49 protein-coding genes and 1 pseudogene (2 of these 50 running past the window's edge) are annotated in these 57,671 nt (G+C 69.2%); 27 read left to right on the top strand and 23 right to left on the bottom strand.

Going from position 1 to position 57,671, the window contains the following annotated elements:
- A protein-coding gene (locus LEL84_RS15425) for a phytoene desaturase family protein (RefSeq protein WP_226514327.1) crosses the window boundary here: on the bottom strand, positions 1-358 show its 5' end (the start). 1,058 nt of this gene lie to the left of the window's left edge; the window shows 358 of its 1,416 coding nt (coding positions 1-358); its start codon is at positions 356-358; the stop codon falls past the left edge of the window.
- A gap of 1,243 nt (positions 359-1,601) precedes the next feature.
- On the opposite strand from LEL84_RS15425, the gene LEL84_RS15420 reads away from it, so the two are divergent.
- From LEL84_RS15420 to arr, 4 genes and pseudogenes are all read left to right on the top strand, one after another.
- Positions 1,602-2,240: a response regulator gene (locus LEL84_RS15420; RefSeq protein WP_065631308.1), complete on the top strand. Its 639-nt coding sequence runs from the start codon at positions 1,602-1,604 to the stop codon at positions 2,238-2,240.
- On the top strand, positions 2,224-3,555 hold the full coding sequence (locus LEL84_RS15415; protein ID WP_226512057.1) for a sensor histidine kinase: 1,332 nt from the start codon (positions 2,224-2,226) through the stop codon (positions 3,553-3,555). The genes LEL84_RS15420 and LEL84_RS15415 overlap by 17 nt, the downstream gene beginning before the upstream one ends.
- Before the next feature lie 152 nt (positions 3,556-3,707).
- Positions 3,708-4,172 (top strand): hypothetical protein, encoded by a 465-nt coding sequence (locus LEL84_RS15410; RefSeq protein ID WP_226512056.1) that lies wholly within the window; start codon positions 3,708-3,710, stop codon positions 4,170-4,172.
- 189 nt (positions 4,173-4,361) lie between these two features.
- Positions 4,362-4,789, top strand: a pseudogene (gene arr, locus LEL84_RS15405) (NAD(+)--rifampin ADP-ribosyltransferase).
- Between the two features lie 89 nt (positions 4,790-4,878).
- Here arr and LEL84_RS15400 read toward each other — a convergent pair.
- The 4 genes from LEL84_RS15400 to LEL84_RS15385 all read right to left on the bottom strand — a co-directional run bounded on the left by LEL84_RS15400 (position 4,879) and on the right by LEL84_RS15385 (position 11,128).
- Positions 4,879-5,577, bottom strand: coding sequence for a hypothetical protein (locus LEL84_RS15400; protein ID WP_413466984.1), 699 nt, complete (start codon positions 5,575-5,577; stop codon positions 4,879-4,881).
- A gap of 291 nt (positions 5,578-5,868) precedes the next feature.
- Positions 5,869-6,627, bottom strand: coding sequence for an SDR family oxidoreductase (locus LEL84_RS15395; protein ID WP_065631311.1), 759 nt, complete (start codon positions 6,625-6,627; stop codon positions 5,869-5,871).
- A gap of 218 nt (positions 6,628-6,845) precedes the next feature.
- A complete protein-coding gene (locus LEL84_RS15390; RefSeq protein WP_226512055.1) occupies positions 6,846-9,338 on the bottom strand; it encodes a helix-turn-helix domain-containing protein in 2,493 nt (830 codons plus the stop codon).
- Positions 9,339-9,373: 35 nt separating this feature from the next.
- The gene (locus LEL84_RS15385; protein WP_226512054.1) at positions 9,374-11,128 is read right to left on the bottom strand and encodes an Hsp70 family protein; all 1,755 of its coding nucleotides are present in this window, start codon (positions 11,126-11,128) and stop codon (positions 9,374-9,376) included.
- Between the two features lie 350 nt (positions 11,129-11,478).
- On the opposite strand from LEL84_RS15385, the gene LEL84_RS15380 reads away from it, so the two are divergent.
- The 3 genes from LEL84_RS15380 (at position 11,479) to LEL84_RS15370 (ending at position 18,532) form a co-directional block, all read left to right on the top strand.
- Complete coding sequence (locus LEL84_RS15380) at positions 11,479-14,829, top strand: IniB N-terminal domain-containing protein (RefSeq protein WP_226512053.1); 3,351 nt, start codon at positions 11,479-11,481, stop codon at positions 14,827-14,829.
- A 188-nt stretch (positions 14,830-15,017) separates the two neighbouring features.
- On the top strand, positions 15,018-17,030 hold the full coding sequence (locus LEL84_RS15375; protein ID WP_226512052.1) for a dynamin family protein: 2,013 nt from the start codon (positions 15,018-15,020) through the stop codon (positions 17,028-17,030).
- Positions 17,027-18,532 carry a dynamin family protein gene (locus tag LEL84_RS15370; RefSeq protein WP_226512051.1) on the top strand — a complete coding sequence of 502 codons (1,506 nt, stop codon included), beginning with the start codon at positions 17,027-17,029 and terminating at the stop codon, positions 18,530-18,532. Before LEL84_RS15375 ends, LEL84_RS15370 begins: the two co-directional genes overlap by 4 nt.
- Here LEL84_RS15370 and LEL84_RS15365 read toward each other — a convergent pair.
- The gene (locus LEL84_RS15365; RefSeq protein ID WP_226512050.1) at positions 18,513-19,055 is read right to left on the bottom strand and encodes a hypothetical protein; all 543 of its coding nucleotides are present in this window, start codon (positions 19,053-19,055) and stop codon (positions 18,513-18,515) included. The genes LEL84_RS15370 and LEL84_RS15365 overlap by 20 nt on opposite strands.
- A gap of 220 nt (positions 19,056-19,275) precedes the next feature.
- On the opposite strand from LEL84_RS15365, the gene LEL84_RS15360 reads away from it, so the two are divergent.
- The gene (locus tag LEL84_RS15360) at positions 19,276-19,740 is read left to right on the top strand and encodes a hypothetical protein (RefSeq protein ID WP_211539205.1); all 465 of its coding nucleotides are present in this window, start codon (positions 19,276-19,278) and stop codon (positions 19,738-19,740) included.
- A 77-nt stretch (positions 19,741-19,817) separates the two neighbouring features.
- Here the strand turns inward: LEL84_RS15360 and LEL84_RS15355 are convergent, their stop codons facing one another.
- The 4 genes from LEL84_RS15355 to LEL84_RS15340 all read right to left on the bottom strand — a co-directional run bounded on the left by LEL84_RS15355 (position 19,818) and on the right by LEL84_RS15340 (position 24,187).
- Positions 19,818-20,243, bottom strand: a complete 426-nt coding sequence (locus LEL84_RS15355; RefSeq protein ID WP_226512049.1) for a DUF779 domain-containing protein — start codon at positions 20,241-20,243, stop codon at positions 19,818-19,820.
- 19 nt (positions 20,244-20,262) lie between these two features.
- Positions 20,263-21,786: an aldehyde dehydrogenase family protein gene (locus LEL84_RS15350; protein ID WP_004021499.1), complete on the bottom strand. Its 1,524-nt coding sequence runs from the start codon at positions 21,784-21,786 to the stop codon at positions 20,263-20,265.
- Between the two features lie 157 nt (positions 21,787-21,943).
- Positions 21,944-23,236 carry a GAF domain-containing protein gene (locus LEL84_RS15345; RefSeq protein ID WP_065631318.1) on the bottom strand — a complete coding sequence of 431 codons (1,293 nt, stop codon included), beginning with the start codon at positions 23,234-23,236 and terminating at the stop codon, positions 21,944-21,946.
- Positions 23,237-23,359: 123 nt separating this feature from the next.
- On the bottom strand, positions 23,360-24,187 hold the full coding sequence (locus LEL84_RS15340; protein WP_211539203.1) for a helix-turn-helix domain-containing protein: 828 nt from the start codon (positions 24,185-24,187) through the stop codon (positions 23,360-23,362).
- Positions 24,188-24,224: 37 nt separating this feature from the next.
- Between LEL84_RS15340 and LEL84_RS15335 the strand changes: the two genes are divergently transcribed.
- Positions 24,225-24,788 (top strand): maleylpyruvate isomerase family mycothiol-dependent enzyme, encoded by a 564-nt coding sequence (locus LEL84_RS15335; protein ID WP_211539201.1) that lies wholly within the window; start codon positions 24,225-24,227, stop codon positions 24,786-24,788.
- A 289-nt stretch (positions 24,789-25,077) separates the two neighbouring features.
- Here LEL84_RS15335 and LEL84_RS15330 read toward each other — a convergent pair whose 3' ends face one another.
- Positions 25,078-25,341, bottom strand: coding sequence for a hypothetical protein (locus tag LEL84_RS15330; RefSeq protein WP_211539193.1), 264 nt, complete (start codon positions 25,339-25,341; stop codon positions 25,078-25,080).
- A gap of 83 nt (positions 25,342-25,424) precedes the next feature.
- Here LEL84_RS15330 and LEL84_RS15325 point away from each other — a divergent pair, with 83 nt between their 5' ends.
- The gene (locus tag LEL84_RS15325; protein WP_058253395.1) at positions 25,425-25,832 is read left to right on the top strand and encodes a YccF domain-containing protein; all 408 of its coding nucleotides are present in this window, start codon (positions 25,425-25,427) and stop codon (positions 25,830-25,832) included.
- A 366-nt stretch (positions 25,833-26,198) separates the two neighbouring features.
- Positions 26,199-27,065, top strand: a complete 867-nt coding sequence (locus LEL84_RS15320; protein ID WP_211539188.1) for an anti-sigma factor — start codon at positions 26,199-26,201, stop codon at positions 27,063-27,065.
- 81 nt (positions 27,066-27,146) lie between these two features.
- Here the strand turns inward: LEL84_RS15320 and LEL84_RS15315 are convergent, their stop codons facing one another.
- The 3 genes from LEL84_RS15315 to LEL84_RS15305 all read right to left on the bottom strand — a co-directional run bounded on the left by LEL84_RS15315 (position 27,147) and on the right by LEL84_RS15305 (position 30,767).
- The gene (locus LEL84_RS15315; protein ID WP_226512048.1) at positions 27,147-28,664 is read right to left on the bottom strand and encodes an ATP-dependent DNA ligase; all 1,518 of its coding nucleotides are present in this window, start codon (positions 28,662-28,664) and stop codon (positions 27,147-27,149) included.
- Positions 28,665-28,736: 72 nt separating this feature from the next.
- Positions 28,737-30,104, bottom strand: a complete 1,368-nt coding sequence (locus LEL84_RS15310; protein ID WP_065631324.1) for an MFS transporter — start codon at positions 30,102-30,104, stop codon at positions 28,737-28,739.
- A 111-nt stretch (positions 30,105-30,215) separates the two neighbouring features.
- A complete protein-coding gene (locus LEL84_RS15305; RefSeq protein ID WP_226512047.1) occupies positions 30,216-30,767 on the bottom strand; it encodes a hypothetical protein in 552 nt (183 codons plus the stop codon).
- Between the two features lie 147 nt (positions 30,768-30,914).
- On the opposite strand from LEL84_RS15305, the gene LEL84_RS15300 reads away from it, so the two are divergent.
- Complete coding sequence (locus LEL84_RS15300) at positions 30,915-31,355, top strand: MarR family winged helix-turn-helix transcriptional regulator (protein WP_226512046.1); 441 nt, start codon at positions 30,915-30,917, stop codon at positions 31,353-31,355.
- A gap of 61 nt (positions 31,356-31,416) precedes the next feature.
- Here the strand turns inward: LEL84_RS15300 and LEL84_RS15295 are convergent, their stop codons facing one another.
- Positions 31,417-32,049: an MBL fold metallo-hydrolase gene (locus tag LEL84_RS15295; RefSeq protein WP_137810970.1), complete on the bottom strand. Its 633-nt coding sequence runs from the start codon at positions 32,047-32,049 to the stop codon at positions 31,417-31,419.
- On the bottom strand, positions 32,046-33,134 hold the full coding sequence (locus LEL84_RS15290) for an S-(hydroxymethyl)mycothiol dehydrogenase (RefSeq protein ID WP_064570922.1): 1,089 nt from the start codon (positions 33,132-33,134) through the stop codon (positions 32,046-32,048). Before LEL84_RS15290 ends, LEL84_RS15295 begins: the two co-directional genes overlap by 4 nt.
- A 328-nt stretch (positions 33,135-33,462) precedes the next feature.
- On the opposite strand from LEL84_RS15290, the gene LEL84_RS15285 reads away from it, so the two are divergent.
- A complete protein-coding gene (locus LEL84_RS15285; protein WP_226512045.1) occupies positions 33,463-33,738 on the top strand; it encodes a Rho termination factor N-terminal domain-containing protein in 276 nt (91 codons plus the stop codon).
- 240 nt (positions 33,739-33,978) lie between these two features.
- On the opposite strand, the gene LEL84_RS15280 is transcribed toward LEL84_RS15285, so the two are convergent.
- Positions 33,979-34,860, bottom strand: coding sequence for a DUF5995 family protein (locus tag LEL84_RS15280; protein WP_226512044.1), 882 nt, complete (start codon positions 34,858-34,860; stop codon positions 33,979-33,981).
- Between the two features lie 115 nt (positions 34,861-34,975).
- A complete protein-coding gene (locus tag LEL84_RS15275; protein ID WP_226512043.1) occupies positions 34,976-35,779 on the bottom strand; it encodes a LuxR C-terminal-related transcriptional regulator in 804 nt (267 codons plus the stop codon).
- Positions 35,780-35,874: 95 nt separating this feature from the next.
- On the opposite strand from LEL84_RS15275, the gene LEL84_RS15270 reads away from it, so the two are divergent.
- Positions 35,875-37,452 carry an AMP-binding protein gene (locus LEL84_RS15270; protein ID WP_226512042.1) on the top strand — a complete coding sequence of 526 codons (1,578 nt, stop codon included), beginning with the start codon at positions 35,875-35,877 and terminating at the stop codon, positions 37,450-37,452.
- A 210-nt stretch (positions 37,453-37,662) separates the two neighbouring features.
- Here LEL84_RS15270 and LEL84_RS15265 read toward each other — a convergent pair whose 3' ends face one another.
- Positions 37,663-38,298, bottom strand: a complete 636-nt coding sequence (locus LEL84_RS15265) for a pyridoxamine 5'-phosphate oxidase family protein (protein ID WP_165629273.1) — start codon at positions 38,296-38,298, stop codon at positions 37,663-37,665.
- A gap of 248 nt (positions 38,299-38,546) precedes the next feature.
- Between LEL84_RS15265 and LEL84_RS15260 the strand changes: the two genes are divergently transcribed.
- Both LEL84_RS15260 and LEL84_RS15255 read left to right on the top strand, forming a co-directional pair.
- Positions 38,547-39,128 (top strand): DinB family protein, encoded by a 582-nt coding sequence (locus LEL84_RS15260; protein WP_226512041.1) that lies wholly within the window; start codon positions 38,547-38,549, stop codon positions 39,126-39,128.
- 135 nt (positions 39,129-39,263) lie between these two features.
- Positions 39,264-39,929 carry a fasciclin domain-containing protein gene (locus LEL84_RS15255; protein WP_171011559.1) on the top strand — a complete coding sequence of 222 codons (666 nt, stop codon included), beginning with the start codon at positions 39,264-39,266 and terminating at the stop codon, positions 39,927-39,929.
- A 231-nt stretch (positions 39,930-40,160) separates the two neighbouring features.
- Here the strand turns inward: LEL84_RS15255 and LEL84_RS15250 are convergent, their stop codons facing one another.
- Positions 40,161-42,401 (bottom strand): molybdopterin-dependent oxidoreductase, encoded by a 2,241-nt coding sequence (locus LEL84_RS15250; RefSeq protein WP_226512040.1) that lies wholly within the window; start codon positions 42,399-42,401, stop codon positions 40,161-40,163.
- A gap of 132 nt (positions 42,402-42,533) precedes the next feature.
- Here LEL84_RS15250 and LEL84_RS15245 point away from each other — a divergent pair, with 132 nt between their 5' ends.
- The 4 genes from LEL84_RS15245 (at position 42,534) to LEL84_RS15230 (ending at position 48,285) form a co-directional block, all read left to right on the top strand.
- On the top strand, positions 42,534-44,012 hold the full coding sequence (locus LEL84_RS15245) for a flavin-containing monooxygenase (protein WP_226512039.1): 1,479 nt from the start codon (positions 42,534-42,536) through the stop codon (positions 44,010-44,012).
- A 203-nt stretch (positions 44,013-44,215) separates the two neighbouring features.
- On the top strand, positions 44,216-45,991 hold the full coding sequence (locus LEL84_RS15240) for a DUF6777 domain-containing protein (RefSeq protein WP_226512038.1): 1,776 nt from the start codon (positions 44,216-44,218) through the stop codon (positions 45,989-45,991).
- 71 nt (positions 45,992-46,062) lie between these two features.
- Positions 46,063-46,695 (top strand): LGFP repeat-containing protein, encoded by a 633-nt coding sequence (locus LEL84_RS15235; RefSeq protein WP_226512037.1) that lies wholly within the window; start codon positions 46,063-46,065, stop codon positions 46,693-46,695.
- A 69-nt stretch (positions 46,696-46,764) separates the two neighbouring features.
- On the top strand, positions 46,765-48,285 hold the full coding sequence (locus LEL84_RS15230; protein ID WP_226512036.1) for an acyl-CoA synthetase: 1,521 nt from the start codon (positions 46,765-46,767) through the stop codon (positions 48,283-48,285).
- A 30-nt stretch (positions 48,286-48,315) separates the two neighbouring features.
- Here the strand turns inward: LEL84_RS15230 and LEL84_RS15225 are convergent, their stop codons facing one another.
- Entirely contained in the window at positions 48,316-48,966 is a 651-nt protein-coding gene (locus tag LEL84_RS15225; protein WP_226512035.1) for a hypothetical protein, read from the bottom strand.
- Positions 48,967-49,112: 146 nt separating this feature from the next.
- Between LEL84_RS15225 and LEL84_RS15220 the strand changes: the two genes are divergently transcribed.
- The 6 genes from LEL84_RS15220 to LEL84_RS15195 all read left to right on the top strand — a co-directional run bounded on the left by LEL84_RS15220 (position 49,113) and on the right by LEL84_RS15195 (position 55,138).
- Complete coding sequence (locus LEL84_RS15220) at positions 49,113-50,303, top strand: lipase family protein (protein WP_413466866.1); 1,191 nt, start codon at positions 49,113-49,115, stop codon at positions 50,301-50,303.
- A 147-nt stretch (positions 50,304-50,450) separates the two neighbouring features.
- The gene (locus tag LEL84_RS15215) at positions 50,451-50,882 is read left to right on the top strand and encodes an STAS domain-containing protein (protein WP_065631340.1); all 432 of its coding nucleotides are present in this window, start codon (positions 50,451-50,453) and stop codon (positions 50,880-50,882) included.
- A 6-nt stretch (positions 50,883-50,888) separates the two neighbouring features.
- Positions 50,889-51,350, top strand: coding sequence for an ATP-binding protein (locus LEL84_RS15210; protein ID WP_226512034.1), 462 nt, complete (start codon positions 50,889-50,891; stop codon positions 51,348-51,350).
- A gap of 285 nt (positions 51,351-51,635) precedes the next feature.
- Positions 51,636-52,805: a TY-Chap domain-containing protein gene (locus LEL84_RS15205; RefSeq protein ID WP_137809082.1), complete on the top strand. Its 1,170-nt coding sequence runs from the start codon at positions 51,636-51,638 to the stop codon at positions 52,803-52,805.
- Between the two features lie 143 nt (positions 52,806-52,948).
- Positions 52,949-53,746, top strand: a complete 798-nt coding sequence (locus tag LEL84_RS15200; protein ID WP_226512033.1) for a hypothetical protein — start codon at positions 52,949-52,951, stop codon at positions 53,744-53,746.
- An 87-nt stretch (positions 53,747-53,833) separates the two neighbouring features.
- Positions 53,834-55,138, top strand: coding sequence for a TY-Chap domain-containing protein (locus LEL84_RS15195; RefSeq protein ID WP_226512032.1), 1,305 nt, complete (start codon positions 53,834-53,836; stop codon positions 55,136-55,138).
- Between the two features lie 166 nt (positions 55,139-55,304).
- Here LEL84_RS15195 and LEL84_RS15190 read toward each other — a convergent pair whose 3' ends face one another.
- Positions 55,305-55,847: a dihydrofolate reductase family protein gene (locus LEL84_RS15190; RefSeq protein WP_226512031.1), complete on the bottom strand. Its 543-nt coding sequence runs from the start codon at positions 55,845-55,847 to the stop codon at positions 55,305-55,307.
- 240 nt (positions 55,848-56,087) lie between these two features.
- Here LEL84_RS15190 and LEL84_RS15185 point away from each other — a divergent pair, with 240 nt between their 5' ends.
- Positions 56,088-56,885 (top strand): SDR family oxidoreductase, encoded by a 798-nt coding sequence (locus tag LEL84_RS15185; RefSeq protein WP_226512030.1) that lies wholly within the window; start codon positions 56,088-56,090, stop codon positions 56,883-56,885.
- On the opposite strand, the gene LEL84_RS15180 is transcribed toward LEL84_RS15185, so the two are convergent.
- A protein-coding gene (locus LEL84_RS15180) for a lipopolysaccharide biosynthesis protein (protein WP_226512029.1) crosses the window boundary here: on the bottom strand, positions 56,864-57,671 show its 3' portion. Its footprint extends 476 nt past the window's final position; only the last 808 of its 1,284 coding nucleotides appear in the window; the start codon falls outside the window, past its right edge; its stop codon occupies positions 56,864-56,866. The genes LEL84_RS15185 and LEL84_RS15180 overlap by 22 nt on opposite strands.

Raw genomic sequence — 57,671 nt, 5'->3', positions numbered from 1 at the left:
GGCTCCGCCATCGTGGGCCGTCGACCCCGAGAAGCCGACTGGTCTCGTCCAGCGAGTTCATCATGGCGCCGGCCCGGCCGTCGGGCAACGGATGTGCGAGGTCGATCTCCGGCCAACCCCATTCCAGGCCGTGGTCGGCGAGTCCGAGACTCTGGAAGAACGGCGACGCCAGCCCGATCGGATGCACGGCAGCACCGTCGTCGTGCAGCAGACCGGGCAGGATTCGCTCGGACGAGCGGGCACCACCACCGATCGTCTCGGCCGCCTCCAGCACGGTCACCTCGATGCCCCGCTGCGCGAGGGTGATGGCGGCGGCGAGCCCGTTGGGCCCCGCCCCCACCACGATGGCCGAGGTCATGAGCGGCATCGTATTCGATGTGCACCGGCACAACCGCGATCGCAGAACTCGATGCCGGGCTCGACATGGTGGTTGCCCGGATGAGCCGCCCGCCTCACTGCATGTCGGGGTGATCGGAACGTCGGGCCGGCCCGGGCTCGCTGCGTCTGACGGACGCCAGGCGGGACGACGCCTGCGCGCGTAGGGCGGCGACGTCCGCTGCCGCGCGGGCGCGGTGGACGCCGCGAGTGAGGCATCGGGCAGGTGTCGACGCAGCTCCTCGATCAACGCCGCCGCCTGCCCGGGTGGACCATCGTCGTCGTGCACCACGCAGATCGCGAACTCCGAATCGGCCAGGCGTGCCAGGGCGGAATCGGCGGGAAGCAATTCGACGCAGGTCCGGGCCCGGCGAACCAGTCGCTGCTCCCGCTCGCGCGGGTCGTCGGTCGTCCCGGAGTCGTCGACTGACCACGAGATCACCGTGACCGCCGCGGCCGACCGCCGTCCGTCGAGGAGCCCCGCGGTCGCGAGTTCCCAGCCCGCGCGGTTGAACACGCCGGTCAGCGGGTCAGCACAGACCGCGGTGAGCAGCGTCCGCGTCAGCAACCCGAACGACTCGGCCGCCGCCGGGATGGCGACGGCGACGACGATGTAGGTGCTGAGGTACTTCGGTGCGGGCGCCACGGCAAGCGCGACGACGCACCCGGCCGTCAGCACACCGATGAACGCCCACGCCTGCCGACGCGGAAGAGTGGCACGGACGTACATCGCCAGGAACATCGCCGCGATCATGCAGAGGAACTCGGCACTGATCAGCTCGTGGAACGCCATCACCGCGGGGGTGGCCACACCGGCCGCGATCATGGCCGGTAGCGGGCGCTGCGGCCGCACCGACAGCCACCCCAGCGCCGCGAGGCCCAGCACGACGGCGACCAGTCCCCCGGTCGGGTCGGACAGGGTCGCCGAGTCGTCGGTCGGGAACAGCGTGAGAGCCACGCCCACCGCGTACAGCAGCGTCGTCACCGCCAGATAGGTCCGCAGCACATGCAGCGGCGATCGCGGGAGCGGGCCCCCTCAGCGCTCCCAGGTGCAGGTCCGGTCGATACATCCCCCACTCCGATCCTCGGTATCGGTCCCCGATCCGAGGTTGCCAAATCGCGTCGAGTTGCGCGACCGGCGGTGGCTGGTCTCTCGGTATGACCCATTCGGGGACGGGAGCACTGTTCGGCTCGGTTCAGGTCCTCACCCCGCCTATCCTGATCCGATGAACACCCTCGTCACCGTGGTCGTCGTCGACGATCACCCGTTCTTCCGCGACGGTGTATCCCGTGGCCTGGCGGCCAGTGGACGGGTACGGGTCGTCGGCGAGGCCGCCGACGGTCTGGCCGGGCTCGAGCTGATCCGTCGGGAGAAACCCGACGTCGCGGTGGTCGACCACCAGATGCCGCACATGACCGGCGTCGAGGTCGCCCATGCGGTGTCGCGCGACGGGTTGCCGACCCGAGTGCTGCTGCTGTCCGCGGTCACCGACGGCCCGATCGTCTTCCGGGCGCTGCAGGAAGGTGCGGCCGGTTACCTGTCGAAGGACGCCGATCGCGACGACATCGTCGGCGCGGTGACCCGGGTGGCCAAGGGAGAGACGGTGGTACCGCCGGAGCTCGCCGCGGGACTGGCAGGCGAGATCCGTGCGCAGACCCAGCGTGACGCGCCGGCCCTGAGCGAGCGAGAGCGCCAGGTTCTCACGGGATTCGCACGCGGACAGTCGATTCCACAGGTCGCCGCCGAACTCTACATCGGCGCGTCGACGGTCAAGACGCACACCCAGCGCCTCTACGAGAAGCTCGGCGTGTCCGACCGTGCGGCCGCGGTCGCCGAGGCGATGCGTCGTGGGCTCCTCGAATAGCGTCGACCCCTCGAGGCCAGGGGACGACGACGCTGGCAGCGTCGAGATCGCGGGGGCGACACGCTATCTGGGTCTCGACGAGTTCGCCGACGAACCGCGAATCCACGACATCCTGATCGACCATGCGATCCGTGGCATCCGGATTCAGGTGGTCCTCCGACTGTTCCTGTCGCTGTTCGTGCTACTGACCGTCAGCCTCGACCCACCCGCGCACGCGGAGACGTTCAGCCTCGTGACGGCGATCCTGTACGCGGCCTGGTGCATCGGCGGAGCCGTCGTGGTCGTCCGCCACGAATCGTCGATGATCCGGTACTCGTGGATCGCGCTGCCGATCGACCTCCTCCTGCTCACCGCGCTCGCGGTCGCCGCCAGCCGGTCCAACGAATTGAGTTGGACCACCGACGTTCTCCTCAGCGGGTTCGTCCTGGTGCCGATGATCGCGGCGATCGCGTTGCAGCCCAGGACCTGTGCGGTGGTAGTGATCGTCACGACCGCGGTGTACGCCGTCTCTTCCATGCTGGCCCGCACGTCGAACGGCGAGCCGTGGTCGGTGATCATCCTGCGCATCCTCGTCGTCGCAGCGTTGGCCGTCGGCGCGATCCTGCTGTCTCGCCTACAGCGATCCCGGGTGAGAACGATCGGGGCGCTCGCCGCCGAACGCGCCCGATTGCTGGACGCGACGATGGAGATCGAGGAACGCGAACGCCGGGATCTCGCCGACAACCTCCACGACGGGGCCCTGCAGTATGTGCTGGCGGCGCGTCAGGAACTCGCCACGCTCCGTGACTCCGCCGATCCGGTGACCCTCGACCGCGTGGACGGTGCGCTGCGCGACGCGGCGCAGTTGCTGCGGTCGACGCTGAGTGAGCTGCACCCGGCGGTTCTGGAACAGGCCGGTCTGTCGGTGGCCCTCACCGACCTCGCCGCCTCGTTCGGCAGCCGCGCCGGTGCCCCGACGATCTCCGTCGACACCGCGGGCTGGCCGCCCGACCTACGCACGTCCGCCGACTCGCTGCTGTTCGCCTCCGCCCGCGAACTCCTGACGAACGTGATCAAGCACGCGTCCGCGACGACGGTCGACGTCACCGCCGAGTTCGATGACGGGCGAGCGCGCCTCGTCGTCGTGGACGACGGCATCGGGTTACCTGCCGGCATCGACGTCGAGGAGTTGATGCGTCGACGACAAGCCAAGGGCCACATCGGACTTGCCTCGCGACGCGTGCGCGTCGAAGGCACCGGCGGCACGTTGTCGCTGTCGAACCATCCGGGCGGCGGAACCGTCGCGATCGTCGAGGTTCCCGCCCGCGAGGTGTGAGGCGCGCAGCGCCCGTGGCCACCGCGTCCCCCAATCGGTGGACGCGCCATTCACCCGCTCGATCACCCGGTCAGCGGAATCCCCCGACCACCCATCCCCGGCAGAGTCAGTGGTGTCACCAACACAACCCCCACACCACACCGGAGCCCACCATGAAAACCACCACCCGCATCGCCACCGCCACCCTCGGACTCGCCGCCGCCACCAGCATCGCCCTCGGCGCCGCCGGAGCCGCCCACGCCGGCACCCTCCCCATCACCCGCCCCGGCGAACCCACCGTCGCCATGACCATCACCAACCACACCGACAAGCCCGAATACCTCCAAGGCGCCAACACCGACGGCGGCCAATGGATCAACGCACCCCAACACATCCTCTACCCCGGAGCCACCGAAACCATCACCGCCACCGCACCCTTCACCAACCACCTCGACGTCAACGCCATCTACCGCATCGGCGCCTTCGGCCCCACCGCCAACTACCAACTCACCAACCACCCCCACAACGTCAACACCGCCATGAGCAGCATCTGGGGACCCCACGCCCAGAACTACTGGATGAACAACCACATCGACACCGGATACCCCCAGGTCAACGTCGGCTTCGACCAGTGGTGAGGTCGAACGCGTGGTGAGAAGGAGGAAGGAGATGGTTCGGGGGCGGGTCGCCCGCCCCCGAACCCCGCCACTTCCACCATATGTCGACGACGGGGGCTTGCCGCAAGGCCCCGATGGCCGTGCACAATCGCTCGACGACGACCGAGACGCAGGAGGCCATCGATGCCCGAGAGTGCAGACCACCCCGACATGGCGGACACCCCGGAACGATTCCGAAAGCACGAGTCCGGGGCCTACTTCCACGGCACCCGCGCCGACCTCCGGGTGGGCGACTTCCTGACCCCCGGTCACCGATCGAACTACCGGCGCGAGCACATCTCGAACTACGTCTACATGACGAAGGTGCTCGACGGCGCGGTGCTCGCGGCCGAGATGGCGGTGGGTGACGGGCGCCCCCGGGTCTACGTCGTGGAACCGCAGGACGACGTACACGACGATCCGAACGTCACCGACAAGAAGTTTCCCGGCAACTCACCCACTCCTACCGGAGCGCCCGACCGGTCCGGGTCGTCGGCGAGATGACCGACTGGGTGGGACATTCGCCGGAATACCTCCGACAGTTCCGCGCAGGATTGGAAGCACTCCGGCAGCGGGGCGAAGCGGTTCTGTACGACTAGCCGGCCGTCACGACATTCTCGCCGCGACGGCGGCGCTCCGCGACCGGTCATCGGCCGCGGAGCGCCTGCTGCAGAGTCGAACTCACGGATCAGGGAAAGATGTTCTCCAGCGATCCGAAGGCTCCGCCGGCACCCGATGCGGCGAAGTTGGTGGTGCAGCCGTTGAACGAGACGTTGTCGACATTGACCTTGCCGGTCTTTTCGTTGGGCTGACTGGAGATTCCGTAGTGGTCGACCACGGTGGTATGGCCCTCTGAATTGGCGGCCTTCACCAGATCATCCAGGGTGGCGTTGGTGCCTCTCTTGATCGTGCCGAGATCTCGGGTGGACCACCACTGGTCAGATCCGCCGGCATCCGCCTTGCCCGCACCAGCCGACGCGGTCCAGACGAGCGTCGCAAATCCATTGCTCTCACCGGTGTTGGCCCCGGTCACGCGGAGTTGCCAGTTCGCCTGCCCGTCGGACTTGTTGAACGTGAGCGGCTTCGTGATGGCCTCCGTCAGCTTGAGCTGCCCGGCACTCTTGTACGACGCCTGGCGCGGTGTCTGCTCTGTCGTCACGAACTCGAGAGACCCGTCCTGATCAACAACATTGGTCGCCGTCACCTTGCCGGCCTGGCCGCGCTCGTCACCGAACGTGTTGCCCCACCCCGCCGGATTGGCCGGAGTGGAGACCGTGGCACAGTTCGCCTCCGATACGGGGGCTGCGGTTGCCACCGCGGGAGCGATCAGAGCCGCGACCCCGAGGGTCGCGCCAGCCGTCGTCACACGAATGAGATTTCTTCGCACTGGTTCTTTCCTCCTTTGTCGTTCGGGTCCATCGAACTCCCGCAAGCTAACAAAGGGATTAATCAGATACCAGCGCGATTAAAGGCATCTGAATGAGGAACACCTTTACACAGCGAACCTGACCTGCACGCACAGTGCATCAGTGGACCATGTCGCATGTTCGCTTTTAAATCCGGAAATCCCGGCTATCTGCCTATTCCGCACCACCCGGTGACTGTGCGCCGAATCCCATTGACTGTGCATCGAATTTCGTTGACTGTGTGCCGTATTTCGTCAATTGGACTCGTGGACTCAGAGCGTCGTCGCAATCCCACCGTCGACCGGAATGACCGTCCCGGTGAGGTAACAGCCGGCGCGGCTGGCGAGGTACACGACCGTGCCGATCATGTCGTCGGCTCGACCGATACGGCCCAACGGCGATGCTGCCGCGACTTCTTCGCCCAGCTCGGCCAGGATCGGCGCCATCATCTTGGACTCGAAAGGTCCTGGCGCGATGGCGTTCACGGTGACATGACGCGGACCGAGGTCACGCGCGAGATGCCGGGTCAGCTGATGGACGGCCGCCTTGCTCGACGAGTAGGAGTATGACGCGGTGCGGGGCACCCGGATCCCGTCGACACTGCCGATCATGATGACCCGCGACGGGTTCTCGGCCGTGGCGGTGCCGGTCAGCAACGGCAACAGTGTCTGCGTGAGCACGAACGGCGTCTGGACGTTGAGCTTCAGCACCCGGTCCCAGGCGGAGTCCGGGAACTCCTCGAGGGGCGCACCCCAGGTCGCGCCGGCGTTGTTCACCAGGACGTCGAGGGTGTCGGTCTCCGACGCCACCTGCTGCGCGAGGGTTCGTGCACCCTCGGGCGTCGACAGATTCGCCTGTAACGCAGTCAGTCCCGCGGCGCGCGCCTCGGCCAGCGCGTCGTCATTGCGACCGGTGATGAGGACCCGTGCCCCGCGGTCGTGCAGTCCGTGGGCGATCATCGCCCCGATACCCGACGTGCCGCCGGTGACCAGCACCGTCTTGCCACTCACATCGAACAGGTCAGAAGTCATCGTCGTCGGTACCTCGGTGCTCGTTTCTCCAGGAAGGCGGCGGTCGCCTCGCCCCGATCTTCGGTCATAGCCGTGTTCATCTGCTGCCGGTTCTCGAATTCGACCGTGGCACTGAGTCATTCCGTCCCGGAAGACCGCCCCACAGAAACGGACAGACAACATATCGCTCGCGCCGGGCCGCTGTCGGGCGGTTTTCAGCACAGGCGGCGCGAGCCTGCCTACCGATACCCAGCCGCGCGGAGGGCAGCCATCAGTTCCGACCGCGATCCGGCGTCGAGCCGGCGTCGGATCCGGGCGACGTGATGCTCGACGGTCTTCGCCGAGATGTACAGGCGCTCACCGATTTCCCGGTAGGTGAAACCCTGCAGCAGCTCGTGGGCGACCTCGGCTTCGCGACCGGTGAGCGGCCCGCCGACCTGTGGAGTCAGCCGCCGATCTTCACCGGCCGAGCGAGCGGTGTCCAGGAGGCCGGCCGCGGTCGCGGGATCGTCGGCGCGAGACGCGGCCATACCCGCGAGACGCGCTGCCTCCCAGTGTAATCCGATGCTCCGTAGCGCTTCGACGGCGGCGGTGACGGGTTCCGTTGATTCGCCGGCGTCGTTCAGCGCGACCCAGGCGCGCGCACCGGTCGACAACGACCCGGCCGTGCGGTTCTGCGCCGCGGCGAGGTCGAGACGAGTCAACCGGTGCGCCACAGCGGACTGGTCGCGCGTGATGGCAACGGCTTGGACGCCCGCGAAGTCCCACGACGCCGACCACGCCGGGGGGTCGCCAAGATCCGCGAGCAACCGGTCGGCTGCGTGCACATACCGCGCAATCGCGGGAATCTGACCCAGTCGCGCTGCGGCGATCCAGAACTCGCCGAGCGGACGCAACAGGTAGAGGTCCACCTCGATGGCGGCGAGGAGCGACAGGCCGTCCTGCCACGCGGCCGACAGCGCGGACAGGTCACCGTGGCGCCGGGCCAACCCGAGCCGGATGGCCTGCACCCGAAAGCGTTCGGACATCCCCTGCGGTTCCGCCGTCGGGAGCAGACGCGCCGCCGCTTCGAGATCGCCGACGGTGAGCGCGGCCTCGGCGTCGAGAATGGTGCGGGCCGGCTCCGCCGCCACCGTCCGGATCGATTGCGCGGCAACGGTGTCGCCGAGGTTCAACGCCACCGCGGCGGCCGCGTGCAGAATTCGGGCCGCAGACGGGCCTCGGGACGACGTCGCTCCCGCTGAGATCCCGCGCACCACGACGTCGACCGCGTCGCCGGTACTCATCTCGGCCGTGTCGTCGAGGGTGGCCAGCAGCCCGCGGACCACCAGCGACCGTGTGGCCCGACTCGCCACCGGCGCGCGGCCACGATCGGCCGCGCCGATGGCCGTGGCCGCCGCGCGGTCTCCGACCGCGAGCAGGGCGACTGCAGCCGACAACGACTGCGATGCAGAAAGATCGGATCCCGTCCAGCGGTAGAGGTCGGCGGCGTGCGAGGCGAGTCCGCGCCGCGCCGCGACTGCGGCGGCGAGCTCCACCCACTCCGCGACCCATTCGTCTGTGGGTACGGCCGACTCCAGCCGACGGTCGGCCGCGGCACCCGCACCGTCGAGATCCCCCGATGCCAGGGCACGCTGGGCCATCAGGAGCCGGACGTCATCACGCCCCGGCTCCACCCGATCGGCGGCCTGCAGGAGGACCACCGCCCGCGCCGCGGTCGCGTCGACCGCGCCGACCAGCAGCGCGTCGACGATCCGCGGGTCGTCGACACCGGCCTCGGCCGCGAGCAGCGCGGTGTCGGGGGTGAGCTCGGTCGCACGCAGTCCGACGACGACCGAGTTGCGTCGTAGCTCGTCGATCTGCTTGTCTCCCAGCACATCACGCAGTGGACCGGCCGCAGCCGAGACGAAGACGTCCGCGCCGCGTAACAGGCCGCACCCGCGAGCCCGGTCGACCGCCTCGAGCGCGGCGGCTCGGTCGGTGCCCGCCGCTTCGGCGACGCTGTCGGGGTCGAGGGGCGCCCGGACCGAGGCGAGGGCCAGCACCGCGAGCGTGAGCGGATCGAGTCCGCGCAGCAGCCGATGGTGCCACTCGCGGGACACCCGATCGACGACGGCGATTTCGTCGGCCCCCGGCTCGTCGAGGACGCGCGAGGCGCTGCTCGAAGTGCTCCGGAGCGCCCGCAGCACAATGTCGATGGGAGCTCGCGCACCGCCACAGCGTCGACGGATCAGCGATGCCGTGGTCGGCGCGAGGGTCAGCCCGGCGCGGGTCGCGCGGGTCAGGACATCGGCGGTTCCGAGCGCCTCGAGTTCGAGGACCGCGCCGAACGGTCGGGCGCGGTCGCGCAACCGGCGGACGTTCGGGTCCAGTTCCCGCGGTTCGATCGTGGCGATCAGCCCGATCGTTCCCGCGTCGAGCATGCCCAGCGCGGTCTCGAACATGGCCACCGGCCACAGATGCATGTCGTCGGCCAGCACGAACACGGGACCCGCGCCGTCCGCGACGGGCAGCCCCACACTCACCGGGAGGTCCAGTCGTCGGAGTTGTTCGTGCACGGCGTTCAGCAGTGCCGAGCGTCCGCTGCCGGGGGTGCCGACGGCCACGGCGCACAGCGGATGGCCCGAGTGCGCGCGATCGACGATGCCCGCCACCCACGACGAGGTGCGCGACGCGGCCGAGGACGGGTCCGGACGGTCACCGATCGTGGAGACCGGTGTCGTCGGGGTCATCGAACGGTCCAGGGGTGACCGGGGAGTCAACGGATTCAGCAGTCGATGCCGACGACGCCGGTGACGCCGCACAGCACCCGGCCGGTGCCGTCGAGGACCCCGCCCGGGGTGATGCCGCCACCGCCGGTGTCCGGTTCGGGGTAGTCCGGCGCCGGTGCAGGCGCTGGTGCCGGAGCCGGAGCGGGCGCCGGCGCTGGTGCTGGTGCTGGTGCGGGCGCTGGAGCAGGCGCGGGCGCCGGTGCAGGCCGGCCGGGGGTGCTTCCGGGCGCGGGGGCACCGGCAGACGAGGCGCCGGGCGGCGGGGCGCCGGCCGCGGTCCGTCGCGGCGCATCGGTGGCGGTACCCGGAGCCCGGGTTCCCGTACCGGTCACCGGTGCCGCGGTGGTGCCGGGACGCGCACCGGTCGCGGTGGTGCCCGGCGCGCCACCGGGGTTCTGCGTCGAGGTGGCCGTGGTGGTCGCCGCTCCCGCGGGTGGGGGCGTCGCCTCGCCGACCGAGCCGACGAGTCCGGTGCCGACGGAGAGTCCGGTTGCCGTGACGAGCGCCAGTGCGGCGGCGCCGACCGTGCTGAGGGTGCCCCGCTTACGACGCGAGAACCGGGGAGCGGGCTCGGCGACCGGGGTGCTCGGAGCCGGGACGATCTCGCGGAGCGGCCGCTCCTCGGGCGCGGCCGAGACGAGGGCCGCGGTCGTGGCGGCGGCCGGCGCGATCGCCGACCGGCGGGCGGCGAGCGTCGTGCCGGCCATCAGCGCACCGCCGGCTGCCGAGGCGGACGCGGGATCGGGGTCGAGGACTACCGGCAGACGCAGGGTCGAGGACAGCATCTCGGTGACGAGCGGGATCGCCGCACCGCCGCCACCGAGCAGGACCGCGGACACCCCGGCCGGCTTCATCCCGGGGGCCGCGTGCGCGCCCGACGAGTCGTGGCCGACGGCGGACGCGGAGACCGCTTCACGAACCAGCGCGACCGCCTCCATGACCGGTGCGCGCAGCAGGTCCTCGATGTCGTCGCGGACCAGCCGCGCCTCGGTGCTCACCTGCCCGATCCGCACGTCGACGACGGTGTCGGTGTCCACCGACAGGGACTCCTTGGCCCGGCGGCACTCTTCCCGCAGCCGGTTCACGTCGTCGAGGATGGCGCCGCTCCGGGCTGGGTCGGCCAGACCCGCGTCGACCTCGGCGTCGGCACCGGTCACCCGCAGGGTGTGCGCCAGCAGCAGGCGGTCGAACTCGTTGCCGCTCACGGTGTCCAGATGCAACGGACGGCCGACCGGGACCGGATCGGAGCCGGTGGTCAGGACGGAGACGGTGAGCCCCGCGGCGCCGAGGTCGCAGACGACGACCGCGCCGTCGCCGAAGGCGCCCTCGGCGAGTTCGGCTGCGGCCAGGGTCGCCCGTGACTCGGGCACCCAGGTGATCGCGTCCGCCGGCACCGAGTCGGGGTGGGCGCCAAGTGCCGCCCGGGCGTCTTCGACGGCCTGATCGGACCAGTTGTCGGGGTGCACGACGGTCAGGTGCACGTCGTCGGACGGTGTCGAGTCGACGCTGTCCGTGCCGAGGTCGAGCCGGGCGACCAGCGCCGCGACCGCGTCGGCGTAGAGGTCGGCCGCCGCGATCGTGCGGCCGTGGTCGTCGAGCATCGGGACCGGGTCGCCGACCCGTCCGAGGAAGTCGTCGGCATCCACCAGAGCGGACGTCTCGACCGAGACCGCGCCCTCCCAGGACTGTTCCGAGGCGGCTACCGCCACGCTGTTCGCGGACCCGATCTTCACACCGATCCCGATGGCCATGACGCTCACTCCTGTTCGCACCTGCAGACGGTGGGCGGTGACGGTGCCGCGTCGTGCGGGCAATCCGTCGATGTCACGTGCCCCGGCCCCGGCGGCGCACTTCACCCAGTGTGTCGCGGACCGGCCCCCTGGTGTTAGCCCTGGCCGGGGATTAGGGGGAAAGTCCCGACCCCCCTATGCCGGCGGCGCCCGGACCCCGGACCCCGGTCGAAATCCCCCTGGGGGATGACCCACCCCCCGGTCGTCGGCAGGACTGGGGATTTACCCCGATGTCGTCGGGCCCCGAAGTCCATACGGTCGAACTCGACACGGGATCGAACTGCGATCTCCCCGACGCAAGGAACGACGCCATGGCGACCAACGCGGTACTCGACTTCATCCTCGGTCTGCTTCGCGACGAGGAATCCTTCAACGCCTACTGCGGCAATCCCCAGGCCGCGATCGATCGCGCCGGACTCACCGGCGTCACCCCCGCCGACATCTCCGCTGCCGCCCCGCTGGTCGCCGGAGGCGGTCTGGCCGCGGGCGGCGGCCTCGGTGCGATCATCGGTGCCGGCGGCGGGGCGGTCGGTGGCGGCGCGGTCGGTGGCGGCGTGATCGGCGGCGCGGTCGGTGGCGGCGTGATCGGCGGCGGTGGCGTCGGAGTCGGCCTGGGCGGCCTGGAGTTCGGCGACATCAACGTCGGCGGCGGAGACGTCAACCTTGGTGACGTGAACCTCGGCGGCATCGGTGGGCTCGAACTGGGCGACCTCGACCTTGGTGGACTCGATCTGGGTGGACTCGATCTGGGTGGAATCGATCTGGGCGACATCGACTTCGGCGGTCTCCTCGGCGGCATCGGATTGGGCGACATCGACCTCTCGGGTCTGTCCCTGGCCGATCTCGACCTCGGCGGTATCGCATTCGGTGACCTCGACCTCGCGGGCCAGCTGGCCGTCGCCCTGGGCGCGGCGCTGTCCGCGGGCCTGGGCGCCGGCGGCGCGATCGCCGCGCAGTTCGGTGCCGCGCTGGGAGCCGCGCTCGAGACGGTCGTCGACGGTGGCCTCGAGCTCGCCGCAGGCATCGGACCGGTCATCGCCGGGACGCTGGCCGGTGCGATCGGCGCCGAGGGCGCCCTGGTCGCCCAGCTAGGGGCTTCGCTGGACGCCCTTCTCGCCGCAGGCGCCGACCTCGGGCTCGGACTCGGGGGCGGTCTCGCCGCGCAGCTGTCGGCGGCGCTCGAACTGGGTGGCGAACTCGCCGGCTCGTTCGGCGCGACGCTGGGCGGTCTGCTCGGCGCCACGATCGGCGCGGGCGGCGCACTCGGCGCCGACCTCGCGGCCGCGCTCGGTGCCGGTCTCGGTGCGGGCGGCGCGCTCTCGGCGGTACTCACCGGCGCGCTCGGTCTCGGCGCCGAACTGTCCGGCGATCTGACCGCCGCGCTGACCTCCACTCTCGATGTCGCGGGTGACCTCTCGGCGACGCTGTCGGGTCTGCTCGACGCGCAGGCCATCGCCGACCTGTCCGGCGAACTCGGCGCCACCCTCAGCGGCGCTCTCAGCTCGACCCTGGCCGCGGGCGGCACCGCTGCCGCCTCCGTCGGCACCGCACTCGGTGTGGCCCTGACGTCGACGGCCGCGGCGACCGGCGGACTGGTCCTGACCGGCGCGGCCGGCGCGAACGCCGTCCTCGGTGGCGCCCTGACCGCCGTCCTCGGTGTCGGCGGCGGCGCTCAGGCCGGGCTCGCCGCGGCGCTCGAATCCGTCCTCGAAGCCGGCGGGATCGTCGACGTCGAGGCCATGATCGAAGCCGGCGGCGATCTCAGCACGACTCTCGCCGGCGCTCTGGCCGCCGGCCTCGAAGTCGGTGGCGAAGCCGCCGCCGGTCTCGGTGCGGCCCTGGGCGGCACGCTGGCCGCAGCCCTCGAAGGTGGCCTGGCCGCCGATCTCACTGCCGGGCTCGGCGGTGCCATCGACGCCGGTCTCGGTCTCGGCGGGGCGCTCGAAACCGGCGTCGGCGGCGCTCTCGAAGCGGGACTGGGACTCGGTGCCGGACTGGGCGCGGGTCTCGGTGGCGCGGTCGAGGGCGCTCTCGGCGGCGGCCTCGGGGTCGTGGGCGGCCTCGGCACCGAACTCGGAGCCGCGCTCAACGGACTGTTGTCGGCCGGCGCCGGCCTCGACACCGCGCTGAGCACCGTGCTCACCGGTGTCCTCGGCGCGGCTGCAGGCGCCGACCTGGGGGCCGCCCTGGGTGGCGCCCTCGAACTGGGCGGCGTCCTCGGCGCCGACCTGAGCGGCCTGCTCGAGGGCGGACTGGCCACCGACCTGGCCGCGCAACTCGGCGCGATCGTCGGTGGCGGCGGTGAGCTCGCGGGCGAGCTCGGCGCCACCCTGGGCGGCGTGCTGGGTGCGGCCGCAGGCATCGAGGGCATCCTCGACGCCGCCGCCGGTGCCGGCCTGAACGTCGGCGAACTGCTGGCCGCGGACCTCGGCGGTGCACTCGGCGTCGACGGCGCCCTCATCACACAGCTGGGCGGGGCGCTGGACGCCGCACTCGACGCCGGCGCGGGACTGGGCCTGGTGACCGAGACCGCCGCCGACCTCGGCGGAACCCTCGAGGCCGTGCTGGCTGCGGGCGGGGATGTGGGTGCCGACCTCGGCGCGTCCCTCGGCGCCGTCCTCGGGACCGCACTGAGCGGTGAGCTGGGTGGCTCACTGGCCGGCCAGCTGGCCGGCGGGGCCGAACTCCCGGCAGCGCTCAGCACCGTTCTCAGCTCCGCACTCGACGTGGATCTGTCGGCCACCGACGGCCTCGTCGCCACCCTGGACTCGACCCTGGAGGCGACGGGTGGCCTGGGCGGGGCGCTGACCGGCGAACTCGAGGCGATCGTCAACCCGAGCCTCATCCTCTCCCCCGAGGGCACCATCACCGTGGGCGGACCGCTCCTGGTCACCGAAACCCTCGGCGGCACAGTGGTCGACAGCCTCACCGGCAACCTGGGCGCGGGCACACTGGCCGGCCTGGGCACCGTCGCCGAGACCGGCACGGACTTGGTCGCCGGGCTGGACAGCACTCTGCAGGGCGGCCTGGAGGGGACCCTCGAGACCGGACTCGCCGGCCTGGGCGCCGGGAGCGGCGAGGCCGATCTGGGCGCCACCGCCGGTCCGGTTCTCGACGGTGCTCTCGGCGCCGGCGCAGGCGTGGGCGGAGGCCTCGGTGGGGATCTCGGTCTGGGCGGCGACCTCGGCCTGGGCGGTGCGCTCGACACCGAGCTGCCCGCGGAGGTCACCTCCGAACTGACCACCGCGATCTCCGGCACGGCCGGCGGCGCCGTGGACGTGGTCGGCGACGCCGCGGGCTCACTCGAGACCGGGGTCGGCGGCACCCTCGACACGACCACCGACATCGTCGGTGGGGTGACCGGTGGTCTGACCGGCGGCGCAGTGGTCGGTGGTGGCGTGGACGCCGGCGGCGGTGCCGGCGCGGACGGCGGCCTGGACCTGGGCGGCGTGACCGACACCGGTGCCGAACTCGGCGGCGCGGTCGACACCACCGTCGGCGGCGCAGTCGACTCGACCGTCGGAGGCGTGGCAGACACGACCGCCGACCTCACCGGCGGATTGACCGGCGGCCTCACCGGAGGCCTGGCCGGTGGCCTCGGTGGCGACACGGACACCGGGATCGGCGTCAACACCCCGGACGCCGGACCCGACGCCGACTGACCGGGTCACGTCGGCAACCCGCCCCGGGACCGTCCCACGCTCCAGCAACCCTGGACGTGGGCCGGCCCCGGGGCGGTCCTCGTCCGGCCCCGCCTTCTCCCGGCGCGCTCGCACGCACCGCCCGAACGGGTGCGAAGCCCCGCCGATGCCGACCGGACGGGCCGACTCACCGCTACCGTGAGGACACCATGACCACTCCACCCGCCGAACCACCTCGCGTCGGCCGGCACGCCGCCGATCGGAACGCACCTGGTCCCGCCCCCACGTGGAAGGCAGCAGCCCCGACCGCACCGGCACACGCCGCTGCCCCGCCCCGGCCACCCGCGGCCACGGCCCCAGCCCCAGCCCCGGCGACCCCGGCAGTGGCGACCCCGGCACGGACGCAGGTGCCGAACACCATCGGCGACCTGCTGACCACGATGTCCGAGGTGGCCCGGGAGGCGGGCCGTAACGATCTGGTCAGTCGCCTCGACGGCGCGCGCACCCGGATCACCGACCCCCGCCTGCGGATCGTCGTGGTGGGTCAGCTGAAACAGGGCAAGAGCTCGTTCGTCAACGCACTGCTCAACCTGGACGTGTGCTCGGTCGGCGACGACGAGACGACCGCGGTGCCGACGGTCATCTCGCACGCCACGCAACCGTCGGCCCATCTGATAGTCGACGGCCCGGCCGCCGACAATCGCATCCCGGTGCCGATGGACGCCATCGCCGGCATCACCCCCGACTCCCCGCTCGCCGGTGGCCGCGAGGTCCTCCGGCTCGAGATCGAGGCACCCGGCCCGTTGCTCGCCGACGGTCTCGTCCTCGTCGACACCCCCGGTGTCGGCGGCCACGGACACCCTTATGCCGCAGCGACTCTCGGCATGGTCGCGGCAGCCGACGCGGTGCTCGTCGTGTCGGATGCCAGCCAGGAGTTCACCGCGCCGGAGATGTCCTTCCTCCAGCAGGTCGCCGGACTGTGCCCGACCATCGCGTGCCTCATCACGAAGACCGACCTGTACCCGCACTGGCGCGCCGTCGTCGACGCCGACCGGAGCCATCTGCAAACCGCCGGCCTCGACATCCCGTTGTTGCCCGTGTCATCGGTGCTCCGCACCCACGCGCTGCGGCTCGGCGACGAGAAACTCAACGCGGAGGCCGGGTTCCTCGATCTGTACCGGTACCTGCGCGAGCGCGTGGTGGCCACCGCACGGCAGGCGACCCGGACCAACGTCGCCACCGATCTGCGCGTCGTCAGTGAACATCTCGCGCTCACCCTGGGCAGCGAACTCGCCGCCCTGCGGGATCCGGAGACCGCCGGCCGCGCCGTCGGCGCGCTCCGGGAGGCCAAGTCCGACGCGGAGGCCATGCGGCGTCAGTCCGCTCAGTGGCAGCAGACGCTGGCCGACGGGATCGCCGACCTCGCCGCCGACATCGACCACGACCTGCGGGACCGTCTCCGCGCGGTGACCCGGGAAGCCGAGCGGGCCATCGACGAGGGCGATCCGGGGGTCGACTGGGAACAGCTGAGCGCGTGGCTGGCCGACCAGACCGCCGCCGTCATCGGTGACAACTTCGTCTGGGCACATGAGCGATCGGTGTGGCTCGCCGAGCGGGTGGCCGACCACTTCGCGGCGGCCGGCCAGAACTCGCTGCCCGACATCGACGTCGCCGATCTGACCGGTGTGCTCGATTCGGTGGCCGAGCTCGCCGAACTCGACAGCGGCAGAGTCGGTCTCGCCCAGAAGCTGTTGATCGGCATGCGCGGTTCGTACGGCGGTGTGCTGATGTTCGGACTCATCTCGACGATGGTCGGCATGGCGCTCATCAACCCGGTGTCCGTGGGCGCCGGACTGCTCCTGGGCACCAAGGCGTACCGGGATGACAAGGAGGCGAAGGTCCTCGAACGCCGCGCAAAGGCGAAGGTCGCGGTGCGCGCGTTCACCGACGACGTCAGCTTCCAGGTCGGCAAGGAATCCCGCGACCGGCTGCGGGTCATCCAGCGAGTCCTCCGCGATCACTTCACCTCGGTCGCGGAACAGACCGCACGCTCGATCTCGGAATCCCTCAGTGCCGCACAGTCTGCCGCGACCCTCGCCGATTCGGAGCGATCCGGACGCGTTGCCGAACTCGAGTCCCGACTCACCGCGGTCGCCGCGCTGCGCAAGGCGGCCGATCATCTCGACCCGGACGAGCCCGCTGCGGAGCTTCCGCGCCGATGACCGACACCGCCCGCGTCCGAAGGTTTCTCGACGCCACCCGCACCGCCCTCGCCGACGACCCCCACGCACAGGCCGAGCTCGACATGTGCGCGCACCGGCTGTACCAGCCGGTGCGGGTCGCCCTGGCCGGTTCGCTCAAAGCAGGCAAGTCGACGCTGCTGAACGCCCTTGTGGGACAGGACATCGCCCCCACCGATGCCACCGAGTGCACGCGGGTCGTCACCTGGTACCGCAACGGCCGGTCGCCGTCGGTCACCGCACACGTCGACGACGGCCGCGCGGTGGGCATCCCGGTCACCCGCATCGACGGTCGGCTCGGCTTCGATTTCGGGCGGCTCACCGCCGATCGCGTCGACCGCCTGGACGTCGAATGGCCCGCGCGTGCCCTGCAGTCGACGACCATCGTCGACACCCCGGGCACGGCATCGTTGTCGACGGAGTTGTCCGCGTCGACCACCCGGCTCCTCACCCCCGACGACGGCCAGTCCGGCGTCGACGCCGTCGTCTACCTGTTGCGTTCGCTGACCGCCACCGACACGACGATGCTGCGCCGCATCGGGTCGGCCATCGGCGGATCGTCGGGCCCGCTGGGTGTCATCGGCGTCGTCTCCCGGGCGGACGAGCTCGGTGCCGGCCGGATGGATGCGATGATCTCCGCGCACCAGATCGCCGGACGGTTCGCCGGCGAGCTCGAACGCACGGGCCTGTGCCAGGCGGTCGTGCCGGTGGCGGGACTGCTGGCGCTCGCCGCCCGCACCATGCGGGAGGTCGAGTTCCGCGCGCTGGCGCAGCTGGCCGCGACCCCGGCACCCGACCTCGAGGCGGCCTTGCTGACGATGGACCGGTTCTCCCGGCCGGACATCCTGCCCGACATACCCGCCGAGCTGCGGCGTTCGCTGGCCGAACGCTTCGGCGCCTTCGGCATCCGAATGGCGGTCACGCTCATCCGGTTCGGCGCGAGCTCCTCGTCGGCGCTGGCCGCCGAACTCGTCGAGCGCAGCGGACTCTCGGAGTTGAGCGCCATCATCGACACCCAGTTCGGGCAGCGCGCGGACCAGCTCAAGTCCCATTCGGCGCTGGTGACGATGGATCACCTCCTGGCCGCGTCATCGTCGGCGGGGGCGCGTGACGTCCGGGCCGCGGTTCGCCGGGAACTCGCGGACGTCCACGGTTTCCGAGAGCTGCGTCTGCTCGGCACCATCCGGGCCGGGGGCGTCGACCTCCCCGCTGACCAGACGGCCGAGATCACCCGGCTCATCGGCGGGTCGGGCATCGATCCCGCGGCCCGCCTCGGACTGCCCGCGACCGCCGACGTGTACACACTGCGGGACGCCGCGATCGACGCCGCGCGGACCTGGCGGGCACGTGCCGGCCACCCGCTCCTCGCGCCGGCCTCGGCGTCGGCATGTCAGGTCGCGGTGCGTAGTGCCGAGGGTATCGTCGCCCAACTCGGTGAGGCGGTCCGGAGCGGCGGCCAGGGTTTCAGCGCAGGGATGCCGTGACCGACCGGGTGTAGGACGCTCCGGTGGCGACGACCGCGACAAGCGCGGCCGCCGCCGGAACCCACTGGGCGACAACCGGCAAACCGGCGTCGGAGAGTGCTGTCGCGGACGGGTTGACCGTGAGATGGAAGGCCACAGCGCCCGCCACCGCGACGACGGCGCCGACCGTCAGGATGCTCCGGCCGGACCGTCGACTGTCCCAGAGTCGCGCGGACCCGTACAGCCCGAGGAGCACGACGACCAGTGCGATCGCCCCGCCCACCATCAACGAGATGTCCACGGCGCGTGCGGCATCGGTCCCGCTGCCCGGATTGGTCCGGACGAGATCGGCGGCCAGGACGGACCGAATGTCGTTCAGCGACAACAGCGTCAGGCCGACGGTCACCACGACCAGGGCCACCGACACCAACCACCCGAGGATCGCATAGCGAGTGACCGGGGAGCGTCCGACCGGCCGCTGCGGGCGCAGCGGCGTGACGGCGACGCGCGGGCGGGGAGGCGGAGAGCCGTCGGCGTTCGACATCCCTCGATGGTAGTTGCCTGCGCGTTCCGCTACCCCGAACCGGCGCAACCTCGGATCATCGTTCTCGAAGCCGCCCCGCGACCACCACCGCATGTCCCCCGATCGGTGGAGGCACCATTCACCCCACCCATCACCCGGTCAGCGGAATCCCCCGACCACCCATCCCCGGCAGAGTCAGTGGTGTCACCAACACAACCCCCACACCACACCGGAGCCCACCATGAAAACCACCACCCGCATCGCCACCGCCACCCTCGGACTCGTCGCCGCCACCGGCATCGCCCTCGGCGCCGCCGGCGCAGCCCACGCCGGCACCCTACCCATCACCCGACCCGGCGAACCCACCGTCGCCATGACCATCACCAACCACACCGACAAGCCCGAATACCTCCAAGGCGCCAACGCCGACGGCGGCCAATGGATCAACGCACCCCAACACATCCTCTACCCCGGCGCCACCGAAACCATCACCGCCACCGCACCCTTCACCAACCACCTCGACGTCAACGCCATCTACCGCATCGGACTGTTCGGCCCCACCGCCAACTACCAACTCACCAACCACCCCCACAACGTCAACACCGCCATGAGCAGCATCTGGGGACCCCACGCCCAGAACTACTGGATGAACAACCACATCGACACCGGATACCCCCAGGTCAACGTCGGCTTCGACCAGTGGTGACACACCGCGGACAAACGCAGAATGCGTCGTGGGTACCGGTTTCCGGTACCTACGACGCATTCTGTGTGGGTCGGACCTCAGGGGCCGGCGGTGGCCCCCGTCAGTGGTGGCGACGTCGCCAGCAGGTCGTTCTCCTCGTCGGTGAAAGTCCGTGCCCGCGAAAGGAAACGAACCCCTTCCGGTGCCTCGAGACTGAATCCGGCACCGCGACCCTTCACGACGTCGAGGATCAACTGGGTGTGTTTCCACAGCTCGAACTGGTCACCGTTGATCCAGACCCGAACGGCCGGAATGGGTTCGGGTAGTTCGATCTCGCCGACCAGCACGTCTCGCTGGCCCACGCGATACCCCCCGACCGGATAACACATCGGGGCCGAGCCGTCACAGCACCCACCGGACTGGTGGATCATGAGGCCGCCGTGCAGCTCCGACAACTTGGTCAGGAGCTGCACGGCGGAGTCTGTGGCGACCACGCGATCAGGGACACTCTGCTCGGCGGTCATCGTCAATCACCTTCCCAGGTCAGAAGAAACCCTTGGCGCTCTGAGCGTAACCGACCAGGAGGTTCTTGGTCTGCTGGTAGTGCTCGAGCATCATGAGGTGGTTCTCGCGACCGATACCGGACTGCTTGTAGCCGCCGAAGGCGGCGTGCGCCGGGTAGTCGTGGTAGGTGTTCGTCCACACCCGGCCGGCCTGGATCTCGCGGCCCGCCCGGTAGGCGGTCGCACCGTCGCGGCTCCACACACCGGCACCGAGCCCGTAGAGCGTGTCGTTGGCGATGTGCATGGCGTCGGCGAAGTCCTTGAAGGTGGTGACCGCGAGGACCGGGCCGAAGATCTCTTCCTGGAAGATGCGCATCTTGTTGTTGCCCTGGAAGACAGTCGGTTTGATGTAGAAGCCGCCGGCCAGGTCGCCGTCGAGTTCGGCTGCCTCGCCGCCGATCAGCACCTCGGCGCCCTCGTCCTTGCCGATGGCGAGGTAGGAGGAGATCTTCTCGAACTGATCGTTGGAGGCCTGCGCGCCCATCATCGTGTCGGTGTCGAGGGGGTTGCCCTGCTTGATCTTTCCGACGCGGTCGACGGCCTTGGCGATGAACTCGTCGTAGATGTCCTGCTGGATGAGTGCGCGGCTGGGGCAGGTGCACACCTCGCCCTGGTTGAGCGCGAACATCGAGAAGCCTTCCAGCGCACGGTCGAGGAACCCGTCGTCGGCGGACATCACGTCGTTGAAGAAGATGTTCGGGCTCTTGCCGCCCAGCTCGAGGGTGACCGGGATCAGGTTCTCCGAGGCGTACTGCATGATGAGCCGGCCGGTGGTGGTCTCACCGGTGAACGCGATCTTGCGGATACGGTTGCTCGACGCGAGCGGCTTGCCCGCCTCGACGCCGAACCCGTTGACCACGTTGAGGACTCCGGCGGGAAGCAGGTCGCTGATGAGGCTGACCAGGTACAGGATCGACGCGGGTGTCTGCTCGGCGGGCTTGAGCACGACCGCGTTGCCGGCGGCGAGCGCGGGCGCCAGCTTCCACACCGCCATCAGGATCGGGAAGTTCCAGGGGATGATCTGGCCGACGACGCCGAGCGGCTCGTGGAAGTGGTAGGCGACGGTGTCCTCGTCGACCTCGGAGATCGAACCCTCCTGGGCGCGGAGGGCGCCGGCGAAGTAGCGGAAGTGGTCGATGGCCAGCGGGATGTCGGCGGCCATGGTCTCGCGGACGGCCTTGCCGTTGTCCCAGGTCTCGGCGACGGCCAGCTTCTCGAGGTTCTCCTCCATGCGATCGGCGATGCGCAGCAGGGCCAGCGAGCGCTCGGCGACGGGGGTCTTGCCCCATCCGGGTGCGGCCTTGTGTGCGGCGTCGAGCGCGAGGTCGATGTCCTCGGCGGTCGAGCGTGCGACCTCGCAGAAGATCTTGCCGTCGACGGGCGACGGGTTCTCGAAGTACTGACCCTTCACCGGCGGGGTCCACTGTCCGCCGATCCAGTTGTCGTAGCGCGACTCGTAGCTCATCACCGAGCCATCGGCACCCGGCTTTGCGAAGACGGTCATGGTTGCTCCTTGCGTGTGGGCCTCAAGCTGAGGACGCTCTGCGGATGTCACACGGGACACCGGAGGCGTCCGTTGTGATCTGCTCCACACTCTAGGAGCGGGGTGGTTGCACGAGCGTTGCAACGTTGGCCACCTGCTGTTGACGCAGCTCAGCCGGTTACGCCCCGTACCTCTTGTCCAGGAGTCGGATGCGTCCGCCGACGACGGCCCGGTCGGGATCGCCGACCGGCAGGCGGTGTTCGAGGCGGCGCCAGGCGGCGAGGTCGTCGCGTCCGTGGGTCGACGACGTCCACCGGCGGAGGGCCGCGACGTCGCCGGACGCGAAGAGACGCGACCGCAGGTCCTCGCGGAGTTCCTCGAAGATCTCGACGATCCCCGGTGCGGTCGATTCGGCGAGCAACCCGCCGCGGCCGAGGTCATCGACGACCGACGCGAGGTCCGAACCCGACGAGATGCGCGACCGGAGATCGTCGACGTCGGAGGTGATGTCGAGTGTGAGCCGGTACGGCCGGCTCGCGACGACGTCGGCACCGAGGTCGCGGCGGAGTCGGGAGATCTCGGCCCGCACGGTGACCGGGTCGAGCCCGTCCTCGGCCAGCTTCAACGCGAGCTGTTCGGTGTTCAGACCTTCCGGAAACGCTTGCAGCAGAACGAGGATCTCGGCGTGCCTGCGCGACAGGGTGCGGGCGCCGGGCCCGTCGGCGGCGCGATGCCAGCGTCCCGGACCGTCACCGAGCACGGCGAGGTGGGCCGCGGCCCGCGGGCCCGGTGCCGGGTCGAAGGTGGCCGGGTCGGCGAGATCGACGGCGCCCGCCCGCAATTCGCGCTCGACAGCGGCGACGACCGACCGGACCGCCGCCAGCGCGAACGGCGCCGCGACCTCGCGCCCGCCGGTCACGTCGATGACACCGATCACGTGCCCGGTCAGCGGGTCGTGCACGGGCGCCGCCGCACAACTCCACTCCTGGACGGGTCCGGCGAAGTGTTCGGGGCCGACGACCTGCACACTCCGATCCACGGCCAGTGCCAGTCCGGGGGCGTTGGTGCCGACGACCTCCTCGCTCCACACCGAGCCCTCGACGAAGTCGATGTGGCCCGCGCGATCACGAGCGGCCGAGTCGCCCTCGATCCACAGCAGGCGCCCGGACTGGTCGGTCAGGGCGACGACGACCCCCGTGTCGGCGATGGCGTCGACCATCAGGGACTGCACCAACGGCCGGACGGCGGTGATGGGATGCGCGGCGCGGTAGGCGGCGAACTCCGCAGGCGACATCGTGGAGGCACGATCGCCGTTCGGGGTCGCGTCGCTGGGGTCCACTCCGCCGGTCAGGGACCTCGCCCACGAGTCGCGGACGATCGACCGAACCGCATCGGCCGGCGGATTGCCGCCGGAGAGGAAGTCCTCGTACGCCCGGCGGATGCGCGTGGCCACCGAAGCCGCGTCCGTCATGCACCCTCCGTACGATCAGCCGAGTCGATTGCCCGATATGTCGACGATTCTGCCTGCCGCGATGTGATCTCGGCAACAACCACCGAGGTCGTCGTCGTTGCGCCCCGCTCGACCGCACCCGGTCTAACCGAACCGCGCGGAGAACGTCCGCGGGGTCATACCGGTGACGGTCTTGAAGTCACGCACGAAGTGCGCCTCGTCGGCGTAGGACAGCTCCGCCGCCAGCGAGGCGAGCGTCCCCGACCGGTCGCGCAGCCGCTCGGCCGCCTCGTGGAGCCGTCGACGTTGGATGAGCCACTTCGGGGTGAGACCGAGACGACGCCGGGTCAGCCGCTGCAGGCTGCGTTCGGTGAGGTGGAATCGCTCGCAGATCTGCGCGACCGCGACGACCGACGAATCGGTTTCCACGTACTCCACGATCGCGTTGATCAGCCGGCCGTCGTCGTCGAGCGGGAGATACGACCGAAGCCAGTCCTCGACGCGGTCGGTCGCGGTCCGCTGGGTCGCCTCGACTCCGGGTTCGACGGCCATCACCGACCGCACCGACCGCTCGAGGTCGGTGCCCCGGTCGCCGAAGACCTCGGACAGTTCGGCATGCCGATCGGTCCATTTCCCGACGTCGCCGGTCAGCACTCCCCCGGCTGCCGGCGTGAGCATCACCCCGACTGCCCAGCCGTCGCCGGTCAGCACCGTCTCCGACAACCCGGTCACCACGCCGTAGAAGCGGGCGTAGGTGTTGCTGACGACGATGAGGCAGACGGGATACTGCAGGACGCGCTGCGGCGCCTCCGCCCCGGGCGGGACCCACCACACCGGGACCCAGAAGCGGCGCACCAGTTCGTTCAGATCGGGGCTCGGCGCCCACCGTCCGATGCGAAAGCTCGCGTCCGACGGGTCGATGAGGTGCGCGCGCTCGACGTCGTCGAGCCGCGCCGGATTGTCGGGTTTCATCAATCACCGTCCCGTGGTCTCGCGGTTGACTCTCATCATGACCGCAATCAACGACACCTCACCATTAGTCGACCACTACGTCCGCCTCGCCGACGGCTTCGCCACCGTCCTCGATGACGCGCCCGCCGGCACCTGGACCGCGGACTCGCCGTGCGAGGGATGGACCGGACGCGACGTCGTCGGCCACGTCATCGACACCCAGCGCGAGTTCTTCGCACGCCACGACATCGATGCCGGACCGGCACCCTCGCTCGACGACCCGGCCGCCGCCTGGCACACCCACCGCGACACCGTCGCCGGGCTGCTCGCCGACCCGACCGTCGGCGAACGCACCTTCGACGGACACTTCGGACCGACCACTATCGGCGAGACCCTCATCCGCTTCTACGGTTTCGACATGGTCGCCCACCGCTGGGACATCGCCCGCGCAGCCGGTGCCGACCATCGGTTCTCCGACGACGACCTGTCCGAGATGGAAGCCGCCGTCGACGGTTTCGGCGATGCGATCTACTCCGAAGGCGTGTGTCGCAAGGTCGAGATCCCGGCCGGTGCTGATCGGCAGACGACGCTGCTCGCCCGTTTGGGTCGCGTCGCGTCCTGAGGTCCCTGCGGGGACCAGACGCCCGCTTCTGCCCACTGAAGAGCGCCGAATTCCGCGGAGGCGCACCCCAGCCCCCGAGGAGCGCCGGAGCCTGCGGAGGCGCACCACCCCCGACCCCGTTTCGTGACCGACAGACTTCAACTCGACTCCTGGACCTCGATCGAAGTCCATCGGTCGAGTTGAAGTCCGCCGGTCGCGGGCCCGAAGGGGAGGAACGCGTCTCACCAGGACCCTTCGTGACGCGGCCTCCGCAAGCTCCGGTCGCTCCACAGGGAGCGGTGCGCAGAACTCACGGAATCCAGCCGTTGTGCCGCGGGTAGCGCGCGCGGAGGTGGCCGTAGACGTAGGTGCTCGCGAGCAGCGCGATGCCGGCACCGATCGACGGCCAGAGGAACGCGTTGTCGAGCGATTCGCGGACCGCCGCGACGGCCCATCCGATCACGAACAGCACGAGCGCGATGGTCGCCAGAATGCGGATCACGAGGACGACCGTGGCGAGCACCGCCCACACCGCCTCACGCGCCCGCCCCGGACTTCCCGCCACGTCGGTCATCGTAATGTCGGGCCGGGCCGCGGGCAGGCCTCGCGCGTCTCGCATTTGTCCCCACCGGTCGGTGCCGCATGGACAATGGTGGGATAAAGACCATCCTCAACGTCATCTGGCTCGTCCTGTGCGGACTGTGGATGGCGATCGGCTACGTCGTCGCCGGCATCATCTGCTGCATCCTGATCATCACGATCCCGTTCGGCATCGCCTCGTTCCGGATGGCGAGCTACGCGCTCTGGCCCTTCGGACGAACTGTCATCCGCAAGCCGACCGCGGGCGTCGCGTCGACCATCGGCAACGTCATCTGGATCATCGTGGCCGGGTTGTGGCTCGCGATCGGGCACATCACCACCGGCATCGCGATGTGCCTCACGATCATCGGCATCCCCCTCGGCATCGCGAGTTTCAAGATGGTGCCGGTGTCGCTTCTGCCCCTCGGCGCCGAGATCGTCCCGACCGATCAGCGGATGCCCGGCGGTACGCCGGTGCGGATGTGATCCACCGAACGTCGCGCTGACCTCCCCCGACCCATCCGCCACCCAACCCATCCGGGACGCCGATGGATCCGAACAGGTGGCATGACACTCGGGTCCCAGACTGACGTCGCGAGCGCGTGGCTCGGCACGGACGCGACGCTGCCGCCGGTGGCGACCGCCTGTCTCTCGCTGTACGCGACCGGCGCCCGACTCCACCAGGAGTCGTTCAGCCGACGGCCCGAGTACCCCGGACACCATCCGCGCACGTCATCCTTCTTGCCGCAGCCTCGTTGCCTCCGGGCCCACGCGGAAACGTGACGCCCGCTCGCCGAGAGCGGCGTTCGGGGGGACAGCAACAGATCGTTCGACGACGGCAGGAGGCACGTGATGGCTGATCATCTCGATCCCGACGCTGCCGAATTGCTGGAGATGGCACCGCTGGTCGCGCTCGACGCATTGTCCGCCGACGAACTGCGCGACGTCCAGGCTCGGGTCGCGGCCGCGCCGCAGGATCTCCAGACCTTGTTCGACAAGCAGGTCCGCGCGACCCGCGAGGCGCTGGCCGCGATGAGCAAGACGACGGCCACGCCGCCCCCGCCGACGCTCCGTGATCGCATCCTCTCCGCTGCGCGTGCCGACGCCGGTCTCGACGCGCCGGACGTCGCCGGCCCGGGCGCCGAGGCGCCGACCGGGCCGGGATCGCCGCCTCCGCAGCAGCAATCCGCGCCTGCCGCATCCGATCCGAGGGTTCCCGCCCCCGTGACGCCGACGCTCGAATCGGACGACCGACGGCGCCTGCCTCGCCGCTGGACGTATCTCGCCGCCGCGGCGGTGGCGGCCGTCGCCATCGGCGCCGCCGGGTGGGTCATGGGAGAGTCGAGCTCGCCGGAACCGGAGGTCCGCCCACTCGCCTCACCGGCCGAACAGGTCTTCTCCGCGGAGGACCTGCGGTCGACGGGCGGCCCGGTAGCTACCGGCAATGTCACCGTCTATCTCGCCAAGTCGGCGGATACCGGTGTACTGGTGATGGATTCGGTCCCGCCACCACAGCCGGGGACCGTCTACCAGATGTGGCTCATCGGGCCGGGCGGCGCTCGCTCGGCCGGCACGATGACCGACCAGGACGTCGAACCGGTCACCACCGCCGTGCTCTCCGGGATCAACGACGCCTCGACGCTCGCGTTCACCGTCGAACCGCCCGGCGGTTCGGACCGTCCCACCACCACCCCTGTCGCCCAGCTGTCGTTGCTCTGAGCATCTCGCCGAAAACCACCCTGTGGAACCGGAAACGCGACGCATCGTCGGCTGTCCGTTTCCTACGGGTGGTTTTCGGACTCACTTCAACAGCGCGCGGATCGCCTCGATGCTGTCGGCTTGCGCGGGAGTCTTGTCCGGGCGGTAACGCACCACGCGCGCGAAGCGCAGCGCGACCCCGCCCGGATATCTTGAACTCCGTTGCGCGCCATCGAGTTCGATCTCGACGACGATCTCCGGACGCAGGTACACCGTGTACGAGTCCCGGTGCGTCTCGTGCTTCGGGAACTCCTCGGTCTGCCAGCGCAACAGCTCGTCCGTCAGGCCCTTGAACGTCTTGCCGACCATCACGAGCTCGCCCGTCTCGGGATCGCGGGCGCCGAGATGCAGATTCGACAGCCACCCCGACCGCCGGCCCGAGCCCCATTCGGCACCGAGCACCACCAGATCGAACGTGTGCGTCGGTTTGACCTTCTGCCAGGCCTTTCCGCGGCGACCCGCCACATACAGGCCGTCGAGCGACTTCACCATCACACCCTCGTGACCGTCGGCTATCGCGGCGTCGAAATGACTGCGGGCCTCGTCGACGTTCGGCCGGGTGACCGCGGGGATTCGCAACTGCGGCGCGATCGAGTCGATCGCAGCGAGCCGCTCGGACAGCGGCCGGTCGATGAGGTCGACGCCGTCGAGATGGAGGCAGTCGAAAAAGAACGGCTTGAGCAGGCGTTCGGGTTCGCCGGCCGCGGTGGGTCCAGAGCCGAACCGGCTCATGGTGTCCTGGAACGACCGTGGGCGCCCGTCGTCGGAGAGCATCAACGTCTCGCCGTCGAGGATGACCGAATCGCAGGGCAGGGAGGCGATCACCGAGACGAGGTCGGGGACGTTCGCCGTCACGTCGCGCAGCGTGCGGGTGAACACCGAGATCTCGGCTCCGTTGCGGTGCACCTGGATTCGGGCACCGTCGAGCTTGTAGTCGACGACGAGGTCGGGCCCGAGGAGCGTAAGCGCGGAGTCGAGGTCGTCGGCGGGTGTCGCGAGCATCGGTTCGACGGCGCGTCCGACCTCCAGGCCGACCCCCGCCAGCGACTCCGCGCCGAACCGGGCCAGCGCGGCGGTGACCGGCAGCGAACCGGTCAGCATGTTCGCGCGGCGCACCAGAGCCAGATCCTGGCCGGTGACCTTCGCGATGGCGTCGGTCATGACACCGGCCAGCGCCCCCTGCCGCAATTCACCAGTGAGCAGTGCCACGAGGAACTTCTGCTCGGACTCGGTCGACGCGGCGAACAACGACGCGATGATCTCGCCGCGCCGCTTCGTCGAACCCGGACCCGACGCGGACGCGAGCTCGCCGAGCGCGGCGTCGACGGCAGCAACCTCGAGGGTCGGCGAATCGGCCGGTGGTGCCATCAGTTTGGACAGGGACCGCCACCCGACGCCGAGCCGGCCCTGCGGGATCTCACCCGACAGCCAGGCGACGACGACCGGCAGTTCCTCGTCGGTCGCCTGGGAGAGCGCGTCGGCGAGCACCGTCGTCTTCCGGATCCGCGACCGGTCTCGCGCCACATCTGCGGAGGTCTCGACGACGTCGATCAGCCTCATGTCGTCTCACCTGCTGCCGGACGCGCATTCACCTGTCCGACGGTACGCCGAGCCCCCTACAACCCGTCCTGCTCAGACCTCCGTGAGGTCGACGGACTTGGTCTCGCGGACGCTGAGCAGGGCGATCATCGTGGCGCAGGCGGCGACCGCGAGGTACACGCCCACCCAGCCGACGCCGTAGTCGGCGACGATCCACGTGGCGATGAACGGCGCCACGGCGGCGCCGAGGATCGACGCCACGTTGTAGGCCACGCCCGAACCCGTGTAGCGCACGTTGGTCGGGAACAGCTCGGGCAGGATCGCGCTCATCGGCCCGAAGGTGAGACCCATCAGCGTCATTCCGAGGATCAGGAAGAACAGCATCATGCCGTCGGTCATCGACGCCGGGTCGAGCAGCCACTGGAAGCACAGACCGAAGACGATGATCGCCGCGGTGATCACGATGAGGAAGGCGCGGCGGCCGTACCGGTCGGCGAGGCGACCCGAGATCGGCACGCACGCGGCGAAGAACAGGACCGCGACGAGCTGCAGCTGCAGGAAGTCGACGTAGCTGATGGAGAGCTTGACGCCCGACTCATCGGTCACCTTGCCGGTGCCGTAGGAGATCACCCAGGTGGTCACGATGTAGAACAGCGTGTACGTCGCGACCATGATGAACGTGCCCGCGATGAGCGGACGCCAGCTGGTCTTGACGACCTCGGCCAGCGGCGCCTTGACCTTCTTGCCGTCCGCGACGGCCTTCGCGAACACCGGTGTCTCGGTGAGCTTCAGACGCACGTACAGCCCGACGGCCACCATGATCGCACTGGCCAGGAACGGGATTCGCCAGCCCCAGGTCATGAAGGCGTGGTCGGGGTCGGCGGTCGCGGCATCGAAATCTAGGGCGAGCATCAGCAGCAGGAAGGTGCCGTTGGCGAAGAAGAACCCGATCGGCGCACCCAGCTGCGGCCACATCGCGGCCCACGCCCGTTTGCCCTTCTCGGCCGTCTCCGTGGCGAGAAGCGCTGCGCCCGACCACTCCCCGCCGAGCCCGAGGCCCTGACAGAACCGCATCAGCGCCAGCAGCGCGGGCGCGAGATAGCCGACGGAATCGTAGGTGGGCAGCAGGCCGATGACGAAAGTCGCGATGCCCATGGTGAGTAGCGAACCCACCAGCGTCGCCTTGCGTCCGATGCGATCGCCGAAGTGTCCGAACAGGATCGAGCCGATGGGTCGCGCGACGAACGCGAGCCCGAAGGTCGCGAACGACGACAGCAGCGCCGCGGTGTCGTCCCCCTTGGGGAAGAACAGCACCGGGAACACGAGGACCGCGGCCGTGGCATAGATGTAGAAGTCGAAGAACTCGATGCTCGTCCCGATCATCGACGCGACCACGATGCGGCTGCGAGGCACCGGCGCCTGATCGGGGTGGTCGATGTTGCGGACCGCGGAATCGCTCATTCGCGCGACGTTACGCCTGCGGCTCGAGCCACCGATCCCGACCCCTGAGAAAAAGCTGAGCGGACCGCGACACCCGGCGCACGCGGCTCATCGCAGTCCAACCGCGACTGCTCACTGGTCCCGGTGTGGACCCGTCAGTTGGACGAGGACGTCGACTGCCGTTGCCAGATCGGCATCCTCGAGGTCCGAGAGCATCGTCTGTACGACCCCTCGGACGATGTCGGGTCGCGGCTGGTACCGGATGTCGATTGCGGTCGCGATGTTCCACGTGAGCAGGAAGGCATCGCGGACCGCGTGGTCGTAGAGCGCTCGCACAGTTGTGTGGGTGCCGTCGAGGTCGACGACCCGTTGCGTGTCGAGGACTTCGGCGAAGGCGGCGACCAGCAGGTCGGCACTTCGCCGGTATCGGTGTTCGAATCCGCCTCCGTACTGGTCCGCCACCAGCGGGAACGATGCCCTGTCCATCGGTGCAGCTCGCCGAGAGTTCAGCTCCTCGCCGGTGAGGAGCGCTGTGAGACGCGTGTTTCGTTCGACGGCGGCCAGGTATAGATCACCGAGGTCGCCCGACCCCGAAGTGGTCCGGATGCCCATGTCGCCGACTGTCATCTCCGAGACATGCGCACCCACATCGTCAGTGACCGCCCGCAAAGCCGGTGTGTCCATTCGACGCCCCTTCTTCCAGACAATGCCCGATCAATCTGTCGATCAGGCCCGGTGGACCGCGATGATGAGAGGATGCTCCCGCACCGCACGGGAGAAGCCGTTCGCAGCGATCGTCTACCACGGTAGACGATCGCAGAGGGGATGTCGATGGTGAACGACGACAGGGGCTCGGGCGCAGAGCCCGATCTCGGCGCACTTCTCGGGCGACTGATACCGCATCTGATGACCCGCGAGGAGCCGATCCTCCGGGCCGCCGGGCTGTCGATGTGGGAGTACGCCATCGTGCGCGAGGTCGCTGCGACACCGGCAGTGTCGCAGCGTGAGTTGTCCGAACGCACCGGGCGAGATCCGACACGGCTCGGCAAGCACCTGGACGAACTCCAACGGCGGGGCATCGTGTCCAGGGACAGGTCGGGGAGTCGTCGCCAGTGGACCGTCTCGACCACGCCGGAGGGGCGTTCACTACTCGACGGCGTCCGGGCCGAGATCCGGGCCGTGGAAGACGAGCTACTCAGCGGCGCCATGTCCGACGGTCAGGCGGCGACCTTCCGGCGGTTGCTGAAAAGCCTTGTCGCAGAGATCTCCTGAAGGTCTTCGAGGCCGGCCGACTACCGGCAACCGCCGTTAGTCGGCCGAAGGACGTACCGCCTCAGCTACCCCGTTTAATCCACTCTTCGAGATGAGGAGCTTCGTCGCCGACGGTCGTGCCGTCGCCGTGACCGGTGTAGACCTTGGTCTCGGGGTCGAGGGTGAAGATCTTCTCGGTGATCGAGGCGATGATCGTCGGGAAGCTCGAGTACGAGCGGCCTGTTGCGCCCGGCCCGCCCTGGAACAGGGTGTCGCCGGAGAACAGCACCTTCGCCTCGGGCAGGTGGATCACCGACGAGCCCGGCGAATGGCCCGGGGTGTTGATGATCGTCAGCTCGGTACCGGCGACCCCGATCTTCTGCCCGTCCTCGAGATCCTGGTGCGCGACATCGGGATGGGTGTCGTTCCACAGCATGTCGTCGCCGGGGTGCAGCAGGATCGGCGCTCCGGTGGCCTGCGACAGTTCCGGGGCAACGGTGACGTGGTCGTTGTGCCCGTGGGTAAGCACGATCGCCTTGACCGTGCGGTTGCCGACGCCGGCGAGGATCGGCTGCGCCGAGTGTGCGGCGTCGATGATGATGACCTCGTCGTCGTTGCCGACGAGCCACACATTGTTGTCGACGTCCCAGGTGCCGCCGTCGAGGCTGAAGGTGCCCGAGGTGACGACGTTGTCGATACGCAGTTCGCCGCTCACAGCTCGACCACCGATCGCAGCACCTTGCCGGCCTCCATCGCCGAGAACGCGGCCTCGACGTCGTTGATGCCGATGCGTTCGGTGACGAACTTGTCCAGCGGCAGACGACCCTGCTCGTAGAGGTCGATCAGCATCGGGAAATCTCGTTCGGGGAGGCAATCGCCGTACCACGACGACTTCAACGCACCACCGCGGGAGAAGAAGTCGACCAGCGGCATCTCCAGGGTCATCTCTGGGGTCGGCACACCGACCAGCACGACGACCCCGGCGAGATCGCGCGCGTAGAAGGCCTGCTTGTAGGTTTCCGGGCGGCCGACCGCATCGATCACGACGTCGGCGCCGTTGCCGTCGGTCAGTTCCTGCACCGCGGCGATCACATCGTCGACCTTCGAGCCGTCGATGGTGTGGGTGGCACCGAGATCTTTCGCCCACTCCAGCTTCGACGCATCGCGGTCGATCGCGATGATCGTCGTCGCACCGGCCAGACGGGCGCCGGCGATCGCGGCATCACCGACACCGCCGCACCCGATGACCGCGACCGAGTCGCCGCGGCCGACGTTGCCGGTGTTCATCGCCGCCCCGATTCCGGCCATCACACCGCAGCCGAGCAACCCGGCAACAGCGGGGTCGGTGTCCGGATTGACCTTGGTGCACTGCAATTCGTGGATGAGGGTCTTCTCGGCGAACGCCCCGATGCCCAGTGCGGGGGTCAGTTCGGTGCCGTCGGTCAGGGTCATCGGGACGCTGGCGTTGAAGGTGTCGAAGCAGTACCACGGACGCCCCCGCTTACACGCTCGACACTGCCCGCACACCGCCCGCCAGTTCAGGACGACGAAGTCGCCGACCTCGACGTGGGTGACATCGGAACCGACCGACTCGACCACACCCGCGGCCTCGTGGCCGAGCAGGAACGGATACTCGTCGTTGATGCCGCCCTCGCGGTAGGCCAGGTCGGTGTGGCAGACACCGCACGCCTTGATCGCCACCACCACATCACGCGCACCCGGGTCCGGGATCACCACGTCCACGACCTCTGTCGGCGCCTTCTTGCTGCGCGAGATGACTCCCTTGACTGTCTGCGACATACGTTGTTCCTTCCGCAACTGCGTTGTTCGGGGTACGGGTGCGACGTGTGCTGCGAGTGCGGCGACGTATGGGTGACGTCGCCGGAACACATCGCCACAACCTTATCGGCATCGATCAAAGTCGACTACTCAGAGTGGTCGTCGTCTACTGTGATTATCCACGCGCCCGTTCGGATGTAACCGTAGTTCGACGAACCGCGCACCCGCTTCGGATTCGGTCATCGTGAACACAGCGTCCGATCCGTCCACCCCGATCCCGTTGTTTGACCACCGACGCATCTGGCAACCCTGGTGCGGACCGCTCATCTCCACCACGAGGAGGTAGACCATGGCAGAGAAGAAGAAGGACCCTGGACCTTCGGTCAAGGACGACGAGCTCTACGAGAAGCTGCGCGACGAGGGCAACTCGAAGGAGAAGTCCGCTCGGATCGCCAACGCCGCGGCCAACAGCTCACGGTCGGACGTCGGCAAGAGCGGCGGCAAGTCCGGGTCCTACGAGGACTGGACGGTCGAGGAGCTCAAGGACCGCGCCAAGGAACTCGACCTCTCGGGTTACTCCGACCTGAAGAAGGACGAGCTCATCGAGAAACTGCGGGACCACTGAGACCCGTCTGCTCGGAGAACAGCGAAGCCGCCGACCCGAGGGGTCGGCGGCTTCGTTGCGCAAAGGGACGGTGCCGGTCAGTGCGCCTCTCGGCAAACAGGCCGCTCGAAGCGGCAAAAGGGTGGGACCCGGGGCATTGAGTCCGTCACCGTCGCGGGGTACAACTACGACCCCGCTCGGGATATTCCGGCCCTTCCGACGTGACCTACCCGACACCCACCGATGAGGCCGACCGGCCGGTCATCGGACCAGCCCGACCCGCTGGAACGCGGTCAACGCCGTCTCGCCGGTGTTCCACAGCCCGGTCACGTCGCCGCGTGCCCGAGCAGCGGTCGCCGGATCCTGGAGCGCGAGTCCGTTGCGGAACGTCAGCGCGTTGTATCCGACGTCGGCGGCCCGCAGCATCGGCCCGGTCGCCCGGCCGGCGCCCACGACGCGGTCGAGGCCCTCACCGACCACGTAGAACCGGAAGATCGGTCCGAGGTTGACGCCGTATTCACGGAGTGTCGCGGTGACGATCGAATTACCATGTGCGGCAATCGCATCGACGATGAAGAAGAAATCCCGCGCATTCGCCGTCGTGGCCCGGGCGTCGGCGGTCGCATAGGCGAGGTCGACGGTGATGTGCGCGTTGTAACCGGCCATCGCGACCCGTTGGCCGGGGACTGCGCAGTCGTCGGCCATGTCGAAGTAGTGCCGCCACTGGGGTGCGACAGGTCCGCCGCCGAATTCGCCTCGCACGGCGTCGAGGAACCGGTTGAGGAGTTCGAGACTGATGACGGGCGCCCACCGCGGAGTCTGGAAGACGCGCGGGTTGTTCTGCAGCGGCATCACCGCGTCGCGTTCCACCGCGGCCAGCCCGAGGGCGAACAACCCGCGCCGGTCGCGACGGTCGGTGAGAATGTCGACGATCCCGTACAGCTTGTCGACGTTTCGTCGTAGCTGGACGAGAGGGAGGTCCTTCGAATCCTGCTCGTAGGTACTGAGTTCGACGATCCGCTCGCGGTCGGCCGGGCGGAGATCGGTTCCACACGTCTCGGCCGGTACCGCATGCGCCGGCGCGGCGACCACGAGTGTTCCGATGAGGCCGAGGGTCAGCAGTGCCGCCGAGAGTGCTCGCATGGGACCCGGTGATACCCATCTGCGCGCGGATCAACCCCTCCCCACCGGGGACGCGAGACCCTTCGTGACGCGCCCTCCGCAAGCTCCGGGCGCTCCTCAGGGAGCAGAGGAAGCGTCAGGGCAGCAGACCGGCACTGCGGGCGGTCACGACGGCCTCCAGCCGCGACGACGCCCCGAGCTTGCGCATCGCATCCTTCATGTACCCCTTCACCGTGTACACGGTGACACCGAGGGTCTCCGCGATACGGGCGTTCGAATAGCCCAGTGCGGCAAGGGAGATCACGTCCTGCTCCCGGCCGGTCAGTTCCACCTGCGCCGTCGACGCCGGGCTCGCGGCGATCAGGGCCTCGGTGATCGCGGCGAGTTCGTCGGCGAGCCGGGCGTCGTCGACCGTCTCGGCCAGCGACCGAAGCCGCGCGTAGGCCGCGGTCATCCGGTCGCGCATCTCCGCCTCGTCCTGCGCGGCGTGCTCGAGCCGGGCGCGGGACGCGACGATCTCGTGTTCGACGGTGCGGGCCTCCATCGCGAGGACGTCGAGCATCCGCCCGCCGATCGGGTCAGGGGTGTGCAGCGCGCCGTAGAGGACCGCGACGGGCGTCCGATCGACGATGACCGGAGCGGCCATCATGGCGCGCAACCCTTCCCGCTCGATGATCGTGTTGTAGCGATGGGTGATCCGCGGCGTGCGGAGGTAGTCGTCGACGACCATCGGGCGGTTCAGCGAGACGACCTTGCCGCCCAGCCCGTGCCCGACGTCGACCGACACCCCGTTCAACGCGCCCACGGTCGTACCGGCGAAATGCTGCAGACGCAGGTTCGACGGTCCGTTCAGGACACCCGCGAAGGCCAGTGGCACCCCACTGGACCTGCGCACCCGACGCAACGCCTCGGTGACGATCCCGCTCAGCGGCTCGGGCATCTCACCTCACTTCTCCCCCTCTTCCGAGGGTGTTCCTGGGGCCGGTCGCGGAGGACACTGTGACTCAGCTTACTCAGTACGGAGCGAGGTTCACGATGACACAGGCCACCACGACCCCCACCGACATGGTCGAACGATGGTTGGCAATCTACGGGGCGTCCGACGCCGATGCGGCGGCACTCCTCGTCGACGGGCACGATCCCGAGGCGATCGCCTTCACGGTGATCGAGGTCGAGCAGACCGACGATCAGCAGTCCGGCGGTGTACGTCCGGTCACCACCGACATCACCTACGGCGAACTGGCCGAGCGGTCCAAGAGACTCGCGGCGGCCCTTGCGGAGATGGGCATCGGTCGTGGCGACACGGTGGGCGTCCTCATGGGCAAGCGCGAGGAGCTCGTCGTCTCGCTGCTGGCCATCGCCCGCCTCGGCGCGATATACATCCCGCTGTTCACCGCGTTCGCGACACCCGCGATCGAGATGCGGCTGCAGGCCGGCGCCGCGAAGGTCGTGATCACCGAGTCGAGTCAGGCGGACAAACTCGCGGGCATCGACGGGATCACCACGGTGATCGCCGGCGACCAGTTCGAGGAACTCATCGCAGCGCACGAGCCGGTCACCGAGTCGGTCGCGGTCGGCGGCGACGGCACCCTGATCCTGCTCTTCACCAGCGGCACGACCGGCGCGCCGAAGGGCGTCCCGGTCCCGGTCAAGGCGCTCGCCTCGTTCGTCGCCTACATGCACTTCGGCCTGGATGTCCGCGCCGACGACGTGTTCTGGAACGCCGCCGACCCCGGCTGGGCCTATGGCCTCTACTACGGCGTGCTCGGGCCGCTGGCCGCCGGCCGGCGCAACCTCCTGCTACACGCCGGCTTCACCCCCGAACTGACCGCGAAGATCCTCGGCGACCTCGGCGTCACCAATTTCGCCGCGGCACCGACCGTCTACCGAGCGCTCAGCAAGGACCCGCGCATCTCGGGCTTCTCGCTGCGCCGCGCGTCGTCGGCGGGCGAACCCCTGACCCCCGACGTCATCGACTGGGCGCTGCGGGCCATCGGCACCGAGGTCCGCGACCACTACGGCCAGACCGAACACGGCATGTTCATCAACAACCACTGGCACGAGTCGGTCCACGAGACCCTCGTCCCGGGCTCGATGGGACAGCCGATGCCCGGCTTCGCCGCGGGGATCGTCGACGGTCAGATCGCCATCGACGTCCCGGCCAGCCCGCTGATGTGGTTCGAGGGGTACCTCGACGCTCCGGAGAAGACCAAACAGCGCTTCTCGCCGGACGGGCGGTGGTACCTGACCGGTGACACCGGGCGGGTGGACGACGAGGGCCGCTATTTCTTCTCCGCACGCGACGACGACGTGATCATCATGGCCGGCTACCGGATCGGCCCGTTCGACGTCGAGAGCGTGCTGATCACCCATCCGTCGGTCGTCGATGTCGCCGTCGTCGGGCGCCCCGACGAGCTCCGCGGCGAGGTCCTCGAAGCGTTCGTCGTCCTCGCGGACGGGGTCGACGGCACCGATGCGCTCGAAGCCGAGCTCCAGCAGCTGGTCAAGACGCAGTTCGCCGCGCACGCCTACCCGCGCACCGTGCATTTCGTCGACGCCCTGCCCAAGACGCCGAGCGGCAAGATCCAGCGGTTCCTCCTGCGCCAGCGGTGAGCGCACGCCGTGGTGCGCCGCCTGGGGCGTAACGGCGCCACCGTGCGCGAACGATGAACCGACTGCGCGACCCGCAGTCGGGCCGCGCCAACAGCCGATCGCGTCGGGCAGACTCCGAGGACCTCGCCTGCCCCACGACGCGATCACCGGACGCGCAACCAGCGGGTCACACCCCTATCCGCTGGTTGCGCATCTCCGGTTCTGGCGAGATCAGTCCAGGAGCGCTCGTACCGAGTCGGGCGGCACGTCGCCGCTGTAGGTGACCGGGGCGTCGTACACGGTCCGCACGGGAACCACGCCGGTCCAGTCCGCCGACTCCCCACCCGGCCCGCCCGTCCGCGCCTTGGCGATCCACTGGCCGTCGACGATCGGCAGTCGCAGGGCCACCGTCGCTGCCAACTCTTTGCGCGTCGTCGGCCGGACCTCGGCCACCCTCCCCGGAATCAGCTTGTCGGACAACACTTCCAAAGCCACCTGGGCGTCGTCGGCGACTTCGAGGACTCCGCGTACGACCGCCGACCGGTAGTTCGCCGAATGGTCGAAGAGGGTGTCGGCGACGACGAGCCCGTCCAGCGCGAACACCGTGAACGTCACCGGCGCACCCGCGGCGACGTGCCGGAGCGCACCCGCCCCGGTCGATCCGTGCAGCAGGATCGAGTCGCCGTCCCGGGCGAAGAGCATCGGCACCGACCATGGCAGACCGTCGACGACGGTGCTGAGGGTCCCGACTTTGGTCTCGTCGAGCAGGGCGTCGAGCAGCTCGCGATCGGCTGCCCGATCAGGCTTGCGCGTCAACGACGCCAGACGCGAAGTCACGTCGGACGGGGTACCGCCGGTCGAAGTCATGCGGACATGGTCGCCCCCGAACGCGCCCGGCTCAACAGATTTGCTCGCCGGCGCCTCCGCCGAAGACTCCCCTTGCTGATATCCACCCACCAGGGCGGGCCTAGCCACATATCGACTTCCGGGCTCGCTCTGCTGGGCGCATTCCACGCCGGGCCACCGGGACCCGGGGGAGCTCCCGATTCAACGAGGACCATAGCTGTCCTCTATCGCTCATAGCGTGGTCCTCACACCAACCGAGAGGACACATCATGGGCACCTACACCTCCACCGAACTCAGCGTCGACGTCACCGGCGAGAAGCGCGACCTGCTCATCCTGCTGCAGGATCAGCGCAACATGCTCAAGATCACCGCACGCAACCTCTCCGACGACGAGGCCCGCAAGCAGTCGACGGTCAGCACCCTCACGATCGGCGCGCTGATCAAGCATCTCGCGCACGGTGAGGACAATGCGGCCCGTGTCATCACCGAGCGGGACGAGAACGCCGAGTTCGACATGAGCCAGGCCATGACCGAGTACGAGATGACCGACGACGAGACCCTTGCCGGCTGGCTGGCCGAGTACGACCGTGGGGCCGCCGAGTTCGACCGCGTGATCGCCGACGCTGAGAGCCTGGACGAGCTGATCCCTCAGCCCACCGCTCCGTGGCAGCCGGAACGCGAGTGGCTGTCGATTCGGGCCATGATCATCCACCTCATCCGGGAGACCGCCCACCACTGCGGTCACGCCGACATCATCCGAGAGGCGCTCGACGGCCAGACCACGATGGGCGCCATCTCCGAAGGGCAGGAATGGGCCGAGCAGTGGGCCGACGCCGACTGGGCGAAGTGACGCCGGCGCGGTAGCTACACCGGGTACTTGACGATCAGTCTCGTCATCGACCAATCCGCGGGCCCCCGGGCGCCGAAGACGTTGTGAGGCTGCCGGCCAGGCGCAGTCGACACCCCAACACAGATTGGATCGGCGATGATCAAGCGAATTCCCCGTGTAGCAGGAGCGTTGACCGGACTGGTCCTCGCCGTCGGCGTGATGGCCGGTTGCTCCAGTGACGATTCAGACACCTCGAGCGAAACGACCGGCGCGGCAACCGAATCCAGCGCCATGATGAGCGAGAGCGCGATGGCCGATCCGGCCGCCAACCTCGTCGGGCCGGGTTGCGCCGCCTACGCCGAGGCCAATCCCTCGGGACCGGCGTCGGTGAACGGGATGTCGACCGTGCCCGTTGCCACCGCGGCGGCCACCAACCCCGAGCTCACGACTCTGACACAAGCACTTTCGGGTCAGCTGAACCCCGAGGTCAACCTCGTGAAGACCCTCAACGAGGGTGAGTACACCGTATTCGCGCCGACCGACGACGCATTCGCGAAGCTGCCCCCGGAGACCGTCGAGCAGCTCAAGACCGACGCTGACCTGCTCAACAAGATCCTGACCTACCACGTGGTCGAGGGCCAGGCGACCCCCGACCAGATCGTCGGAGAGCACACCACTCTCGAGGGTCAGCAGGTCAACGTGACCGGATCGGGCGACAACCTGAAGGTCAATGAGGCCGGCGTGGTCTGCGGTGGCGTCACCACCTCGAACGCGCAGGTGTACCTCATCGACAGCGTGCTCATGCCCCCGGCCGGCATGTGATCTCTCCGTAAACACTGCGCGAGAGTGCTTTCCACGATTCTCACCGACGCGATCCGTCGGTGAGAATCGTGCTGCGTGACCCGGGTGCGATCCGTTCGCCTCGATCACGGAAGAGTCCGGACTCCGTGGGCGGGATGACGTACGGACGCAGGGGACACCGCACCAAACCCAGAACACACACCGGTTCCCTGCGCGAGCATCACTGCTTGTCTGGGGAACCGGTGCGTGCGTTCAGGTTCGAGCGGGTTGCGCATCCGTCTCGGACCGCACCCGGCTCTCGGTCAACGCCGACACCTGTATCGGCACCCCGGTCATGTTCGCCATCCCGGCAAGTCGCTCCAGGTCGGCCGGGTCGGACGAGATGAGTGCGTTGACGTTCACGCCACCGGCACCCAGATCGTTGTGCGCAGCCGCGTTCGCCTGCATCCAACCGCCGGAGCCGTTGTGTCCCCATCCATGCGGGATCGCGACGACGCCGGGCTTGATGTCCTCGGTGACGGTCACGGGCAACGAGATCCGACCGTGCCGGGACTCCACCGTCGCGAGGTCGCCTTCGGCCAGCCCGCGTGCCGTGGCATCGTCGGGGTGCATCCGGGCCGCGTGGGACCGTCCGCCGCGCAACAACATCGGCGCGTTGTGCTGCCAGCTGTTCTCCGACCGGATCTCGCGCATCCCGATGAGCCGCAACGGATACCCTGCGTCGTCAGCGACACCGAGTCGCTCGACCTCGGTCATCAACTCCGGTGCGGTCAACCGGATCCGGCCGTCGATATACGTGACGTTCTTGGCCAGCTGCCCCGGCGCGAGGTCGTCGGCGACCACGACACCGTGTGGATGGTCCTCGACGAGCCGGCGGTAGGTGAGTCCACCGCGTCGAAGGCCGAATCGGTCTCCTCCCAATCCCATTCGGATCACCAGATCCGAGACCCGGCGCGGGGTGACCGGCCGGCCCACGCGTCGCGCCAGCTGGGTGCCGACGTGCAGCGAGCGAATCAGCAGGCTCTCCGACGACAGGAAGCCGATCAGTTCGTTGATGACCGTCCACTCTTCTCGCGCCTCGCCCTGTGGTGGGATCACAGCCTCGGTGGCCTGTTTGAACGGAGTGGTGAACAGGGCCTGGAACGGGAGCAGGAAGTCCTCGCGTTCATACATCGTGGTGGCCGGCAGGATGTAGTCGGCCCGGGCGTTGGTTTCGTTGCGGTAGATGTCCAGGGACACCATGAGGTCGAGTTCGTCCAGCGCCGAACGTAATTCGTCGCCGTTCGGAACCGACAGCACCGGATTGCCCGCGCTGACGAACAGCGCGCGCAGCTGCCCGCGGCCCGGGGTGGTGATCTCCTTGGCCATCAACGACGCCGGCGCGGTCCCGAGGACCTGCGGCAGGCTGCCGACGCGGCTTCGGCGCCCCGCCCAGCGAAAGCTCGAAAGCCGTTGCAGCGCGGCGACGCCCAGGCGCTGACCCGGAATCCCCAGATCACCGAACATCGACCCGCCCGGTACGTCCAGGTTGCCCGCGACGAGGTTCACCATGTCCAGCAGGGCGGTCGTCAGCGTGCCGGTGCGCCCCAGTAAGGTACCCACCCGTCCGTACACCGCGGCCCGCTCCGTACGGGCGAGCGAGCGGGCGACAGCGCGCACACGCTCCGGATCGATGTCCGTCCGGCCCGCGGTCACCTCCGGCGCGTAGGCCGCGACGAGCGTCTCGAGCTCCGCCACGCCGCGCGCCTGCCGCCGAAGCCGCTCACGGTCGGCGAGGTTCTCGTCGAACAGCACGTGTAGGAGCGACAGCAGGAACAACGCATCGGTGTCGGGCGTGATCGGCAGCCAGTCGAACTCACGGGCGGTCTCGGTGTGGCGCGGATCGACCACGACGACGGACCCGCCGCGTGCGGTGATCGCGTTCAGTCCCTCACGGATTCGCGGCGAACTCATCACGCTGCCATGCGACACCACCGGATTCGCCCCGACGATGACGAGGTAGTCGACCCGGTTGATGTCGGGAATCGGCGCGGTCAGCGGGTTGCCGTACAGGAAGTGACTGGCGACGAAGCGGTTGTTCACGTCCTGGGATCCCGCCGAGTACACGTGCGGCGTGCCGAGGAGGTTCATGAAGATCGCGGTCCACAGCGTGTGTCCGGTCGAGAACGTCGCCGGGTTGCCGAAGTACCAGCCGATCGAGTCGCTGCCGGATTTCTGGTGCACCTCGACGAGCCGGCGGCCGATCTCCTCGAGCGCCGTGTCCCATGAGATCTGCTCGAACTCGCCGTCGGGGCGTCGCCGGAGCGGGTGCCGGAGACGATCGGGATCGTTGACGATCTCGGCGAACGCGATCCCCTTCGGACACGCGAAGCCCCGCGACAGCGGGTGCTCCTTGTCCGGCCGCAACGAGATCAGCCGATCGTCCTCGACGGTCGCGATCATGCCGCACAGCGGCTCACAGATTCGGCAGTAAGTGTGTTTTTCCATCGGCATCTTGCGTCCCCTGACCTCGCGCGATGACTGGCCGCAGGCGGGCAGGCCTACGGTTGGTGTGATTCCGTTCACATCTGAAGACAAGTGTTGCATGATGACAGCACCTGAGGCATCCCCACCGAGGAGGTCCCCGTGACCGACAGCGAACCGAACGCCACACAGCCAACCGTGCGCGACGTGATCATCATCGGCGCCGGCTTGTCCGGCATCGACTGCGCCTATCGGCTGAAGGAGCAGAATCCCGACGCCGACTATCTGATCCTCGAACGCCGCGAACGCATGGGCGGAACGTGGGACCTGTTCCGGTACCCCGGCGTGCGGTCCGACAGCGACATCTACTCGCTGAGTTACCCGTTCGAGCCGTGGCGCAAGCCGCGGGCGCTGGCGCACGGAAACGACATCCGGGAGTACATCGAGGACACCGCCCACAAGTTCGCCATCGCCGAGCACATCCGGTTCGGGCAGCACGTCCTGACCGCCGACTGGGACTCGAAGACGGACACCTGGACGCTGGGGGTCGAGGTCGGTGAGGACCGGCGCCGCGAGACCCACCGGGCGAGGTTCGTCATCTTCGCAACCGGTTACTACGACTACGACAACCCCTACACACCACGGTTCGCCGGTGCCGACGACTTCACCGGCCAGATCGTGCACCCGCAGCACTGGCCCGAAGACCTCGACTACCGGGGCAAGCGCGTCGTGGTGATCGGCAGCGGTGCGACGGCGGTCAGTCTCATCCCGAGCCTCGCCGAGCAGGCCGAGCACGTCACGATGCTGCAGCGCTCGCCGTCATACATCTTCTCGTCCAAGCAGAAGCAGTACCTGGCACCGCTCGTGCAGAAGTTGTTGCCACCGCAGGCGGCGCACAAGGTCATCCGCACCAGGTACGCCGCCCAGACGGCCGCGATCGTGCACCTGACCCACCGGTTCCCGAAGCTCGGACGCAAGATGATCCGCAACAACGTCGTCGCGAACCTGCCCGAGGACTATCCGGTCGACGTCCACTTCAATCCGACGTACAACCCATGGGACCAGCGGATGTGCATGGTCCCCGACGCCGACCTCTTCGCCGACATCACCGAGGGCAAGGTCGAGATGGTCACCGACCACATCGACCGGTTCGACGCCACGGGGGTCACCCTCACCTCGGGCAAGCACCTCGACGCCGACATCATCGTCACCGCGACCGGACTGCAACTGCTCGGCTTCGGCGGTACCCGGCTCCGCGTCGACGGCGCCGAGGTGAAACCGCACGACCGCTTCGTCTTCAAGAGCTACCTCATCGAGGACGTCCCGAACCTCGCCTGGTCGGTCGGTTACACGAACGCCTCGTGGACCCTTCGCGCGGACATGACCGCTCGCGCCGTCGCCGACCTGATCAGGTACATGCGCACGAACGGCTACACCCATGCCTATCCGCATCTGGGTTCGGAGGTCATGGGTTCGCGGCCGCTGTGGGATCTCAAGGCGGGGTACGTCGAACGGTCCCCGGATGCACTGCCGAAGTCGGGCACCCGCGGTCACTGGCAGGTGCGGCACAACTACTACCGCGACGCCATCGACCACCGCATCAACAAGGTCGAGGAATCGATGGTGTTCGGCCGGACCTGACGCGGCTCCGCGCGCGGGGCCCGGACTGGTGTCGGTGCCCCGCCGCGCGGCGTTACGGCGGTGTGGTCCAAACGGTCGAGATTTGCCATCGACGACGTGAAAATGCTGGTCAAGCCTTGCTCCCCGTTCTGTGACGCGCCGATACTGGGCTCGGGTCGAACGATTGCCCGCCCGGGCAGGAGTGGACCAGTAGGAGCTGCGCGATGACCTATCCACCCGGTCCCCCGACCCACCCGTCGACCCCGTACGGCGCGATCCCGCCGCAGCCCGACGGTCGTCGCGCACTGACCCTCGTACTGAGCGCCGTCGTGGTCGTCCTCGCGCTCGTCCTCGCCGCGGGCATCGTCTTCGTCGTCAAGGCCCGCGACGGGGACATCTACGTCCCCGGCCTCACCCTGACCGCGGCGAACGACCCCGGGATCGATCCGTTCACCGATCCGGTCCTCGTGTCCGGGGCCGGCGACCTCCCGGCGAACGTGGCACTCACCGGTACCGCGGGCGCAGCCGACCTCGGTGGCCGCGCGGTCAACGGCACCGACGCCGGGCTGTATGCCGCGGGAGACACCGCCGCCTGCGACACCGCGGCACTCAGCAACCGGTTGCTCGCCGATCCCCCGGCGGCTCGCGCCTGGGCCGGCGTCTACGGCATCGGCACCGCCGACATCCCGCACTATCTGAACACCCTCACCCCCGTGGTGCTGACCACCGACACCTGGGTGACCAACCACTCGTACACCTCCGGCCGAGCGGTCCCGTTCCAGTCCGTCCTGCAGCGTGGGACAGCGGTCTACGTCGACTCCGCCGGCGTCCCGCGCGCCATGTGCTCGTGCGGCAATCCACTCGCTCCGCCGGCCGCCGCCCCGCTCGGCGGGTACCGGCTGGAGGGCCGGACGTGGGCGGGGTACAAGAGTCGATCGGTCACCCGCATCGCGTACAACAACCAGAACGTCACCGCGGTCGGCAAGTCGACGACCATCGTGCCCGCGCCGTCGGTCCCGGCTGCCCCCGGCACCCCGGTCGGCGACGCGCTCCAACTGCTGAATTACCTGACCGGAAAGATCTTCTCGCAACCGCTCGGCGGACTGCTCGATCTGACCCGCTTCCCGCCACCGTCGGGTCCCCTGCCCACCCCGGCCGCGCTGAACACGCCGTTCGAGGCGGACACCGAGGAGGACGCCGAGCACAACGGACTGATCGCGCCGGGCAACCCCGCGGCCGCCCCGGCCCTCGAGGAGCGGGCCGAGGAGCACGGCGGTCTGCCGGAAGGAGCACCGGACTCGGACTCGGCGGCTCCGGACTCCGCTGGACCGGACTCGTCCGAATCGGACTCCGCGGTCACGCCCGCCGCGCCGGGCAACCCGGGACCGGCCTCGGACGCGCCGCCTCCGGATGAATCGGTGCCCGCCTCCGACGCCCCGGCCCCCGAGGCGCCCGGGTACGAGGCGCCGGGTCCGGAGGCGCCCGAGCCCGGGTCGGAGCCGGGCGTCCCCGGCGTGCCGGCACCGGAAGCCCCGGCCGAGGCCCCCGCGACGCCGACCTCGTTCAGCGGTTCGGGGGATTTCATCGGCAGTTTCAGCTTCGACGACGCCGGGCTGTCGGTGGGCTGCACGACCCCCGGCAGCTCTTCGGCGGGTACGGTCGCCCTCTCGTGCACCGACGGCGTGACGCGGTCGGTCGCCGGTTCGGCCCTACAGCGCACCTCGGTGTCCGGGTCCACCACCAGCACCGGGGTGTGGACGTTGACGCTGACGGCGGTCGGCGCATCGAAGACGGTGACCGTCCGGTCGGCGAACTGGATCGTCGTACCGCCCGCCGCCCCGGGTCCCGACCAGCCTGCGCCGGGCCCCCTGACGACGGATGCGCCGGCGCCGGACCCCTCCACTCATGCCGCGCCGCCCGCCGCGGAAGCCCCGGAGGAGACGACCACCACGACCACCACGGAGAACTCACCCCCACCCGAGGCTCCCGCGGGCCCCTGACACCTGCGGTGAGACCCCTGATGTGAGCTGCCCAACAGCAGGCGTCGTGGGACGTCCGTACCATCGCGCGCATGTCTGCTCTCACCACGTCGACGCCGAGCCCCGCCCGTGACCTCCGTCCGGAGTCCGTTCGCAGACGCGTCCGACGGCGGGTGGCGAGCGTCGCGGTCGTGGCGACGATGGTGTCGCTGGTGATGCTCGCGCCGAGTGCGCAGGCCGATCGGATCATCAACGGTCACCTCGTCGGCGGCAAGATCGGCGAGGCCTACTCGTCGACGGGCGGCTTCTTCAAGTGGGGCGTCCCGACCGGCCCCGAACGCGCGGGAGCCAAGCGTGGCAGATTCCAGGTGTTCTCACGCGACACGTCGTTCTACTGGCACCCCGCCGCCGACGGCGGTACGGCACACCAGGTCGGCGGCGCGATCCGGAGCCGGTGGCAGACGGCCGGGGCCGAGCGCGGTGCGCTGGGTTATCCGGTCAGCAACGAGTACCGGTCGGGCAGCGGACGGAGCAACGACTTCCAGGGCGGTGTGGTCACATGGTCGAAAACCGGTGGCGCGCAGATCGTCTGGGGCCAGATCCGGCGCAAGTGGGAGGAGACCGGCGGAGCGGGCGGGTACTTCGGGGTCCCACTCGGCGGCGAGTACCGAACCGGCAACCGATTCGCCCAGGACTTCCTGAACGGCACCATCTTCTGGCCCTGACGGGCACACCCAGGCCCTGATGGGCGGATCCGCCACGGTTCACTAGGACGTCCAAGTATCGTCGACGGCATGGCTTCGCGACCTTCTTCCGCCAACACCATCGACGGCATCCTCCGCAGGTCCGCGGCGCGGCATCCCGACCGCACCGCGTTGGTCTTCGACGACCGTTCCTTCACCTACCGACAACTCGACGACGCGGTGTCCGCCGCCGCCGCCGGGCTGGTGGCCCGCGGACTGCAGCAGGGCGACCGGGTGGCGGCATACGGCACCAACTCGGACGCGTATGTCATCGGTTTCCTGGCGTGCTGCCGCGCGGGACTCGTCCACGTCCCGATCAACTACGCGCTGCGAGGTGAGGAGCTCCGCTATCTCGTCGTGCAGTCCGGCGCACGTGCCGTCCTCGTCGACCCCGCCCTGTCCGAACGGATCGACGAGGTCCGCGGCGATCTCGCCGAGGTCGAGGAGATCGTCCCGCTGCGCGACGCCGACGATTCGCTTCTCGAGACGGCGACCAGCCCGGCCGGCCAGTTCACCTCGGCGGCCGACGGCGACGATCTCGCCCAGCTCCTCTACACCTCCGGAACCACCTCGAAGCCCAAGGGCGCCATGATGTCCCACGCGGCACTCATCAGCGAGTACGTGTCGTCGGTGATCGCCCTCGACTTCACCGCGGATGACAACCCGCTGATCGCCATGCCGCTCTACCACTCGGCGGGGATGCACGTCTTCATGCTTCCGTACCTCTCCGTGGGCGCGACCGTCCGGCTGATGGCGACCCCGGACATCCCGGAGATCCTGCGTCGCGTCGAGGCGGACCGCATCGGGTCGCTGTTCCTCGCGCCGACCGTCTGGGTTCCGCTCGCCGGTCACCCGGACCTGGCGACCAGAGATCTGTCCTCGCTGCGCAAGGCCCAGTACGGCGCGTCGATCATGCCGGTGACCGTGCTGAACCGGCTCCGCGAGCAGTTCCCCGGCATGCAGTTCTACAACTGCTTCGGACAGTCCGAGATCGGGCCGCTGGCAACGGTTCTGCGCCCGGAAGAGCACGAGGACCGGCCGTCGTCGTGCGGCCGGCCGGTGTTCTTCGTCGAGACCCGGGTCGTCGACTCCGACGGCAACGACGTCGAACCCGGGGTTCCCGGCGAGATCCTCTATCGTTCGCCGCAACTGTGCCGCGGTTACTGGGAGAACCCGGCCGCCACCGAGGACGCGTTCCGCGACGGCTGGTTCCACTCCGGCGACCTCGTCACCCGCGACGCCGAGGGCTTCATCACGGTGGTCGACCGCATCAAGGACGTGATCAACACCGGCGGCATCCTGGTCGCCTCCCGCGAGGTGGAGGACGCGATCTACACCCACGAGGCGGTCTCGGAGGTGGCCGTCATCGGCGAGCCGGACGAGAAGTGGATCGAGGCCATCACCGCGGTCGTCGTGGTGCGGGACGGCCGGTCGGTGACCGAACAGGAACTGATCGAGCACGTCCGGTCCCGGATCGCGCCGTTCAAGGTCCCGAAGAAGGTGCGGTTCGTCGACGAGCTCCCCCGCAACCAGAGCGGCAAACTGCTCAAGCGGGAACTGCGCTCACGGTGACGGACGCGCGGCGCGACGGACCTGACATCGTCAGAACCGTTGCGCCGCAGCCACTGCCGCGTCGATGTCGGCGTGCGCGGCCGCCGATCCGAGTATCCGCCGCAAGTCTGCCGCCGTCGGCGCATCACCGGCGGCGACCATCGCCCGAAGCCGGGTGCCGAGGCCGGCCGGCGACGTGAGTCCCAGCTCGCCGAACCAGTTGCCGAGTAGATCGACGAGTGCGTCGCCGGTTGTCTCGTCGTCGGTGAACGGCAGACCGACGCTGGTGAAGCCGTCATCGGCGTCGTAGTCGGACCGCATCCACGGGCCGTCGAAGCCGTAGATGAACCCGATCCACATCCCCTCGGTGCGCTGCCGGTCGAGGTACGGCACGATCGCCGCTTCCCACCAGCCGGGCGCATCGGCGAGCAGGTCGGTCTCCTCCTCGCCGAAGTACGTCGCCCCCTCGCGGAAATACGTCTCGGAGTACTCATGGTCGTGCCCGACGAGCACCGCGCGGCCGGAACCGGCAAACACCACGTCGGCCCAGTTGCCTCCGCCGTCGTCGTAATGCCACCCGTGAGCGGTCGCATGCGCCCCCTGCGCCCAGCGTTCACCCCGCACGGCCAGCAGTGCCGCGTACGCAGCCCACCTCGGTTTCATCTCCCCCGGGGTCGGCAACCCGACCGTCCGCAACGCCATGCCGTGACACCTCTCTGCCGGGTTTGTCCGAACCAGGGTATTGCCGTGGCCGACGGTCCCGCTCCCGGCGCACCGAAAGGAACTGAGCGATAACGGAACAGGCGAGGAATCGACGACCGGCACCCGTTCGCAGTACGGTGTGGATCGTGACGCGATGGCACCGCAAGGTTCTGACACTGGCCGTGTGTGCGGCGGTCGCGATCGGCGGTTCCGGAGCGGCCGGGACCCTCGCCGCCGGCCCGGCGATCTCCTCGCCGTCGAACCTCGGCGACGTCGGCACGGTCGTCTCCGCCAGGCCGCTCGCCCCGCAGTTCTGGGTGCCCGGCTCCGCCGACGCCACCGTCCTGACCTATGTCACGACCGACGCTTTCGGCAAGAAGGCGCTCAGCACCGGGACCGTGTTCACCCCACGGGGGACGGCACCGCCGGGCGGTTGGCCGGTGATCTCGTGGGCCCACGGGACGTCGGGGATCGGCGACGACTGCGCCCCCTCGGTCAGGGGTCCGGGCCTGCCCGAGCGCGACCTGCCGTACCTCGCCAAGTGGATGCAGCAGGGCTACGCCATCGTGGCCAGCGACTACGCCGGCCTGGGCACCCCGGGTCTGCACGCCTACCTCGACGGCCGCACGACGGCCCACAACGTCGTCGACATGGTGCGAGCGGGCCGGGAGTTCTCTTCGACTCGACCTGTCGCACAACGGTTGTCGCGCTCCTGGGCGGCGGTCGGGCAGTCACAGGGCGGCGGCGCGGCCATCTACACCGCGCGCTACGCGACCGAGTTCGGCGGTGAAGAGCTCGACTACCGGGGTGCCGTCGGCACCGGCACGCCGGCCTACATCGAACGACTGGTCCAGATCGCGGGTCCGGGTGTCCCGCCGGTGGCGATCACCCCGGCGCTGACCGCTTACCTCAGCTACATCCTCGCCGGACTCCGATACGCACACCCCGAGCTCGGCATCGATCGCATCCTCACGCCGACCGGCCGGAAGTATGTGGCCCTCGCCGAGACCCGCTGCGTCGGCGAATTCGAGGAGCAGCTCCGGGGCGTCTCGCTCGGCGACTACTTCACCGCCCCGCTGACCAGTCTGCCGAGATTCTCCGCGACCCTGGCGAATTACCTGGGCATGCCCGAAAAGGGTTTCGACAAGCCATTTTTCATGGGCCACGGCCTGTTCGACACCGACGTGCCGTATCCCACCACCGCGGCCTATGCGGCGACGCTGACCGCCAACCGCCAGCCGGTGACCTTCCGGACCTATCCGAGCGACCACAGCGGCACGCTGGTCCGGTCGCAAGCCGACACCATCCCCTTCCTCGGCCGGCTCTTCGGAAAGTAACCGCCGAGGGCGTTCGCGCACCCCGGTACCGGCGTGGCGTCATGCCGTGGCACGATGGGATCACCGGTTGAGCAGCTGCCGTCGTACATCTCCCGGGACGGGGCCGCAAGTCGGGCTGCCGCCGTCCCCCGTAGAGAGGGCCACCCGATGCAGGCAGAGAATCCTGATGCTGTGATCGTCGACGACAGTGGCCTGAGTGCCGGACGCGCGCTGATGTCGGTGGTGTCCGCAGCACATGAGCAACTGGTGATCCTGACCGTGGAGGGCAGCATCGACGTGCTCACCGCCCCGCAATTGTCCGACGCCGTGTCGCAGGCGCTGAGCGGACAACCCGACGGTCTGATCATCGACCTGACAACCACCGAGTTCCTGGCCTCCGCCGGGATGGCGGCGCTCGTCGCGGCACACGAGGCCATCGCACCCACCGGCATGTTCGGAGTCGTGGCCGCCGGACCGGCGACCGCCCGCCCCCTCACCATCATGGGCCTCGACCAGACGATGGTGCTCTACCCGACGCTGAACCATGCGATCACGGCCATGACCACCACAGAGGGGCTGGCCGACCGTCCGGCTGGTTAGTCACAGATGGTTCGGATCTCATCGGCTCACCGAGCCCCCGGCGACTCGGACGGGACGGACGCGACCGGTCTCGCATTTTCGGTCACGGCCTCTCCCGAGTCCGCCTACCGCTTCCGGCAACAGTTCGCGCAGTGGCTGGACGCGACGATCAGCGTGGACGCCGAGCGTCGCAGCGACATCGTCCTCGCGGTCTACGAGGCGGTCGCCAACGCGGCCGAGCACGCCTACGCCACCCCATCGCCCGGCACCCGGCCCGGTGCCATCGATGTCCGGGCGCGGAAGACGCGCGACGAGTCCCTGGAGGTCATCGTCACCGACACGGGGCAGTGGAAGACAGATGCGTCGTCGTCGCCGTACCGCGGTCGCGGACTCGCCCTGATCTCGGCACTCTGCGACGCATCCGACGTCACCAGCGGACCGCACGGGACCTCGGTGACCCTGAGCTGGCGTCAACGACAGAGCGTCTGAGAACCGCCCGTGAGACGGGTGTCCCCCGGGCTGGGGACACAAGTACTTCTTGTCGGTTAACAACCGATGCCTGAGTCAGCCGGGCCGCCGACCTAGGGGTACGGTTCGGGCAAGGCTTCGTCGACGGGTCTGTTCAAGTGACCAAGTCTGTCGGCCGAGTCACATAACCTGAAGTCCGAAGGCGGGTTCGGGGCCGGCCGTCGAACAGCTCGGTGGAGCGTGCTCCCGATCCTGGCATCGCTGCACAATGCGCATGCACGTCAGCGCACGAGGAAGGGAGTCGAGATGACCGACTTCACCGTGGACTCGAACATCGACGACGCGTGGCGCACGTTCGCGTTGCACGTCGGAGATCGTCTGTCGCATCTCGAGCCGGGCGAGACCCTCACGATCCAGCAGGACCCCGCCATCCCGGAGGGTCCGCACGGGACGATGCGATTCTCGGTCACCGGTTCGCGCCGGCTGCGCTGCACCATCGAGGACACCGACCTGCATCCCACGCCGGAGTACTTCGCCGAGCATCTCGACCTCCTCGCCGCCCTCGGGTGGCGACGTCTGCGCAACGGAACCCACATCTTCGAAGTCGGGCGGCGCCGCGTCGATCAGCTCGCGCACACGACGGTGCTGACGCTCCGGCAGGTCTGGGAGGTCGTGCACCCCGCGTTCCTGGACCATTCGCCTGCCGCGCGCCCCGAACCCCAGATCGAGGTCGCGGTCCAGCCGTTCGACGCCGACCATCTGCGGGCCTTGCTCGTCGGCTCGCTCGAGGACCTCACCGGCTGCCGTATCCAGACCGACGCCGACGGCGACATCGCCCTGCCCACCAAGCCCGTCTCGTCGTGGCTGAGTCCGCGCAGCGACGCACCCCGCTTCGAGTTCTTCGCGCGCCTCGCCGGTGACATCACCGACCGCCGGCGCGCCGCCGACATCGTCGCCGCCCAGCCGACCATGGGGTCGGCGGTACGTGTGCATCTGCTCGAGGACGAGGTCTTCGCGACGCTGACCGTCGAGTGCGCCGTATTCCATCCGCACAACCTGAGCTCGGCGCTGGCCGAGTGGTTCACGTTCCTGGCCGACTGCGCCCCGTCGGTCATCGCCAAGGTCGGTGAGGACGCACCGCTGACCGCGAGGAACGACGGGCGTTTCCCCGACGCTCTGCAGACACTGCTCGAACTCGACCCCGACGGCCGGTCGCTGTCCGCCCGTGAGGTCGCGAAGATCTGCCGGTACAGCCAGGCCGACATCCTCTCGTACATCAACACCAGCGAGGAGCAGCACCTCACCTGGCGGCGGTCGGCGGTCGACGCGGCGGCCGCGTCGGACCCGGCCGAGGCCGACGCGTGCCGCCATGAAGCCGAGGCCTGGAAGGCGACCACGCACAACCTGCGGGCGGCGCTGCGCGTCGTCGTGCTGTCCGACGACGACGCCGCGGATCGCAGCTCACCGGCCAAGTGACTCAGGCAAATCGGTACCGGCAACACCTCTGCACGTAGTCCACGCGGACGATTTTCGACGCGGAGCATCGCACCGCGGCCAGATGAGGCGTTCAATCGGTTAGGCAACCCTCAGCGGTTCCAGTCATCGATCGGAGCCCTCACATGGCCATCACCACGGATCGCGGCGCACTCACGATCACCTTTCCCGAACTGGGTCGCGACGCGCGGTTGCACGTCACGTTCCAGCGGGCCCTGCGCACCCCGGACCCGGTCGGACGGCCCGGCTCGGTCGGCGGCCATGGCGCCCTCCGCCTGGCGCAGGGTTCACCCGACGGCGACGCGCACGCGACCATCCCGATGTGGCAGTCGGAGGCCACCTGGCTCGACTTCTCCTCGCCGCACCTGCACCCGTTCCTGGTGATGGTCGGCGTCGACGGTGTCAACGTCGTCAGCGGTAGTGCGTTCACGGGCGTGCCGGACTTCGACGCCGGAGACTACCTCGAGGTGCCCACACAACCGACCCTCGCCTCGTATCGGAGCCTTGCCGGCGACAACCGTCAGTTCGTCGCACCGTCGACGCACGCCGTCGGAAGCGCCGCCGGGACGCTCGTGCAGTTGACGGTCATCCCGATGCGCGCCGAAGCGTGGGCCGGACGCCGCCGTCATCTGCCGTCGGCGTCGGGGACCTGTGTGCTCTGCGACATGTCGCGAGCCGGGCAGTCCGGTGCGCATCCCCGGCTCCCCGCGCCGCGCGTGATGGGTCCGCTGGAGTCCGCGGACACCTGGCATCCGACGACGTCCGACGCCGCCGCGGTCCGCATCGTCAACTCGATCACGTGGAAATCGCTCACCGGGGAACCGGTACCCCACGTGGCGCTGACGAGCACCGACTACGCCGACCACGATCTCCCGTGGGACCCGGTCTACGACGAGACGATCGAGCACTCCGCCCCCCTGTAGTTCTGTTGCGGGTGTCGCCACGGGTGTCTGCGCGGCGTCGTACTATTCGGATCCGGTCCGCGTACGTCCCGCCCACGAGGAGCCTGCATGTCCCCCGATTTCGACGCCGACCTCGAGGCGGCCTGGCGGGACTTCGCCGACACTCTCGCGGTTCGGGTGCCACGTCTCCTGCCGGGTCAGACGCTGTCGATCGTCGAGGCGGCCGCCGGAGGATGGCGACGACGGATGACCTTCGCGGTGGCCGGGAGTCCCGAGTCGGCAGACCGCCTGCGCTGCACCATCTCGGCGGGGGACCTCACCTGGACCGACAAGGACCGGTGGATGCGCCAGGCCACCTACATCGTCGACCGAGGCTGGTGCCGGCTCGAGGGTCGCAGCGCCTTCTGCTTCGAAGCCGATGCCGTTCGGTCGGGCGACCTCGCCGGCGCCGCCGTGCGGGCGTTGCGCGAGGTGTGGGGTGTCATCCACCCGTCGTTCGTGAGCATCGGCGACCCGTCCTTCTCCCGACACCACTCCCCGGCTGACGGTCTCGACACCGACGACGCCGACGAGACCGACGCCGGCCGGCCGGCCGACTCGGATCGAGCCGGCAGCACGGACGCCGACACCCTGCGCTTCACCGCCCCGGCCCGTTTCCTCGACGCCCCAGTCGAGGGCGGGGTGGTGCCGCAGTCGAAAGACCATCTCGTGGAACTGGCCCGCGCCGCGATGAGCGCGGCCGGACGTCCCGCCGTGGTGAGCCCACGCAAGGCCATCTTCCTGCGGTCGACGGGCACCTCACTGCTCCGGCCGACCCGAGACGCCCGCTCCCTGGAGATCGTGACCATCCTCAGCTCGTCGGTGCCCGCACCCTCGCTGCTCGGAATGGTCGTCGCCGAGTTCTCGCCGCGGTGGCCCGAAGTCGCGCTGGTCGTGCGCAACGGGCTCGTCTTCGCCCAGCGCCGCATCGACGTCGCGGTCTTCAGTCCGGCCAATCTCGATGCCGCCCTCCGACGCTGGGACGACTTCGCCCGGTCGGCGCGCGGGGAGATGATCCGACGCCTCGAGAGCGGCCCCAAACTGGAGCACCGCCGCCGTGGCGACCGCCTTCCCGTGGCGCTGCAGGGGCTCCTACGGGTCAACCAGAAGCTCGACAACAAGCTCTCCCCGACGACCGTGCTGGCCATGTGCCGTCAGGACCGTGAGCGCGTCCACGAGTTCTTCGACATCTGCGCGGCCGAGATGCGGGAGTGGATGGACAATCTCACGACCGCCCGCAAGGCCGAACTCGGCGACGAGGAGATCGCGCTCTGCGAGGCCGAGCACCAGGCCTACGCCCGCGTCGCCCGGTTGCTCCTCACCGCGATGGACCTCGCCGGCGGGTCGTCACTCGGTCCCTCGCCGGGGACGTGATTCCGGGGCGGGCGGAGGATTTCCGACTGCCGCGCCACCCCCCAACTGAAGTCGCATGCGACGTCAATCAGGCCGCGCGACTTCGATCGAAGTCGCGCCGACGGATCGATATCGCATGCGACGTCACTCGGCAGCGGAGTAACTGGTCTCGGCCCAGGCGGGGTTCTCAATCAGTGGGACCGTACGACAGGTGCACGACGCCGTTGTCGAACACGTCGGTGCCGGCGAGCGTGAGCGGCAGGTCGGCCAGACCGTCGAACAGGCGAGCACCGCTGCCGAGCACGACCGGATAGACCAGCAGGTGCAACTCGTCGATCAGCTTGTCGCGCAGCAGCGCCCGCACGAGGGTGCCGCTGCCGCTGATGTACAGGTTACGGTCTTTCTTGAGTTCGCGGATCCGGTCGGCGTCGTAGGCCCCGATGACCTCGGAGTTCTGCCACCCGGTCGCTTCGTCGAGGGTCGAGGACACCACGTACTTGGTGGTGCCGTTGAAGAACGGGGCGCCGGGATCGTCGTCGACGGTCCGCTCCGACCATGCCGGGCCGAACATCTCGAAGGTGTTGCGTCCGAGGAGGATTCCGGTGCAGTCGTTCATGAACGAACTGAGTGTCTCGCCGAGCACGTCGGGGAAACCGTACGGCATCGTGAAACTCGGGTCCTCGTAGCTGCCGTCGAGGGTGATGAACTCGTGGACGTGGATCTTTCCCATTGCGCTGCCTCTCGTCACTCCGGTGAACGTCACGATGTCAGACCGTGGGGCGGCGGGAAAGTCATCGGCGTCGAGAGTCTCGTGACCTCTGTCGGGACCCTTCGAGGCTCGTCGACCTCGACGCGCTCCTTCGTTGCTTGCTCGGCCCGGCGGCTTACGCTCCTCGCACCTCAGGGAGCGGGATTTCGCCCCCGCCGTCTGGTAACTCTGGACCCACACATCGGCGATCGAAGGAGATCCATGGACGTCGCAGGCAAGGTTGCCATCGTCACGGGTGGCGGTGGAGGTATCGGCGCGGCCGTCGCGCATGCCCTGGTCGACGCGGGCGCGCGGGTCGTCGTCACCGATCTCGACGAGTCCGGTGCCCGGGCCGTCGCCGAGGAGCTGGGCGATTCGGCGACCGCGCTCGCCGGTGATGCCTCGTCCGACGAACACATCGACGCCGCGGTCCGGTTGGCGGAGAACACCTTCGGTCCGGTCGACCTCTACTTCGCCAACGCCGGGGTCGGACTGGGCGGCGGTGTCGACACCGGGGAGGACGTGTGGGATCTCGCTTTCGACGTCAACCTCCGCGCCCACATACGAGCTGCTCGACGCCTCATCCCGGGCTGGGTGGAACGAGGCAGCGGTTACTTCGTCAGCACGGCGTCGGCCGCGGGTCTGCTCACCCAGATCGGCAACGCGCCGTACTCGGTCACCAAACATGCCGCGGTCGGCTTCGCGGAATGGCTCAACATCACCCACGGCGACGACGGGGTCCGCGTCAGCTGCCTCTGCCCGATGGGTGTCGACACCAAACTGCTACGGCCCGACGGTGATTCCGCCACCACCGAACAGCGGTTGATGCAGCGGGCGGTCGAGAGCGCCGGCGCGGTGCTCACCCCCGGGACGGTGGCCGCGATCGTGCTGGAGGCCGTCGCCGACGAACGCTTCCTCATCCTCCCGCACCCGGAGGTCCTCGACATGTACCGCCAGAAGGGCGCCGACTACGACCGGTGGCTGCGTGGGATGCGCCGCTACCAGACGAGCTTGCGGTGACCCTCTGCGTTCGACAACCATCGTCGTCTCAGGTCCCAGGTGCCGACAGCGCCCAGCAGGAGTGAGCTGACGAGCAGACCCGAGCCCGCACCGATGCTGCCCCAGGTGCCCGCCAGCACGAGGGTGACCGGAAAGGTGATGACGAACACCACCGTGTTGCATCGCAGGATCGTCTTGGTGTCCAACTCCGCCCGGAGTACTGACATCCAGATCGAATACGGGACGCGCAGGACCGAGGCGGCCGCGAGCAGGCACAACGACATCGTGAACTCCGAGCCCGAGTAGGCCGGGCCGAAGATCTTCCCGACGATCGGCGAGGCCGCGATCAGAGCCCCTGCTCCGACGACGACCAGACCTTGCGAGATGGCCCAGATTCGACGGATCTGCCCGGCCAGTGCCGCCGGATCGCGCGCGAGATGCGCGGTGAGTGCTGCTCCGATGCCATCCGGCACGAAGTCGAGCACCTGTGCCACCGCGAGCGCCAAGGCCAGAGTCGCACCCGCGACCGGTCCGGCGACGAGCGTGGTGAGGAACGGCAGCACGAGGATGAGTCCGAACGAGGTCGCGCTTCCGATGCCATCGCGAAGAGCGAACATGGGCATCTGGGCGCGGTCCACCACCACGACACGGTGCGGGCTCGTGTGGTTCTCGGGGCGCCGCAGAATCCGCGGCACGAGGACGACGAACACCACGCACGCCCCGAGCAGGGCGGGCACGATCGTGGCCCACACCGCAGCGAGCGCCACGACACTCGCCAACACGCAGACGAGGGCCACTTTCAGAACC

Origin of the sequence: Gordonia sp. WA4-43, from assembly GCF_020520305.1 — a bacterium.
Classification (GTDB): domain Bacteria; phylum Actinomycetota; class Actinomycetes; order Mycobacteriales; family Mycobacteriaceae; genus Gordonia; species Gordonia hongkongensis.
This window is presented reverse-complemented; position numbering and strand designations above follow the sequence as displayed.

Coding starts and splice junctions, on each gene's coding strand:
- LEL84_RS15420 (WP_065631308.1), top strand. CDS start 1,602: ATGAACACCCTCGTCACCGTGGTCGTCGTCGACGATCACCCGTTCTTC.
- LEL84_RS15410 (WP_226512056.1), top strand. CDS start 3,708: ATGAAAACCACCACCCGCATCGCCACCGCCACCCTCGGACTCGCCGCC.
- LEL84_RS15395 (WP_065631311.1), bottom strand. CDS start 6,627: ATGACTTCTGACCTGTTCGATGTGAGTGGCAAGACGGTGCTGGTCACC.
- LEL84_RS15390 (WP_226512055.1), bottom strand. CDS start 9,338: ATGACCCCGACGACACCGGTCTCCACGATCGGTGACCGTCCGGACCCG.
- LEL84_RS15385 (WP_226512054.1), bottom strand. CDS start 11,128: ATGGCCATCGGGATCGGTGTGAAGATCGGGTCCGCGAACAGCGTGGCG.
- LEL84_RS15380 (WP_226512053.1), top strand. CDS start 11,479: ATGGCGACCAACGCGGTACTCGACTTCATCCTCGGTCTGCTTCGCGAC.
- LEL84_RS15375 (WP_226512052.1), top strand. CDS start 15,018: ATGACCACTCCACCCGCCGAACCACCTCGCGTCGGCCGGCACGCCGCC.
- LEL84_RS15370 (WP_226512051.1), top strand. CDS start 17,027: ATGACCGACACCGCCCGCGTCCGAAGGTTTCTCGACGCCACCCGCACC.
- LEL84_RS15365 (WP_226512050.1), bottom strand. CDS start 19,055: ATGTCGAACGCCGACGGCTCTCCGCCTCCCCGCCCGCGCGTCGCCGTC.
- LEL84_RS15360 (WP_211539205.1), top strand. CDS start 19,276: ATGAAAACCACCACCCGCATCGCCACCGCCACCCTCGGACTCGTCGCC.
- LEL84_RS15355 (WP_226512049.1), bottom strand. CDS start 20,243: ATGACCGCCGAGCAGAGTGTCCCTGATCGCGTGGTCGCCACAGACTCC.
- LEL84_RS15350 (WP_004021499.1), bottom strand. CDS start 21,786: ATGACCGTCTTCGCAAAGCCGGGTGCCGATGGCTCGGTGATGAGCTAC.
- LEL84_RS15345 (WP_065631318.1), bottom strand. CDS start 23,236: ATGACGGACGCGGCTTCGGTGGCCACGCGCATCCGCCGGGCGTACGAG.
- LEL84_RS15340 (WP_211539203.1), bottom strand. CDS start 24,187: ATGAAACCCGACAATCCGGCGCGGCTCGACGACGTCGAGCGCGCGCAC.
- LEL84_RS15335 (WP_211539201.1), top strand. CDS start 24,225: ATGACCGCAATCAACGACACCTCACCATTAGTCGACCACTACGTCCGC.
- LEL84_RS15330 (WP_211539193.1), bottom strand. CDS start 25,341: ATGACCGACGTGGCGGGAAGTCCGGGGCGGGCGCGTGAGGCGGTGTGG.
- LEL84_RS15320 (WP_211539188.1), top strand. CDS start 26,199: ATGGCTGATCATCTCGATCCCGACGCTGCCGAATTGCTGGAGATGGCA.
- LEL84_RS15315 (WP_226512048.1), bottom strand. CDS start 28,664: ATGAGGCTGATCGACGTCGTCGAGACCTCCGCAGATGTGGCGCGAGAC.
- LEL84_RS15310 (WP_065631324.1), bottom strand. CDS start 30,104: ATGAGCGATTCCGCGGTCCGCAACATCGACCACCCCGATCAGGCGCCG.
- LEL84_RS15305 (WP_226512047.1), bottom strand. CDS start 30,767: ATGGACACACCGGCTTTGCGGGCGGTCACTGACGATGTGGGTGCGCAT.
- LEL84_RS15300 (WP_226512046.1), top strand. CDS start 30,915: ATGGTGAACGACGACAGGGGCTCGGGCGCAGAGCCCGATCTCGGCGCA.
- LEL84_RS15290 (WP_064570922.1), bottom strand. CDS start 33,134: ATGTCGCAGACAGTCAAGGGAGTCATCTCGCGCAGCAAGAAGGCGCCG.
- LEL84_RS15285 (WP_226512045.1), top strand. CDS start 33,463: ATGGCAGAGAAGAAGAAGGACCCTGGACCTTCGGTCAAGGACGACGAG.
- LEL84_RS15280 (WP_226512044.1), bottom strand. CDS start 34,860: ATGCGAGCACTCTCGGCGGCACTGCTGACCCTCGGCCTCATCGGAACA.
- LEL84_RS15275 (WP_226512043.1), bottom strand. CDS start 35,779: ATGCCCGAGCCGCTGAGCGGGATCGTCACCGAGGCGTTGCGTCGGGTG.
- LEL84_RS15270 (WP_226512042.1), top strand. CDS start 35,875: ATGACACAGGCCACCACGACCCCCACCGACATGGTCGAACGATGGTTG.
- LEL84_RS15265 (WP_165629273.1), bottom strand. CDS start 38,298: ATGACTTCGACCGGCGGTACCCCGTCCGACGTGACTTCGCGTCTGGCG.
- LEL84_RS15260 (WP_226512041.1), top strand. CDS start 38,547: ATGGGCACCTACACCTCCACCGAACTCAGCGTCGACGTCACCGGCGAG.
- LEL84_RS15255 (WP_171011559.1), top strand. CDS start 39,264: ATGATCAAGCGAATTCCCCGTGTAGCAGGAGCGTTGACCGGACTGGTC.
- LEL84_RS15250 (WP_226512040.1), bottom strand. CDS start 42,401: ATGCCGATGGAAAAACACACTTACTGCCGAATCTGTGAGCCGCTGTGC.
- LEL84_RS15240 (WP_226512038.1), top strand. CDS start 44,216: ATGACCTATCCACCCGGTCCCCCGACCCACCCGTCGACCCCGTACGGC.
- LEL84_RS15235 (WP_226512037.1), top strand. CDS start 46,063: ATGTCTGCTCTCACCACGTCGACGCCGAGCCCCGCCCGTGACCTCCGT.
- LEL84_RS15230 (WP_226512036.1), top strand. CDS start 46,765: ATGGCTTCGCGACCTTCTTCCGCCAACACCATCGACGGCATCCTCCGC.
- LEL84_RS15225 (WP_226512035.1), bottom strand. CDS start 48,966: ATGGCGTTGCGGACGGTCGGGTTGCCGACCCCGGGGGAGATGAAACCG.
- LEL84_RS15215 (WP_065631340.1), top strand. CDS start 50,451: ATGCAGGCAGAGAATCCTGATGCTGTGATCGTCGACGACAGTGGCCTG.
- LEL84_RS15210 (WP_226512034.1), top strand. CDS start 50,889: ATGGTTCGGATCTCATCGGCTCACCGAGCCCCCGGCGACTCGGACGGG.
- LEL84_RS15205 (WP_137809082.1), top strand. CDS start 51,636: ATGACCGACTTCACCGTGGACTCGAACATCGACGACGCGTGGCGCACG.
- LEL84_RS15200 (WP_226512033.1), top strand. CDS start 52,949: ATGGCCATCACCACGGATCGCGGCGCACTCACGATCACCTTTCCCGAA.
- LEL84_RS15195 (WP_226512032.1), top strand. CDS start 53,834: ATGTCCCCCGATTTCGACGCCGACCTCGAGGCGGCCTGGCGGGACTTC.
- LEL84_RS15190 (WP_226512031.1), bottom strand. CDS start 55,847: ATGGGAAAGATCCACGTCCACGAGTTCATCACCCTCGACGGCAGCTAC.
- LEL84_RS15185 (WP_226512030.1), top strand. CDS start 56,088: ATGGACGTCGCAGGCAAGGTTGCCATCGTCACGGGTGGCGGTGGAGGT.